This window comes from Phocaeicola coprocola DSM 17136 (genome assembly GCF_000154845.1).
Taxonomy (GTDB): Bacteria; Bacteroidota; Bacteroidia; order Bacteroidales; family Bacteroidaceae; genus Phocaeicola; species Phocaeicola coprocola.
In genome coordinates, this window is the sequence record NZ_DS981485.1 from 57,672 (window position 1) to 101,864 (window position 44,193).

58 protein-coding genes and 4 pseudogenes are annotated in these 44,193 nt (G+C 42.8%); 26 read left to right on the plus strand and 36 right to left on the minus strand.

Features of this window, described 5'->3' with window-relative positions; translation table 11 throughout:
- Positions 1 to 286 precede the first annotated feature (286 nt).
- Genes BACCOP_RS11185 through BACCOP_RS20680 form a run of 3 tightly spaced genes read right to left on the minus strand, consistent with a single transcriptional unit; the run spans position 287 to position 1,390 of the window.
- Positions 287 to 769, minus strand: a complete 483-nt coding sequence (locus tag BACCOP_RS11185; RefSeq protein WP_005868753.1) for a DUF3990 domain-containing protein — start codon at positions 767 to 769, stop codon at positions 287 to 289.
- Positions 766 to 1,215 carry a DUF3791 domain-containing protein gene (locus BACCOP_RS11190; RefSeq protein WP_005868755.1) on the minus strand — a complete coding sequence of 150 codons (450 nt, stop codon included), beginning with the start codon at positions 1,213 to 1,215 and terminating at the stop codon, positions 766 to 768. Before BACCOP_RS11190 ends, BACCOP_RS11185 begins: the two co-directional genes overlap by 4 nt.
- A 13-nt stretch (positions 1,216 to 1,228) precedes the next feature.
- On the minus strand, positions 1,229 to 1,390 hold the full coding sequence (locus BACCOP_RS20680) for a hypothetical protein (protein WP_007564662.1): 162 nt from the start codon (positions 1,388 to 1,390) through the stop codon (positions 1,229 to 1,231).
- A 261-nt stretch (positions 1,391 to 1,651) separates the two neighbouring features.
- On the opposite strand from BACCOP_RS20680, the gene BACCOP_RS11195 reads away from it, so the two are divergent.
- Positions 1,652 to 2,815: an IS4 family transposase gene (locus BACCOP_RS11195; protein WP_005868407.1), complete on the plus strand. Its 1,164-nt coding sequence runs from the start codon at positions 1,652 to 1,654 to the stop codon at positions 2,813 to 2,815.
- 193 nt (positions 2,816 to 3,008) lie between these two features.
- On the opposite strand, the gene BACCOP_RS11200 is transcribed toward BACCOP_RS11195, so the two are convergent.
- Complete coding sequence (locus BACCOP_RS11200; RefSeq protein ID WP_005868759.1) at positions 3,009 to 3,623, minus strand: SLOG family protein; 615 nt, start codon at positions 3,621 to 3,623, stop codon at positions 3,009 to 3,011.
- A gap of 1 nt (position 3,624) precedes the next feature.
- Complete coding sequence (locus BACCOP_RS11205) at positions 3,625 to 4,191, minus strand: phosphoribosyltransferase (RefSeq protein ID WP_005868760.1); 567 nt, start codon at positions 4,189 to 4,191, stop codon at positions 3,625 to 3,627.
- Between the two features lie 398 nt (positions 4,192 to 4,589).
- On the opposite strand from BACCOP_RS11205, the gene BACCOP_RS21545 reads away from it, so the two are divergent.
- Positions 4,590 to 4,790, plus strand: coding sequence for a hypothetical protein (locus BACCOP_RS21545; protein ID WP_008782408.1), 201 nt, complete (start codon positions 4,590 to 4,592; stop codon positions 4,788 to 4,790).
- Positions 4,791 to 5,002: 212 nt separating this feature from the next.
- On the opposite strand, the gene BACCOP_RS11220 is transcribed toward BACCOP_RS21545, so the two are convergent.
- From BACCOP_RS11220 to BACCOP_RS11240, 5 genes are read right to left on the minus strand one after another with little or no spacing between them, the layout of a single operon-like run.
- A complete protein-coding gene (locus BACCOP_RS11220; protein ID WP_224263218.1) occupies positions 5,003 to 5,311 on the minus strand; it encodes a hypothetical protein in 309 nt (102 codons plus the stop codon).
- Positions 5,312 to 5,355: 44 nt separating this feature from the next.
- Positions 5,356 to 5,679, minus strand: a complete 324-nt coding sequence (locus BACCOP_RS11225; RefSeq protein ID WP_005868762.1) for a hypothetical protein — start codon at positions 5,677 to 5,679, stop codon at positions 5,356 to 5,358.
- Between the two features lie 29 nt (positions 5,680 to 5,708).
- Positions 5,709 to 6,434 (minus strand): N-6 DNA methylase, encoded by a 726-nt coding sequence (locus BACCOP_RS11230; protein ID WP_005868764.1) that lies wholly within the window; start codon positions 6,432 to 6,434, stop codon positions 5,709 to 5,711.
- 15 nt (positions 6,435 to 6,449) lie between these two features.
- Positions 6,450 to 6,713 (minus strand): hypothetical protein, encoded by a 264-nt coding sequence (locus tag BACCOP_RS11235; protein ID WP_005868765.1) that lies wholly within the window; start codon positions 6,711 to 6,713, stop codon positions 6,450 to 6,452.
- 56 nt (positions 6,714 to 6,769) lie between these two features.
- Positions 6,770 to 7,249 (minus strand): LPD28 domain-containing protein, encoded by a 480-nt coding sequence (locus BACCOP_RS11240; RefSeq protein WP_005868767.1) that lies wholly within the window; start codon positions 7,247 to 7,249, stop codon positions 6,770 to 6,772.
- A gap of 410 nt (positions 7,250 to 7,659) precedes the next feature.
- Here BACCOP_RS11240 and BACCOP_RS21550 point away from each other — a divergent pair, with 410 nt between their 5' ends.
- From BACCOP_RS21550 to BACCOP_RS11265, 4 genes are all read left to right on the plus strand, one after another.
- Positions 7,660 to 7,860, plus strand: coding sequence for a hypothetical protein (locus tag BACCOP_RS21550; RefSeq protein WP_007564649.1), 201 nt, complete (start codon positions 7,660 to 7,662; stop codon positions 7,858 to 7,860).
- 197 nt (positions 7,861 to 8,057) lie between these two features.
- Entirely contained in the window at positions 8,058 to 8,312 is a 255-nt protein-coding gene (locus tag BACCOP_RS11255; RefSeq protein ID WP_005868768.1) for a hypothetical protein, read from the plus strand.
- 45 nt (positions 8,313 to 8,357) lie between these two features.
- Positions 8,358 to 8,684, plus strand: coding sequence for a hypothetical protein (locus BACCOP_RS11260; protein ID WP_005868769.1), 327 nt, complete (start codon positions 8,358 to 8,360; stop codon positions 8,682 to 8,684).
- 14 nt (positions 8,685 to 8,698) lie between these two features.
- Positions 8,699 to 9,076, plus strand: coding sequence for a hypothetical protein (locus BACCOP_RS11265; RefSeq protein WP_005868770.1), 378 nt, complete (start codon positions 8,699 to 8,701; stop codon positions 9,074 to 9,076).
- 61 nt (positions 9,077 to 9,137) lie between these two features.
- Here the strand turns inward: BACCOP_RS11265 and BACCOP_RS11270 are convergent, their stop codons facing one another.
- From BACCOP_RS11270 to BACCOP_RS11290, 5 genes are all read right to left on the minus strand, one after another.
- On the minus strand, positions 9,138 to 9,410 hold the full coding sequence (locus BACCOP_RS11270) for a hypothetical protein (RefSeq protein ID WP_005868772.1): 273 nt from the start codon (positions 9,408 to 9,410) through the stop codon (positions 9,138 to 9,140).
- Positions 9,411 to 9,422: 12 nt separating this feature from the next.
- The gene (locus BACCOP_RS11275; protein WP_005868774.1) at positions 9,423 to 9,707 is read right to left on the minus strand and encodes an HU family DNA-binding protein; all 285 of its coding nucleotides are present in this window, start codon (positions 9,705 to 9,707) and stop codon (positions 9,423 to 9,425) included.
- Positions 9,708 to 9,806: 99 nt separating this feature from the next.
- Positions 9,807 to 10,205, minus strand: a complete 399-nt coding sequence (locus BACCOP_RS11280; RefSeq protein WP_005868776.1) for a hypothetical protein — start codon at positions 10,203 to 10,205, stop codon at positions 9,807 to 9,809.
- Positions 10,206 to 10,254: 49 nt separating this feature from the next.
- A complete protein-coding gene (locus BACCOP_RS11285; RefSeq protein ID WP_005868777.1) occupies positions 10,255 to 10,575 on the minus strand; it encodes a type II toxin-antitoxin system PemK/MazF family toxin in 321 nt (106 codons plus the stop codon).
- Positions 10,569 to 10,817 (minus strand): AbrB/MazE/SpoVT family DNA-binding domain-containing protein, encoded by a 249-nt coding sequence (locus BACCOP_RS11290; protein ID WP_005868778.1) that lies wholly within the window; start codon positions 10,815 to 10,817, stop codon positions 10,569 to 10,571. The genes BACCOP_RS11285 and BACCOP_RS11290 overlap by 7 nt, the downstream gene beginning before the upstream one ends.
- A gap of 433 nt (positions 10,818 to 11,250) precedes the next feature.
- Between BACCOP_RS11290 and BACCOP_RS11295 the strand changes: the two are divergent.
- The 3 genes and pseudogenes from BACCOP_RS11295 (at position 11,251) to BACCOP_RS11305 (ending at position 13,087) form a co-directional block, all read left to right on the plus strand.
- A pseudogene (locus tag BACCOP_RS11295) lies at positions 11,251 to 12,103 on the plus strand (virulence RhuM family protein).
- Positions 12,104 to 12,119: 16 nt separating this feature from the next.
- Complete coding sequence (locus tag BACCOP_RS11300; protein WP_005868780.1) at positions 12,120 to 12,449, plus strand: hypothetical protein; 330 nt, start codon at positions 12,120 to 12,122, stop codon at positions 12,447 to 12,449.
- 41 nt (positions 12,450 to 12,490) lie between these two features.
- Complete coding sequence (locus BACCOP_RS11305) at positions 12,491 to 13,087, plus strand: recombinase family protein (protein WP_005868781.1); 597 nt, start codon at positions 12,491 to 12,493, stop codon at positions 13,085 to 13,087.
- A 112-nt stretch (positions 13,088 to 13,199) separates the two neighbouring features.
- On the opposite strand, the gene BACCOP_RS11310 is transcribed toward BACCOP_RS11305, so the two are convergent.
- The 5 genes from BACCOP_RS11310 to BACCOP_RS11330 form a co-directional block, all read right to left on the minus strand.
- Positions 13,200 to 13,598, minus strand: a complete 399-nt coding sequence (locus BACCOP_RS11310; RefSeq protein ID WP_005868782.1) for a hypothetical protein — start codon at positions 13,596 to 13,598, stop codon at positions 13,200 to 13,202.
- 348 nt (positions 13,599 to 13,946) lie between these two features.
- The gene (locus tag BACCOP_RS11315; protein WP_005868783.1) at positions 13,947 to 14,357 is read right to left on the minus strand and encodes a hypothetical protein; all 411 of its coding nucleotides are present in this window, start codon (positions 14,355 to 14,357) and stop codon (positions 13,947 to 13,949) included.
- Positions 14,358 to 14,533: 176 nt separating this feature from the next.
- Entirely contained in the window at positions 14,534 to 15,160 is a 627-nt protein-coding gene (locus BACCOP_RS11320; protein WP_005868785.1) for a JAB domain-containing protein, read from the minus strand.
- A gap of 881 nt (positions 15,161 to 16,041) precedes the next feature.
- Positions 16,042 to 17,250 (minus strand): hypothetical protein, encoded by a 1,209-nt coding sequence (locus BACCOP_RS11325; RefSeq protein ID WP_007569205.1) that lies wholly within the window; start codon positions 17,248 to 17,250, stop codon positions 16,042 to 16,044.
- Between the two features lie 198 nt (positions 17,251 to 17,448).
- A complete protein-coding gene (locus BACCOP_RS11330) occupies positions 17,449 to 17,634 on the minus strand; it encodes a hypothetical protein (RefSeq protein WP_007564641.1) in 186 nt (61 codons plus the stop codon).
- Here BACCOP_RS11330 and BACCOP_RS19875 point away from each other — a divergent pair.
- The 3 genes and pseudogenes from BACCOP_RS19875 to BACCOP_RS11350 form a co-directional block, all read left to right on the plus strand.
- Positions 17,610 to 18,869: pseudogene (locus BACCOP_RS19875) on the plus strand (IS1380 family transposase); the annotation flags it as partial. The gene BACCOP_RS11330 and the pseudogene BACCOP_RS19875 overlap by 25 nt on opposite strands.
- A 114-nt stretch (positions 18,870 to 18,983) precedes the next feature.
- Positions 18,984 to 19,376 carry a MobC family plasmid mobilization relaxosome protein gene (locus BACCOP_RS11345; RefSeq protein WP_005868789.1) on the plus strand — a complete coding sequence of 131 codons (393 nt, stop codon included), beginning with the start codon at positions 18,984 to 18,986 and terminating at the stop codon, positions 19,374 to 19,376.
- A complete protein-coding gene (locus tag BACCOP_RS11350) occupies positions 19,373 to 20,320 on the plus strand; it encodes a relaxase/mobilization nuclease domain-containing protein (protein WP_005868790.1) in 948 nt (315 codons plus the stop codon). Before BACCOP_RS11345 ends, BACCOP_RS11350 begins: the two co-directional genes overlap by 4 nt.
- Before the next feature lie 21 nt (positions 20,321 to 20,341).
- Here the strand turns inward: BACCOP_RS11350 and BACCOP_RS11355 are convergent, their stop codons facing one another.
- Positions 20,342 to 20,977: a helix-turn-helix domain-containing protein gene (locus BACCOP_RS11355; protein ID WP_224201639.1), complete on the minus strand. Its 636-nt coding sequence runs from the start codon at positions 20,975 to 20,977 to the stop codon at positions 20,342 to 20,344.
- Between the two features lie 86 nt (positions 20,978 to 21,063).
- Between BACCOP_RS11355 and BACCOP_RS20685 the strand changes: the two genes are divergently transcribed.
- On the plus strand, positions 21,064 to 21,213 hold the full coding sequence (locus BACCOP_RS20685) for a hypothetical protein (protein ID WP_004329303.1): 150 nt from the start codon (positions 21,064 to 21,066) through the stop codon (positions 21,211 to 21,213).
- Between the two features lie 47 nt (positions 21,214 to 21,260).
- On the opposite strand, the gene BACCOP_RS11360 is transcribed toward BACCOP_RS20685, so the two are convergent.
- Positions 21,261 to 22,160 (minus strand): helix-turn-helix domain-containing protein, encoded by a 900-nt coding sequence (locus tag BACCOP_RS11360; RefSeq protein WP_004329302.1) that lies wholly within the window; start codon positions 22,158 to 22,160, stop codon positions 21,261 to 21,263.
- Between the two features lie 130 nt (positions 22,161 to 22,290).
- Here BACCOP_RS11360 and BACCOP_RS11365 point away from each other — a divergent pair, with 130 nt between their 5' ends.
- The 4 genes and pseudogenes from BACCOP_RS11365 to BACCOP_RS11380 form a co-directional block, all read left to right on the plus strand.
- Positions 22,291 to 23,067, plus strand: coding sequence for an MBL fold metallo-hydrolase (locus BACCOP_RS11365; protein ID WP_004329300.1), 777 nt, complete (start codon positions 22,291 to 22,293; stop codon positions 23,065 to 23,067).
- The gene (locus tag BACCOP_RS11370; RefSeq protein WP_004329299.1) at positions 23,064 to 23,732 is read left to right on the plus strand and encodes a radical SAM mobile pair protein A; all 669 of its coding nucleotides are present in this window, start codon (positions 23,064 to 23,066) and stop codon (positions 23,730 to 23,732) included. The genes BACCOP_RS11365 and BACCOP_RS11370 overlap by 4 nt, the downstream gene beginning before the upstream one ends.
- A complete protein-coding gene (locus tag BACCOP_RS11375; RefSeq protein WP_004329298.1) occupies positions 23,729 to 24,604 on the plus strand; it encodes a radical SAM mobile pair protein B in 876 nt (291 codons plus the stop codon). The genes BACCOP_RS11370 and BACCOP_RS11375 overlap by 4 nt, the downstream gene beginning before the upstream one ends.
- Positions 24,605 to 25,096 (plus strand): annotated as a pseudogene (locus BACCOP_RS11380) (sensor histidine kinase); the annotation flags it as partial.
- 274 nt (positions 25,097 to 25,370) lie between these two features.
- Here the strand turns inward: BACCOP_RS11380 and BACCOP_RS11390 are convergent.
- The 3 genes from BACCOP_RS11390 to BACCOP_RS11400 all read right to left on the minus strand — a co-directional run bounded on the left by BACCOP_RS11390 (position 25,371) and on the right by BACCOP_RS11400 (position 27,420).
- Positions 25,371 to 26,009 (minus strand): recombinase family protein, encoded by a 639-nt coding sequence (locus tag BACCOP_RS11390; protein ID WP_007564634.1) that lies wholly within the window; start codon positions 26,007 to 26,009, stop codon positions 25,371 to 25,373.
- A gap of 241 nt (positions 26,010 to 26,250) precedes the next feature.
- Positions 26,251 to 27,087, minus strand: a complete 837-nt coding sequence (locus BACCOP_RS11395; protein ID WP_007564633.1) for a virulence RhuM family protein — start codon at positions 27,085 to 27,087, stop codon at positions 26,251 to 26,253.
- 3 nt (positions 27,088 to 27,090) lie between these two features.
- Entirely contained in the window at positions 27,091 to 27,420 is a 330-nt protein-coding gene (locus BACCOP_RS11400; RefSeq protein ID WP_007564632.1) for a hypothetical protein, read from the minus strand.
- Between the two features lie 286 nt (positions 27,421 to 27,706).
- Here BACCOP_RS11400 and BACCOP_RS11405 point away from each other — a divergent pair, with 286 nt between their 5' ends.
- The gene (locus BACCOP_RS11405) at positions 27,707 to 28,465 is read left to right on the plus strand and encodes a ParA family protein (protein WP_007564630.1); all 759 of its coding nucleotides are present in this window, start codon (positions 27,707 to 27,709) and stop codon (positions 28,463 to 28,465) included.
- A gap of 4 nt (positions 28,466 to 28,469) precedes the next feature.
- Entirely contained in the window at positions 28,470 to 28,727 is a 258-nt protein-coding gene (locus BACCOP_RS11410) for a hypothetical protein (protein ID WP_005648607.1), read from the plus strand.
- 188 nt (positions 28,728 to 28,915) lie between these two features.
- On the opposite strand, the gene BACCOP_RS11415 is transcribed toward BACCOP_RS11410, so the two are convergent.
- The 3 genes from BACCOP_RS11415 to BACCOP_RS11425 all read right to left on the minus strand — a co-directional run bounded on the left by BACCOP_RS11415 (position 28,916) and on the right by BACCOP_RS11425 (position 32,316).
- The gene (locus BACCOP_RS11415) at positions 28,916 to 30,058 is read right to left on the minus strand and encodes a fimbrillin family protein (RefSeq protein ID WP_227994799.1); all 1,143 of its coding nucleotides are present in this window, start codon (positions 30,056 to 30,058) and stop codon (positions 28,916 to 28,918) included.
- Positions 30,059 to 30,166: 108 nt separating this feature from the next.
- Positions 30,167 to 31,087 (minus strand): DUF5119 domain-containing protein, encoded by a 921-nt coding sequence (locus tag BACCOP_RS11420; RefSeq protein ID WP_007564613.1) that lies wholly within the window; start codon positions 31,085 to 31,087, stop codon positions 30,167 to 30,169.
- A complete protein-coding gene (locus BACCOP_RS11425) occupies positions 31,084 to 32,316 on the minus strand; it encodes a DUF3575 domain-containing protein (protein ID WP_007564611.1) in 1,233 nt (410 codons plus the stop codon). The genes BACCOP_RS11420 and BACCOP_RS11425 overlap by 4 nt, the downstream gene beginning before the upstream one ends.
- Before the next feature lie 300 nt (positions 32,317 to 32,616).
- On the opposite strand from BACCOP_RS11425, the gene BACCOP_RS11430 reads away from it, so the two are divergent.
- Complete coding sequence (locus BACCOP_RS11430; protein ID WP_007564609.1) at positions 32,617 to 33,675, plus strand: helix-turn-helix domain-containing protein; 1,059 nt, start codon at positions 32,617 to 32,619, stop codon at positions 33,673 to 33,675.
- Positions 33,676 to 33,980: 305 nt separating this feature from the next.
- Here the strand turns inward: BACCOP_RS11430 and BACCOP_RS11435 are convergent, their stop codons facing one another.
- Positions 33,981 to 35,261, minus strand: coding sequence for an ATP-binding protein (locus BACCOP_RS11435; RefSeq protein ID WP_005868811.1), 1,281 nt, complete (start codon positions 35,259 to 35,261; stop codon positions 33,981 to 33,983).
- 126 nt (positions 35,262 to 35,387) lie between these two features.
- A pseudogene (locus tag BACCOP_RS21135) lies at positions 35,388 to 35,547 on the minus strand (helix-turn-helix domain-containing protein).
- Positions 35,548 to 35,676: 129 nt separating this feature from the next.
- Here BACCOP_RS21135 and BACCOP_RS11445 point away from each other — a divergent pair.
- The 5 genes from BACCOP_RS11445 to BACCOP_RS11465 all read left to right on the plus strand — a co-directional run bounded on the left by BACCOP_RS11445 (position 35,677) and on the right by BACCOP_RS11465 (position 39,943).
- Positions 35,677 to 36,027 (plus strand): helix-turn-helix transcriptional regulator, encoded by a 351-nt coding sequence (locus BACCOP_RS11445; protein WP_005868812.1) that lies wholly within the window; start codon positions 35,677 to 35,679, stop codon positions 36,025 to 36,027.
- A complete protein-coding gene (locus tag BACCOP_RS11450; protein ID WP_005868813.1) occupies positions 36,020 to 37,609 on the plus strand; it encodes a type II toxin-antitoxin system HipA family toxin in 1,590 nt (529 codons plus the stop codon). The genes BACCOP_RS11445 and BACCOP_RS11450 overlap by 8 nt, the downstream gene beginning before the upstream one ends.
- 99 nt (positions 37,610 to 37,708) lie before the next feature.
- A complete protein-coding gene (locus tag BACCOP_RS11455; protein ID WP_005868815.1) occupies positions 37,709 to 38,029 on the plus strand; it encodes a helix-turn-helix domain-containing protein in 321 nt (106 codons plus the stop codon).
- A complete protein-coding gene (locus BACCOP_RS11460; RefSeq protein WP_005868817.1) occupies positions 38,019 to 39,545 on the plus strand; it encodes a type II toxin-antitoxin system HipA family toxin in 1,527 nt (508 codons plus the stop codon). Before BACCOP_RS11455 ends, BACCOP_RS11460 begins: the two co-directional genes overlap by 11 nt.
- A gap of 110 nt (positions 39,546 to 39,655) precedes the next feature.
- Positions 39,656 to 39,943, plus strand: coding sequence for a hypothetical protein (locus tag BACCOP_RS11465; protein WP_007569214.1), 288 nt, complete (start codon positions 39,656 to 39,658; stop codon positions 39,941 to 39,943).
- A 15-nt stretch (positions 39,944 to 39,958) separates the two neighbouring features.
- Here BACCOP_RS11465 and BACCOP_RS11470 read toward each other — a convergent pair whose 3' ends face one another.
- From BACCOP_RS11470 to BACCOP_RS11490, 5 genes are all read right to left on the minus strand, one after another.
- A complete protein-coding gene (locus tag BACCOP_RS11470; protein ID WP_007569216.1) occupies positions 39,959 to 40,468 on the minus strand; it encodes a hypothetical protein in 510 nt (169 codons plus the stop codon).
- Between the two features lie 267 nt (positions 40,469 to 40,735).
- A complete protein-coding gene (locus BACCOP_RS11475) occupies positions 40,736 to 41,173 on the minus strand; it encodes a hypothetical protein (protein ID WP_005868821.1) in 438 nt (145 codons plus the stop codon).
- 43 nt (positions 41,174 to 41,216) lie between these two features.
- Positions 41,217 to 41,465 (minus strand): hypothetical protein, encoded by a 249-nt coding sequence (locus BACCOP_RS11480; protein WP_005868823.1) that lies wholly within the window; start codon positions 41,463 to 41,465, stop codon positions 41,217 to 41,219.
- A gap of 13 nt (positions 41,466 to 41,478) precedes the next feature.
- Complete coding sequence (locus tag BACCOP_RS11485; protein WP_005868824.1) at positions 41,479 to 41,715, minus strand: hypothetical protein; 237 nt, start codon at positions 41,713 to 41,715, stop codon at positions 41,479 to 41,481.
- A 73-nt stretch (positions 41,716 to 41,788) separates the two neighbouring features.
- Entirely contained in the window at positions 41,789 to 42,100 is a 312-nt protein-coding gene (locus BACCOP_RS11490; protein WP_005868826.1) for a DUF2958 domain-containing protein, read from the minus strand.
- Between the two features lie 566 nt (positions 42,101 to 42,666).
- On the opposite strand from BACCOP_RS11490, the gene BACCOP_RS11500 reads away from it, so the two are divergent.
- Positions 42,667 to 43,476, plus strand: a complete 810-nt coding sequence (locus BACCOP_RS11500; RefSeq protein ID WP_007569224.1) for a phage integrase SAM-like domain and Arm DNA-binding domain-containing protein — start codon at positions 42,667 to 42,669, stop codon at positions 43,474 to 43,476.
- 27 nt (positions 43,477 to 43,503) lie between these two features.
- Here the strand turns inward: BACCOP_RS11500 and BACCOP_RS11505 are convergent.
- On the minus strand, positions 43,504 to 44,193 hold a 690-nt coding region (locus BACCOP_RS11505), incomplete at its 5' end, for an IS66 family transposase (RefSeq protein WP_007569226.1).

A 44,193-nucleotide genomic window follows, 5' to 3' on the forward strand; every position in this document is an offset into this window, starting at 1 on the left:
ATACAGCCACTACACCTGTTTCCAATAAAAGAAGATTACACCACCGGAAAAGCAGAAAGGCTCCACTCGGAGAAAAGCAAGCAAACGATTGAAGCGGACTGCCGATTTGGCAGCGAAATATCCAACTACCTATCTACAGCCCTAAAAGGCTAGGACATATGGGTAAGCAACAGACTGCCGGGCAGTCACTCCGCTGAAAGGGTGGGTGGGAAAAAACTAAGTGGACGCAAAAAACAACCTTACCATTGGGGGATAAACTTCCCCCTATTTTCACTTCACATATTCTTTACCCCACTTCAATTGATTCAACAAACTTCAACAACAAAGCGACTGTTACCGTATGAAATGAAAGCTGATTGAACAACTTATGCGCTTTCAGCATCTCAATAGCGGCTTCAGCCGTAACAACTCTCTGTTCATAAAGCCGAATTGTCGCATATAACTGGTCATTTGCGACAGGCCCCATTATTAGGTCATAGTCACCGTTTTCTCTTCCTCTGCGGTTGTTGACAACAAACTCCAGCCATTCTTTTGTCGCACCCATAAACCGAAGAACCGGATATTCCCTATCAAGAATATCATCGGGAACTTCATAAACAGAGACGATTGCTTTTTCGCTCTGTTCCCTGTTCTTCTTCAACAAAGCCCATTTTTTTGCTTGTTCAAAGTTGGTTGTCGTATAAAATCCCTTCCCAAAGTCCGTAGCCTTCCGTCCTTTCTGTATATTAGGGCGTTTCACGGTAACTGTAGATCCATGAAATAGTCTCATTTTCTTTTATTGATATAAGTCGTTATAGTATCTAATATATATTCGGGGTCTTGGGTATGAAGCATTTCAAAAGTCTCATCCAAAAAATCAAAAACCCCATAGTCCGAAAACAACAACAAGGTTTCTTCCGCACTTTGTTTCTTTTCCTCCCTATAATTCTCAATGCAGAACATCTTGAAAAGCAGGATCTTCGTGTCACCGTTATACCGTCGTTTTTCTTCTGTTTTTTCCTTCTCCAATGTTTCATAAAGCGACAATGTACTTGAATACCATAACTTGGTACTCTTATCCAGCAAAGATTTATACAACTTGGAAGAATATATATAATACAGTGCATCGCCTAAAGGCAATGCCTTTTTCTTCATGACCAGTTCTACCAGCTCTCTCATCACGAATGGGAGCATGGTTGAGTCAAGTTCTCCTTGATTTTTATGAGTAATTTCCATATTCTTGTTGTTATTACTTTAGCATATTTTCGAAAACACCTTCTTCACAGTTCTTTATACACACCTGACACTCGGCCACCACTTCTCTTAATATTCGGGCACATTCTTCATTCGAATGCCCTTGCAGTAATTCATAGGCATATCGCATCAGTTCATTAGCTTCCATTGTTTCCATCCTTATCAATAATATTCAAGTTCATCATTATTTTCTGCAACGACTCCATATTTGGAGTTCCTAACCAACACACACCTATGCAAAAGGTCATATTGTTCTCTGTATCTGAAAAACGCATATTGTTTTACCTTTTACAAACATTGTTGTCCCATTAAAATCTAAAAGAGTTCTTTGAAATATTTGAAATTTAGTTAGTTACAGCGATTTTCCGAGCGAACGGACTTGAATTTGTAGCTTTGCATCAGATTAATCCGATGGCATATGTTCCAAGACAAATACGTTTTCGCTCAATTGGCTTCATTTCTGAATCGAAGTAAGTTTAACCGCATAGTCACCAAGTATGATGGTGATAAATATGTGAAGCACTTCACCTGCTGGAATCAACTACTTGCTTTGATGTTTGGTCAACTTTCTAATCGTGAAAGTCTGCGAGATTTGATAGTTGCTCTTGAAGCTCATCATTCCAAATGTTATCATTTAGGAATGGGTAAAAATGTATCAAAGTCATCGCTGGCAAGAGCAAATCAAGATAGAGACTATCACATCTTTGAAGAATATGCTTACTACCTGGTTAGCGAAGCACGACAAAAGTGTGCTAATCATATTTTCAAACTTGGCGGTAACGTTTATGCTTTCGATTCGACTACTATTGACCTGTGCCTTTCAGTCTTTTGGTGGGCAAAATTCCGCAAAAAGAAAGGTGGTATCAAAGTGCATACATTATATGATGTGGAAACACAGATTCCTGCATTCTTTCATATCACGGAAGCATCCGTACACGATTCTAAAGTTATGATTGAAATTCCTTATGAACCAAGCTCTTATTACATCTTTGACCGCGGTTATAACAACTTCAAAATACTGTATAAAATTCATCAAATTGAAGCCTACTTTGTTGTCAGAGCAAAAAAGAATCTCGGGTACAAATCCATCCAATGGAAACGTAGGCTGCCTAAGAATGTGCTTTCAGACGCAAGTGTATTTCTGACAGGATTCTATCCTAAACAATATTATCCAGAGCCACTTAGATTGGTTAAATATTGGGATGAAGAACAAGAACGAGAATTTACATTCATAACCAATGCGATGCATATATCTGCGCTTCAAGTTGCTGAACTTTATAAAAATCGCTGGCAGGTAGAGCTGTTTTTCAAATGGCTCAAGCAGCACCTTAAAATCAAAAGATTTTGGGGAACTACAGAGAATGCTGTTCGAATACAGATATATGCTGCTATATGCGCTTACTGTTTGGTGGCAATCATTCAACACGATATGCAACTGAACAGAAGTACATATGAAGTGTTACAAATACTGAGCATCTCATTGACTGATAAGACTCATCTGAGAGACCTCTTTGATAAAACTAAATTTCAAAATGACAAAGAACGATTCGGACCAAATGGGCCAAGTTTATTTAATTTTTAATTCGTCCCAATTTTAATGGGACACTAATGTTTTACAAAGGTAAAACAATTAAGTAAAATTCATCTATCATTGCTTTTCATATTTATTGTGTCTTTCTCTTTTGCATCGGAAGTATTAGCACTTACAGCAACCAGACAGTATGACATCGCCACGTTTGATCATACCGCTGGAAAACAACGATATACAATCTGAATCAAAACAGATTGTATATCACCAATTTCTTTTTTTGTGCCTTGTTAAACGTATAAGAAGTTCCTCCGGCAGATTTTCCATCCCAATAGGCAATCAGCCTACAGGCGTGTGAAATCATGTAATCATTACGGTGGGCATAGCATTGGGCATAATAATATTCGGATAGAACTACCACCTTGTCGGCTTGGCGCAAAATATCAGCATACCTCTGTTTGTCCTCTTTGTTGAAATACACATCTTGCCCGACATAAGGAACAACCGCCACCAAAACCATATCGGGATATTGTTTCCTTTGTTCAAGTACGGTATGAGCAGCCATCATGTCAAATCCAACCGCACAACCAATATAGAAAAAACGGATTCCATTCTCATAGCAGAAACGTACCTCTTCATTCAACGATACGGACAAAGCATATTTATTTGTTCGTATCGTTCTATGACCGGTAAAAGCAACGGACATCATTTTCATCCATTTATCACGTGCCTTTCTACATATATCCAACGAACCTGCCGAAGTTTCATACACCATTCCATTCACCTCATAACGATAAGTGAACCAAGTAGTATCTCCAAAGATATCCTTCTGCTTCTCTATATAACTCTCTTTTTCTTTCATCTTATAACATACGGACAACTGTTTTACCTAAAAAGAAACCTCCCAAAACCTCACCTCCTATTTTTTCCAACTGACATGCGAAACGAGCATACGAAAACCCTTTTGTTAAAATATCGTCAAATACCAAGATTTTCTTACCCCGAAAAAAGTCCTTGTCAAATTCTATCACTTGTACTTTTTGAAGCGACTTGCTGTCAAATTTCTCGTGAATAGCCAAACGATCTCCACTGACACGTATATGTTCATACGCATTGATAGCACCTGAAAACTTACACACAGCCGAAGCAAACCCCTTATAACGAAGTTCATTCTTATCAGCGGAAGAAGCCGGAACACAAGCAAAAACAATATTCTTAACATCATCACCAAAAACTTGATGTAACTTATTCGCTATCATCCAAGCTATATTCAAATAAGCTTTTCCATCCTTAAAACTCCATATCATCTTACGAATTTGCCATTCTCTTTCCGTTGCCTGCCGATATTGCATAGGAAGATACTCAAAGAAAGAAAACATCATCTTATGCCATTGTCTGTCTAAACTAGGATATTTACTCTGATGTGCCATAGTCTTTTATCTATTAAAATTAAACTTATGCTTCAGCTAGATTTAAAGACCTTTTTTTAAACCCCTTTCCGGGATGGCCTTTTCTTTCTGCCGACTTTTTTTTTGAGCTTTCATGCCCCATCTGAGTTTATGAGCCTTTTTTTTACGGCACGCATCAATAAGGAAGGAGGGATTAAGAAAAGTTTTGGACGACAAAAAATGTTGGGGACAGCGAAGCCGTCCGGCGTTATTTTTTTCGGGACAAAGGGCGAAGACCGGAACTCTTTCGTATCCATCCACCGAAATAAATTTGCCGTTCAAAAACAAAGGATCTCAGATGGAGCTATGAAAAAAGCACATTAGGGGAGGCAGAAAACAAGGAAAAGGGCAGTACGGAAAGTAAAACAAGCCATACGGTTTTGCAAGCAAAACCATACTCCTATCTCCCTGCCACAAGTGACAGGGGGGAACGGGTTAGCAACGGACTGCCGGGACAAACGGTAAAAGGAAGGGACTGCAATACGGAAGAAGGAGGTTGTTTCGGCAATGCCGAAGCTCCGGATGATGACCATTGCAATCCCGCCCACGTTTGGAACTTCTCTTTTCCGGTTTACCCATAATCAGCCGCATAGCGGATGATTACGGGTAAACCGGGAATGAGAACAGTCATTCCGATGAAGGGGAGGGTGGGAAAGAATACTGCGTGAACGCAAATTAATGGGATTACCAGTAACTCCAAGCGTTTTTTGCTACTTTTTTGGGGTGCTTGCCAAAAAGTAGCGGACAGCAAAATACCCTCCCTTCCCTAATCCAAAAGAAGGGAGAATGTGCTTCATTGAAGGTATATAGGTTCCGTTCCCTGATTATAACAATACATAGTGTTATTTCTGAAACCATCAAAGCATATATGAAAATCATCGAAATCCTGTTCCGTGGCCAAACGAACCTTATCACTCAACAAAACCATGCATTGTTTATTGACAGATGTAGCCAAAGAGGTAGTACGTCCCGGCTTTATCTCCAATGCCACCACATAAGAAGTCCTTCGTGGATAGATATACCCAATAATTTCCTCATTGAGTACAACCAAACGAATAACATCTTCATTCAAAACGGGAATATTATTAATTTTGCCCATCATTGTTATAATATAAATCAGTTTATAATCATTAAAATACAATATCATTACAAATGATACCTATAATTTTTATAGGTAAACTTTTCCACCGAGACCACCTCATAAAGATAGTCTTCATGGCAAGAAGCCATTATACAGTTCTCACATTCAAGAATAGGATTTATAACTACACGGAATTTAATAGTGCCGTCCACCAGAACAAACTCCACCCGATTAAAGAACCCTTGTAGAGAATGCCCTTCCTTATCCATCAGACGCACTACTTCACCTGTAAAAACAGCCAATTCCTTAGCCTGCCATTTCGCTTTACGCAAACAACTGTTCGCCGCTTTGACGTTCTCATTCACCTCTTTTGTTCTTATTGCTTTCATACCAAAATCCTTTTTACATATTTATCTTGTCAAAAATCAAAAGTCAGCTGCGTAGCCCTTGCGTTGCTCTGAATCGACCTCTTCAATTCAGAATTATCCTCCATTGCATTTTCAAGTTTCCTAATAAAAGAAGTGTCACCTGCTTCCGTTATCTTTAAAATAGGCAACCATACTCCGGCTATCAGCTGTAAATCTATATGATAACTTCTCCAATGCTGCATTGTCAATGTATTCATCCATGCGACTTCACCGGGTACGCTATTCATCATCAGATTGACAACGGTCATCTTTACACAAATCAAATCTATATCCGAGCCATAACAAAAAAGCCTTCCTCCATCATTCTCTTCCGCACATTTTTTTACAGCGGAAAGTAGCATCCTGCCGGAACCACAGCACGAATCACAGACCGACTGTTTAGGTTTCAGCCTATTTCCCCCCATACATGCCATCAAATCAGCAACGTGTATCGGGGTAAAGAACTGTCCGTTATTCCCATGACTGACACACTCCATGAACATATCTCCCAAGACATCGCAAAATCCTTCCGAATATTCAGACACCCTATAAAACATTTGAACAAAAAGTTCCATTTCATATGGCTTATATCTTTTTTCCACTCTACGATAATCCTCCGCCAACATCCCGACAGACAAATAGTAAAGACAAACATCCAAAAAATCCCGAAAGGCTTCTTCATATCCCCGACTGAAAGCAAGCTTTTCATAAAGTTTCATTATCTCCTTTGGTATCATACTTTTCTGACTTCATTATTCACAACATTCTATATTCCTTGTGCCATAGATTTTATCAAAAGCCGCTTTTATCTCCGAGCGATATTTACAGTCCTTCTCAAAACAAAGTTGTTTTGTCCAAAAATCGAAATCAAAACCATCGGTATTATCAATCGTTACAGAAACATAATCAGTCATACCACTCTGACATACAACCGTATGCCGATTTACACAAAAGTGGTCATTTAAAGCAGTTTCTTTTCGGGTAATGCGTTCTACCATCTTATCTATCCACTTCATACTTATAATATTTTATGTAATTGCCCCATTCCAAGAGGCAGTTACGGTTATACTCATTAAAAATCGTTCTCGTTCAAAAACAGCACATCGCCTTTCATCACCATCCAATTAATCTCACTCAGATGATAGCCACAATGCCCACTCAAAAAAATCTCAATCTCTTCAGTGGTCTGCAATCTCCTGTCTGGGCTTATCACCGCAACATTACCGGAATTACAATCCAATACAGCCAGTTTCTCATAAGCCCACTCACCAAACTGGCAGAACTCGATAAAATTGGTATAGGTTATCCGTATGCTATTGTTTGCATCAAATTCAAGGGGTGACTTTGTAATGAATGAACCTGCATGATTCACCACCACAGAGGGGCTAATCTCTGCCAATGAAGATAAGCTGTCATCCCATCTAATCTCATAAAGGAAAAATCCTTTTGGCAATGAATTGCGGTCTATACGATAACTGGAAAAAAGACCGTCTATCGTTTCATTAATAACTAACTGTTCATAATCTCCTTCTAAATAGTGTACTCGTGACATAACTCGTTGTTTTTTGGGATTGTTAAACTTCTAATTTTATGCTTCAGCTAGATTTAAAGACCTTTTTTTAAAACCCCTTTCCGGGATGGCCTTTTCTTTCTGCCGACTTTTTTTTTGAGCTTTCATGCCCCATCTGAGTTTATGAGCCTTTTTTTTACGGCACACAACAATAAGGAAGGAGGGATTAAGAAAAGTTTTGGACGACAAAAAATGTTGGGGACAGCGAAGCCGTCCGGCGTTATTTTTTTCGGGACAAAGGGCGAAGACCGGAACTCTTTCGTATCCATCCACCGAAATAAATTTGCCGTTCAAAAACAAAGGGTCTCAGATGGGGCTATGAAAAACGCACATTAAGGGAGGCAGAAAACTAGGAAAAGGGCAGTACGGAAAGTAAAACAAGCCATACGGTTTTGCCTGCAAAACCGTATTCCTATCTCCCTGCCACAAGTGGCAGGGGGGAACGGGTTAGCAACGGACTGCCGGGACAAACGGTAAAAGGACGGGGCTGCAATACGGAAGAAGGAGGTTGTTTCGGCAATGCCGAAGCTCCGGATGATGACCATTGCAATCCCGCCCACGTTTGGAACTTCTCTTTTCTGGTTTGCCCATAATCAGCCGCATAGCGGATGACTACGGGTAAACCGGAAATGAGAACAGTCATTCCGATGAAGGGGAGGGTGGGAAAGAATACTGCGTGAACGCAAAAACACAGTATGTCATCTTAAAACAATATCTTTAAAAAGTTTTTCAGAAGAAATGCTTACCAATATCCTAATAATTATTACTTTTGATAACATAATACAACGATATGGAAAAGAAAAAGATTACAATAGAGGTAGAACCAGCTACAGCCGTAGCTACCGTCGGTTTATTGCGTGGGATATTTCCCAGTATCATCGAACAACTGGAAAGGCAAGCCGCAACAAACGGCAGCCCCTTAAAATTCAATAAAGTAGAAAATATGCAAGAAGTATTGGATGAGATTTATGAAAAGTGCATTGCCGAAACGAACCTCCGGGAGTTTGCCCAGGCGCACTTAAATAGTGACGGATTACCTAACTGATACAGAAATACGGAATCTGCCAGCCATCCTTATTCCAAATAACAAATGGTACAGAATTACACACCTGTCATGTGGGATGACAAAGCATTTGCCTTTGTCCCCTACGAAGCATTCAGTGATTTGCCACATTATCCCAAAGAAAAATGTGAGCAAATTTGCAAAGAGCTGAACAGCCTTATAAGACTATGTACTTATAGGCCGAAAAAGGAAGATATTTATTTTCATCCGGTAAGTTATGTACGTCGTTCCGGAGGTTTCATAGTTACGGATAATCAGGCATCCTTTGAGAAATGCCCCTATCCTGCTTGCGCAGACCGTCATAGCTGCCAAAAAATATGTGATTTGATGAACCGTATCATTGAAGAGTCTTAATTATATAAAATACCATGGAACATCCAAACTCCAAATGCAGAATAGCACAAGCTGAATATTTAAGTCGGCTACCTGAAGAAGAACGGGAAAATAAGGCCAGAGATATTAGAATCGGAAACGCCAGCTATATTTACCACCAACAAGCGGTTCCAATCCAAGAAAACAGATTGATAATGTATTATAAAGAGTGGTTGGAAGGTCTTCCTCCCAACATTTCACGCCATATGAGAATGCTTGGATTTGAAGCATGTAAGACAATGATTCCGTTTACGAGATATGTGAACGAAAGAAACGATATTGGTATGCGTGACTGGATGCAAGAGCATCTTTCACCGAGTGACTTCAACTATTGGCAGGAACTTTCGAAAAAAGCAGGTTCGCCAACATTTTAATCCCATCCCGTTCAATACGCTGCCTGAAGAATAAAAGGTGCGTATTAAACGAGAATATTTTTTAGCGTTTAGTCATCTCTTCCCGCACCAGTTCCGTTTCTGTCGGGGAGAGTTTCGGCAATTTGACAGTTGCCGGACTTTCTAACTGGTAAGCCTTCACCTCATTGATAAGCAGCTGCCAGTCAAAAAGAAATTCTTCGGAACAACCATGTTTACGATAAATTTCTTTTGCTGCTTCCAAAATCTCAGGAGCGCAAAAATCGTCTCCCTGAAAGACAACTGCCGGACGATCATTATTGATACAGTCTCTCAATAATCGTAACTGATCTTTCATTGTGTTTACCTATTATGCGTTCTGTTGTTTTACCATTTTCAAAAATTCGTCAGACGGTTTAAATGCCGGTATGTTATGAGCCGGAATAATCATAGTAGTATTCTTAGAGATATTCCGAGCTGTCTTTTGCGCTCTCTTCTTCACTATGAAACTACCGAATCCACGAAGATAGACATTTTCCTCCTTACCCAACGAAGTCTTTACCTCGTTCATGAATCCTTCCAAAACAGCAAGCACCGCTTTGCCGTCGATGCCGGTTCTGGCAGATATTTCCTTTACGATTTCCGATTTAGTCATTTCTTTATAATTTGAAAATTAGCGTGCAAAGATAATTAATCCAATGGATTATTTAAAGTCTGGCATCCGCAGCAAGCCCTGCCTTCGCCCAATGAAGTGTTAAATTGTTGCGTATGGGTCAAGTTCCTTAATCCGCTTACACAAATAATCAAAGCGTTTCTTGGTAAGCGGTGTGAGTGTATCGAGGTTCTTGCCATCGAAATTCTCTCCGAAAATAAGGTCGTCCACTCCTATGCCGTGATTGTAATTCTCGCGCACGCAATCACGCAGAATCCAAAGGTTATGCAGGTTCACCCAGTCGGCTGTAATGTTTCTGATTTTACTGAACAGCAGCGCAGCAGTGTAAAGGTAGTGTCCGCAATGGTTGTAGTCATGCAACACCAGCTTGCCCTGGTAATAGATGTCGAAATCCTTGTTTTCTTCATCTTCCTTTGTATCGCAGTAGAAGAATGGAATGTCTTTCAGACCGTCCCAATTAATATAAGTAGTTGGCTTCATAATATCTTTTTTGAATACGCTACATAACCTGTTATTTGCACACTTTCCATTATTCACAGAACATTTGATGAAACACTTCCTTCAGTCTTTTTATCTCACTGAAATTCAAATCTCCAATCTTTCTTTTCAGCCGGCTTTTGTCCACCGTGCGAATCTGATCCGTGGCTATCTCCCCATCACGCCCGGCTACAGAACACAGAACCCGGTAAGGATAGTTCCTTATGGTGGAGGTTATCGGAGCAATGACTACTATTGTAAGGTACATATTCAAATCTGAAGGAGTTACAACAACACATGGCCGTGTCTTTGCCATTTCACCCCCACGGGTAGGGTCTAACTCTACCCAATACACTCCATACTGTTCTACCATGTCCAATCCTCAAACTTTTCATCCTCAAACACATCAGGGATAAGCAACTCATCATCCCCATTCTCATGGGCACGTTTGGCAGCTTCCGCCCATCCCTGCCGTGGTTGTGCCTTTATCACAATATTGTTCCCGTCCAAAGAAATGCTCACAGCCGATTTCAAGGACAAACGCAACTGTTTCAATATCTCGGAAGGAAGTATTATCCCCTTGCTGTTTCCAATCTGAATAATGTTTGTTACCATAATGTTATAACTTTAAAATTGATTATCACAACACAAATATAGACAAAGTTATAACAATACCAAAAGAAAAGCCAACTTTTTTCCATTTTCACCGATAACCCGGCCAACGGCTGCACTCGTCGGGAGGCTAGTGCCCCCCTTGCCGTGCGGCGCTCCCCGACCTATGATTCTTATCATGTCTTGTGTCCTTTTCTCCGCTTCTAACAAACAAATCTGCATAAAATATAGATTTGCGTTTCCATTTGAATTTTAGTTATTTGATACCCTAACTATGAATAGCAAACAGATAACTGATTTTTAAAACAGCAGAATGTTTCTGTTTTATTAAAATAAAAAGGGAACAAATTTTTAAGGTAATACTTACGGAAAAAACAGACTTTATAACGTTTCTTTTTCGTACATTTGCAACAATATAATAAAAGCGAAACATATAATGGAGAAGCAAGGAGAAATCATACTATACCAACCGGATGAAGCTGTAAGGTTGGAAGTACGTTTAGAAGATGAAACCGTTTGGCTCACACAAGCGCAGATAGCAGAACTTTTTCAACGTGACAGAACCGTTATTACCAAACATATAAATAATGTTTTTAAGGAAAAGGAATTGGAAGAGAAAAGCAATGTGCATTTTTTGCACATTGCTAATTCCGATAAGCCTGTCAAGTTCTTTAGTCTAGACGTAATAATTTCAGTTGGATACAGAGTTAAAAGCGTAAGAGGTACGCAATTCAGGCAATGGGCAAATAAAATTTTAAAAGAATATTTATTGAAAGGTTATTCTATAAACCAACGGCTCAATGACATGGAATATAGAATGAACAATAGATTCTTCCAAATAGAGAAAACCATTGCTGAACATGATGCAAAGATAGACTTCTTTGTACGCACCTCATTGCCTCCGGTGGAAGGTATATTCTTTGACGGTCAGATATTCGATGCGTATAAGTTTGCTACAGATTTAATAAAGTCTGCCAAATGCTCACTTGTGCTTATCGACAACTATGTAGATGAATCCGTGTTACTCATGTTGAGCAAACGAAACAGTGGAGTATCAGCTACTATTTATACACAAAATAAACGCACAGCTCCAACTTGATTTAAACAAACACAATGACCAATATCCTCCCATTGAAGCTAGAACCTACAAAAGTAGTCATGACCGCTTCTTAATCATTGATAATACGGAAGTATATCATATTGGGGCATCGCTAAAGGATTTGGGCAAGAAAATGTTTGCTTTCTCCAAACTGGAACTTCCTGCCCATACGATAATTGATGTATTATGAAATAAGCTAATCACCCATGCGAGAAGCGGAAGAGAATATAAAATTCAAGATGGAAATTGACGTATTGGTTCCCATTCCACGTACTGTCACCCGTGATTTCACCAGTTTGAAGCACCTGCGTCAATGGCAGAAACGGAATGACATCGATGGTTCTCTTTACTGTTTTGCACACCGGGAATACCTGCTCAACGAAAAGGGAGAATGGGAACAATTTACCGTTATCGGCAAACAGGTAGTGACTATCGGAGAACTGGAAAGGCTTCTTTTGGCAATGAAGCAAAAGGGGTTCAACCAATACAGCCGTGAGGAATATGAAGAATTAATGTCTTCATATTTGAAAAAGTGAAGAATTAAAACCTTCATTACACATTTAAATACGAAAACAGGATGAAAATAGGATATGCCCGTGTTTCCACCAAGGAACAACATCTGGATATGCAACTGGAAGCGTTGAAGGCTGCCGGATGCGAGAAAATCTTCTCTGAGAAAATGACCGGACGTCAACAAAACCGCCCGGAACTGGATGCCTGCCTGAGCTTTCTCCGGGAAGGCGACACACTTGTCGTATATAAGCTGGACCGGCTTGGCCGTTCGCTGAAGAATATCCTTACGCTATTGGAAGATTTCAAGAATAGGGGCATCCAATTCACCTCACTGCAAGACAACATCAGTACGGAAGGCGCAATCGGCCAACTGATGAACAACATTCTCGGTGCTTTCGCTCAGTTTGAAAGAGACCTTATCTATGAGAGAACCCAAGAAGGCAGAAGAATCGCCAAGGAAAAAGGTGTCAAATTCGGCAGAAAGACACTTATCAACAAAAACAACATCGCCAAGCAGAAAAGCTGCATCCAACTCTATGAATCCGGAACGCCGGTAAGGGAGATACAGAAAATATTAAACATAGGCAGTAGCGGAACAGTATATCGCCTATTAAGAAGGAATGGAATTGCGCTGAAATCCGAGAACAAAAATAACAAATAACGAATAAACCTCTGCCCATCCTTCAAAGATGATTCTCAAAGATCGTCTGCAATTCCACCTCTCAGCAAGATTATAGGAAAGTCCCCTTCACGGGGACTGATTTTTTTTAATTTTAATACAATAACTCCATGCACTCCTGTACCGCTTTTTCCAATGCTTCTTCCAAACAACAAAAAGCGTCCGCATTACTTTCGGAGTCATACAACACATAATCTCCAGCCCTCACAACCACATGCCAGACCGCCACGTTTTGTTCTGTTTGAAACGTATATTCACGAGTCTGTATCATCCATTGGATACATGCTGCCAGTGTCGGGCACTCGCACATATACATCGGGGTATTCCTTCCCTCAATATCGGTGCGTAGCCTATCCTGTTTGTCATACCAATACTCACAAGGCACGTAATAGTATAATTCCTTCATCATAAGAGCTGTGTCGCTATTAACCAATCTCTCTTTGTTGATTTGTGTAATCAAATTTTCCATATTAGCATTATTTAAGTTGAACATCTGATTTATTCTTCAGCTAGATTCAAGACCTTTTCATTTTTTGTATCGGGAAGGTCTTTGGTCAGCCGACCTTTTTTTTGATGTCATTCCCCATCTGAGTTCTGAGCCTTTTTTCGGCATATCAAGGTCTGGATTGCAAGCAATAAGCCAAGTTTCACTTATGGAAAATGTCGGGAAGACACTTCTTCATCGTTATTTTCCATACAGTAAAGGCGCATGGCCGTAACTTGCCATTTGCGGAATCCCGAAACCTTTGCCGAGCAAAAAGCCGGACTCGGATCGGAGGAAAGAAGCCGGGGGAGGCAGCCCACAGAAAGGGCAATCCGATACAATCAAGAAATTAACCTGCTATACCCTTGTGCGAGTGAAATAATCCATCATAGACACTACATACCTAAGTAGTGGTATCAATACACCGATCACATATATCATAGCGTAGCCCAAAAGGACAAAAGGTAATGTTTTACGATAAAGACATGCAACAGCGAGCAATATAAACGAAAAAGAAAAGCCATAAACCCCATATTGAAAACCGGGTATCAACTCATAAACAGGTACGGGTTCCGGATGAAGCATGGCTCCGGCCACAATAGAATAAAGGCTGGTCAATAATATAAGCAGCGTATATAAGCAACTCTTAAGAATCCTGGGATCATTCCTTTTACAATAGAGAATCGTTCGGATATCACTTCTAAGAAACTCAATGCCCAGTAAGAGAGCCACCATAACGCCTGTATCAAAAGTAGAAAATACATTCATTCCGATCACCTTTGGCGCGAAGATATGTATTTATTCTGAAAAGCCACGTCTTTGCGTATTTTACGATGTCGCATCCGATAGTCCGGGAAGCATTTTTTTGGTTCTTTTTTGGGGTGACTGCCAAAAAAGAACCCCGAAGCCGAAATCCCGGGCAGACGGGATTTCTCCCGTCCACCTTACCTATTTTGCAATCTTCCCTCGTCCGCATAGCTATAATAGTTATTGCCTGCCACAATCACATGGTCAACCAAACGGATGTCTAATGTTTCAGCGGCTTTTTTAACTGCTTCCGTCAAGCGGTCATCCGCACTGCTGGGCTTGCGTGCTCCTGATGGGTGGTTATGTACCATGATAAAAGATACGGCGTTATAATACAATGCCTGCTTCATGATAACCCGTATATCCACAGGGGCGGTATTTATCCCGCCGCATGAGATACGGACTTTACGGATGAGTTTGGACGAACTGTTCAGCAACAGCACCCACATCTCTTCAGTAGCTATATCGCACAAAACAGGATGCATCATTTTATAAACATTATTGCTGGATAAAAGCGCAGGACTTTCAACTTGCCCTTCTTTCAGCCGTTTATATAGCTCAATCGCCGCATAAGCGACTTTTTTACGGCTGGGTGTTAGTGTTTCCAGTACATCAGACAAGCACAATCCTTCTATTTCCATCTGTTCATACTTATATTCTTCACGTTTCAGTTTCTCACTGTTCGTCAAGGTATAAATCAACTCGCTGTTTTCCATCACCCGATAAACGTCATTCACTTCAAATACGGTTCTCTTCGTTTTCATACTGCCAAAAATTAAAAGATTAATACTCGCAAACATCGCTTGTCGCCCCAACCATAAATTTTTCCTCAACTGATTGGGAACAGTGCATTGAAGAGAAAGCGGGAAAGACGGATCAGAACGGGATTGAACTGGTAAATACTACCTCCCGGAATGGGAGGATGGAGATTTGGCTTTTCAATATCGGGCGTTCCGGCCACGCCTACCTTCGCAATGTTCCTATCAGTTCAGGAAAAAATCATCATACCTCTCTTCCGGCATAGCCGGAGCGTAGAGCGTTAGGGATAGCAGGGAAAAGCCTGGAGGGTAACGAGGACTTGCAACGAATAGCCCGGTCAGAAGGGAACGCCCTGAAAAACTAATTCGGATACAGAAGATGAACAGAACCGCCTTCCAATCATATAAAAAAACGTGAAAATCAACACATACTTCCGAAAAATCTTTTTCCGAAAGTACGTATAGGGCATGTGAAGGGAAAATTTATTTTCCCAGTCATTTCTATGTTATCGCTTTGGGGATATTTAAAGGGGTTAGGAGTTTAGGTCTTTATTATGTATTTTGGTGGATGGTTTTACACAGCCGATACCTTTTATTTAAAAATTTCTCTCTTTTATTTCACTGATATACCGACATATAAAAAAAACAGGGATTACCTATTCCCTTCATTAACGGGTGGACGGTTTTACACAGCTGACAAGTGAAACCGGACGCTTTTACACAACTAAAGCAAAAGGAGTGGACGGTTCTACACAACTAGAAGCAACAAACGGGACACTTCTACACAACTAAAACAGGCAAAGCGGATGACTCCACACATCTAATCACCCCAATAGGGACACTTCTACACAACTAATTCTATAAAAAACCGTGAAACGTGGACGGTTCTACACAGCTGGATCGTCCATGTTCACCGCCCCGTCCGTCTCCGGAGATATGAACTCTTCAGGAGCAGGAGCAACTTCCGTTCCATTGGCACTCTCCAACTCTTCCTGTGCCCATCCTTCCGGAAACCTGCCGAATACAGCCACGAAATCACTGATATATATCTGTTTCTTCTTTTCTACGCTTTCCGGGGAGTTTGCCCATAAAAGGAACTCTTTATACAGTCCGGCATCTTCCTCCACCTCTTTGATCTTCTTCCTCCTGACAGCCATATCCGTGTCCGGGTAGGCAATCTCGACATACAGCCCAAGCAGGTTCTTATAGAATTTCTTCACCACGACAGCATATTGTCCTTCATCAAAATAGTGCAGCGTATGCCTAGGAAACGAGAACAACACGGTATATGCCCATCTCTCATGATCGCCTTTCACAAAAGAGAAATTGAAATTGGTATATTTCAGGTAAGTATTCATCTTTTTCAGTATCGAGGCGACCTTCTTTTTCCGGTCTTTGGGTTCGGCAATCTCTATGCCGAGCTTTTTAGCCAGCTGATCGACTGTCAGCACATAAAAAGGAGCCTCATTCTTGGTGGTCTTATACTTGATCAGGTAAACCATCTTGGAAAGTTCCAGATAGAAATAGCGGTAACGGCTGGGCAGGCTACGGTAATCCTGAAGTTCCAAGAGGTTATAGAGCGAGAACATGAAATTCTTTATCTCCGGGCTTACCACTGCCGAGTACAGCCTTTTCGTTGACTTCTTCGTCTTGAAATCGGTCATTATGTCGAAACGTTTCAAGATCTGCACGAAATTATAGGATGTACGGCCATCCTCGCCAATGGTCGGATAGCAGAGGTTCTCCAATCCCAGTTTATAGAGAGCCGCCTCAAAAACCGTCTCGATAGGATGGTTGATTCTCTGTCCTGCCGTGTCGGTACATACATATTCCGGCTGCATATTCTTTCCGAACATGGCCGCGAGCTGCCGGCTATCCAGCTTGCGCTGCAAGTTGGTACGGTCATACCCCATCTTACGGCAGAAGTCTTCTACGGAGAACCAGGAAGTCCCGAACAAGTCTTTGAGGTGATAGCTGCCCAGGTATATGATCAGATCGAGCATGACATTTCCACCTGCCTCATACAACCGTTCAATCAGCACGGAATTATAGCTTTCCCCAAGCACCCTAGGGACACGAATCAGTTCTTTTGCCATGATAATACTTACAAAATCAATCCTTTCTCTGTTTTCATTGCCACAAAGATAGGCATACCGGCCAACATACGCGTCATAATTATCAATCAGTTTTAACGGTATGACCGGTATGGGAAAAGGAGAAGTACTTTCCTGAAGAATGCTTTATCCGCCCTTCATCAGAAAGAAAGCATCTTACACCTGTACCCCATAGACATCCTATATTACTTTTTCAGTTCTTCCGATAAAAAAGGAACGGTCTATCAATACTTGCACCAATGGTTTCTCTTTGACAAACTCATCAAGCTCACGCTTTATCAATTTATTGCCCAACCCTATGCGTCGTCCAAATTCCTCGAAATCCTTCCGCCCTACCTGATGAGCAATTTGACTCCACATTGTCATCTGTAATCGACTCAACCCTCGGTCTAAGGTGTAGATCGTTAGGTTATCAGTACAGCGAAATCATCCGTTCTCTCATGAGTATCTACTTCTGTGGTGGCTCATGTATTGAGGATGTCACTACTCATTTGATGAACCATCTCTCGCTTCATCCGACACTTCATACTTGTAGTTCTGATACTATCCTCAGAGCGATAAAGGAACTGACGCAAGAAAACATCTCATACACATCAGATACGGGTAAGAACTACGATTTCAACACGGCTGACACTCTCAATACTTTACTGCTCAATTGTATGTTTGCATCTGACCAACTGAAAGAGGGTGAGAAGTATGATGCAAAGCCTACATACAAGAAGTTCTCTGGTTATCGCCCTGGCGTGGCGGTTATTGGTGACTTGATTGTTGGCATTGAGAATAGCGATGGTAACACAAAAGTTCCATTTCATGGCACGTTTTCTCGCCATGGCAGAGCTTAAGTAAACTTAGCTCTGCTCATCTGGCTTAACGAAAACCTTCGTTTTCATCAGAAGGACACGCTGAAGAGGTTCTTTGAGAGATTTGAACAGAACAGGCTCACTATCAATCGTTTCAGAGCTGATTGCGGATCATGTTCCGAGGAAATCGTGGAGGAAATAGAGAAACACTGCAAGTCCTTCTATATCCGCACTAACCGCTGCAGTTCGCTCTACAATGACATATTTGCTCTCAGAGGCTGGAAGACTGAGGAAATCAATGGCATTGAGTTTGAATTGAACTCTATCCTTGTTGAGAAGTGGAAGGGTAAAGCATACCGACTTGTGATTCAAAGACAGAAACGGATGGATGGTGTGCAGGATCTTTGGGAAGGAGAATACACATACCGTTGTATCCTGACTAACGACTATGAATCTTCCGTAAGAGAAATTGTCGAGTTCTATAACCTTCGTGGAGGAAAGGAACGTATCTTTGATGATATGAACAATGGTTTCGGGTGGGACAGATTGCCCAAATCCTTCATGGCCGAGAACACTGTGTTCCTTCTTCTTACAGCACTTATCCGTAACTTCTACAAGGCCATTATCCAAAGACTTGACGTAAAGAGGTTCGGACTCAATGCAACAAGTCGCATAAAAGCGTTTGTCTTCAGGTTTATCTCTGTACCAGCCAAGTGGATCAGGACATCAAGGCGGTATGTGCTGAATATCTATACCTGTAACAATGCTTACGCAGATATTTTTCAGACTGATTTTGGATAACGCCTACAACTTATGGGTATGATACTGCGTATTGTCTCAAGTCGCATTGTGGGGTAAGGGGATGTTGTAGGCAGAAGTGGGTGTTTCTGCCTCAATTTATCTGATAATTCAGTAATGAGAGGACGTGTACACGCAAGAAGGACGTTGAAGGGCTTAGTTGCGGATTTGAGGCAGGTAAGAAAATACAAAGAATTAACAGCAACCGAGAAACTGAAATACCGTATCGCAGTGAAAATGACGGCAGCCGACTACTTCCGCCTGCTGACACGATCGCATGAGGCGGGCGTATCACCAAGCGAGTACATGAGGGAATGTTTCCGTAACGGTCATGTGAAAGAACGGCTGTCGGAGGAACATGCCGGATACATCCGCCAACTCTGCGGCATGGCTAACAATCTCAACCAGCTTGCGCGTAAGGCAAACGCCGGAGGCTTCCACGATGAACGGTGGGACTGCAAGGTGGCAGTGGCAAGGATTCATGAACTTATAACCAAGATAGGGATATGATGGCGAAAATCGTAAAAGGAAGCGACTTCAAGGGTGCGGTGGATTACATCATCGACAAGAAGAAGGATACGCAGATAGTAGCAAGCGAAGGCTTGTTTATGGAAAATCTGGAAACTATCGCCATGAGTTTCAATGCCCAGTCACGGATGAACGATAAGGTGACAAAACCTGTCGGACATATCGCGTTGAGTTTTTCCAAAGAGGATGAGTTACGGCTGACGAACCGTATCATGGCAGGCATCGCGCTTGAATATATGGAACGGATGGGAATCAAGAATACGCAGTTCTTCATCGCCCAGCATTTCGACAAGGAGCATCCGCACGTGCATATTGCTTTCAACCGCATAGACAACAACGGCAATACCATATCGGACAGGCACGAGCGTCTGCGCAGTACCCGCATCTGCAAGGAATTGACCTTGAAATACGGCTTGCATATGGCTGGCGGAAAGGACAATGTCAAACGCAACCGCCTGAAAGAGCCAGACAGGACGAAATATGCGCTTTACGACATCATCAAAATGGAAGTCGGCAGATGCGGCAACTGGAACGTGCTTATCGCCAACCTGAAACGGCAGGGAGTGGAAGTACATTTCAAGCATAAGGGGCAGACCAGCGAGGTGCAGGGTGTTGTATTCTCCATGAATGGCTACCATTTCAACGGCTCCAAAGTGGACAGGCGTTTCAGTTATTCCAAGATTGACGCGGCTTTGCAGCACAACAGATGCAGGGAACGTATGGGAATAACAGCCGGAATATATGAAACGGCTACACCAAGCGCACCGTCCGGCACGGCACAAAGCGAGTTGTTCAACGGCTCTTGGGGATTGCTAAAAAGCAGTGGCTCATCTTATAACACTGCTGATGCGGAAGCCAATCAGGAAATGGTGGATATACTTCGCAGAAGGAAGAAAGTTAAGCGCAAGAGAGGTGTTGGGTTCTAATATTCTGTACTAATCCAATTCTCACGACACTTGCGCTCTATATTCATTCGGAGTGTAACCTACCTCTTTCTTGAACAGTCGGGTAAAATGTTGCGGGTACTGAAAACCGAGATTATAGGCGATTTCATTAACGGTGTCGTCTGTAGATGCAAGTTCCGTCTTGGCTATTTCAATAGACTTGTCATGAATGAAATGCAGGGCGGTTGAACCTGTTTCTTTTTTCAATAAATCACTGAAATAGTTGGGCGAGAGGCAGAGCTTGTCTGCACAATACTGTACAGTGGGCAAGCCTATCCGTTTAGCAGCCCCATCATGGAAGTATTCGTCAAGCAACCGCTCAAATCTTGCGAGGATGTCTCGGTTTTGGTTGTCGCGTGTGATGAACTGACGGTCATAGAAACGTGTGCAGTAATCAAGGAACGTCTTGATGCTGTCTGTGATGAGGTTCTTGCTGTGACGGTGTATCGGATGGTTCAATTCATATTGAATCTTGTGGAAGCAATCCATGATGATTTGCCGTTCTTCCACACTAAGGTGCAATGCCTCGTTTGTCTCGTAGGAAAAGAACGAATATTCACGCATTATCCGCCCGAGAGGTGTATTCCGCAGCAGGTCGGGATGGAACATAAGCAGGTAGCCATCTGGTTGGAACTGCATGCCGTCATCTTCCGCACCGAACACCTGTCCGGGCGCGATAAATATCAGTGTGCATAATTATTCCTAAGTCTGTGAAACCGGAACGCATGAAGCAGAATCTCGACATATTAGACTTCACCCTGTCGGCCGACGACATGGCACGGATAAAGACGCTGGATACCGACAAGCCTTTCTTACTCGGCTCGCACGAAGATCCAGAAATCGTAAAATGGTTCATGCAGTACAAAAACGCCTGAACATCAACAACCATATTTCGATAGCCGCTATCGACTATATTAAGAAGTTATTCGTATATGCCTTTATTGTAATCCGTCATGTACTGAGTAAATGTTTTGCCTGTTTGCTGTTTGAAGAAGCGCATGAGATGGCTCGGATCAGAGAAATTGAAATCATCCGCCATTTCACTGACAGTGCGGTTGGAGAATAGCAATTCGTTCTTCAGTTCCTCAAGCAGACGTTGTTTTATCAAATGGGTAGCTGATACTCCGAATTGGGCTTTTACTGAGTTATTGAGTGTGATGCGACTGACATGAAGCATGTCTGCATATTCCTGCACCCGCTGGTGGGTGCGGATATTCTGTTCCAACAAGTCCTTGAACCGAAAAGCGAAATTGTTTTTAGCAATTTCAGCGGGCAAGCAATAGGCGGCAGCGTATGTACGATTGATAATCAGCAAAAGATAATATAGTAAGGAAACAATGATATTGTACGTATCGGACACTGGATTCATCAGCTCATACTTAATCTTTCCGAGCAGCCGCATATATTCCTTCATTTCGTCATGTGTGGCATTGATGTAAGGCGGCGTATCTGTCTGGTAACAATACAAAAGGCGAAAAACGAAGAACTTGTCGGCGATAAAAGTACGCATGAAATCTTCGCGGAATATAAGGAACGTGTAATCCAACGCCGTCTCATCTACATGCCACTCTTGTTGCTGATGGGGTGAAAGCAGGAGAACCATGCCGTCGCGCAGTTCAATCTTGCGGAAGTTCAGTAGCAAATATCCGTTTGCCTTACGGAAAAAGTAGAAGCTGAAGAAGTCTGTCTTAAACCGCTTGTTTTCTGTCAGCACAAGTCCGATGTCCTTGTTTATGGCAGTATTGATGTAAAAATCCACGCCGCAGCGTGTCTTGTTGAACGGTACGCTGACCAGTCGATCAGGGTTGATTATCTCGTCCATATCCTTGTCGTTTTTGCAAAGATAATAATTTCATTTATCAAAATGGCATAATTACCGTTTTTTCAGGCATAGATGTTTCGCCGGATTCTTCCGAACTTTGCACCCGTAATCAATAACAAGACATATAGTCATGAAAAAGACATCTACAGTACAATTGGTGCGCAATGCCACCTTGAAAATCAGGTATGCGGGACACACCATGCTAATTGACCCCGTTTTAGCCGACAAAGGCACTTTGATATCGGCCCTCGGTGTGAATAAAACACCGAGGGTACACCTCACCATTCCTATTCAGGATATTATCGGAGGCGTGGACATGGTGCTCCTGACCCACAATCACATCGACCATTACGAGCCGAGTGTCCCCACACATTTGCCCAAAGAAATTCCTTTCTACGTTCAGCCCCAGGACGCGGACGCCATCAGAAACGACGGATTTACAAATGTGATACCCATCGAAGAAATAAAAACAATAGACGGCATATCCATTTACCGCACGACCGGACATCATGGTTTCGGGCAGATCGGGCAGATGATGGGACCTGTATCAGGTTATGTGCTAAAAGCCGAGGGCTTCCCGACCGTTTATATAATGGGTGACTGCCGATGGGAAGCATGTATCCGAGACACCGTGGAACGGTTCAATCCTGACTATATCGTGGTAAACTCCGGAGGTGCAATCTTTCCCGAATTTTCCAAAACGGACGGTCCTATCATCCCCGACGAGAACGAAGTGATGCAGATACTTGACGAATTGCCTTCGCATATCAAGCTGATAGCCGTACACATGGATGCCATCGACCATTGCCAGACCACCCGTGCAATTCTGCGCAATGAGGCAACGCATCACGAAGCCGACATGAGCCGGCTGATTATCCCGGAGGACGGAGAAACAGTTGTGTTATGAGTGTCTGCATTAAATCCCTGATAAAAAACATGAACATAGTGGTAGGGTGCACTATAGGATGCCCTTACTGCTATGCCCGTAACAACTGCCGCCGTTTCCACATTACCGACGACTTTTCCGTGCCTGAATACATGGAACGAAAACTGCGCATCATCGATACGTCCCGTCCTCATGTGTGGCTCATGACAGGAATGAGCGATTTCTCCGATTGGAAGCCTGAATGGAACGCAGAAATTTTCGAGCGGATCAGCAGCAATCCCCAGCACGCCTATATCTTTCTGACGAAGCGCCCTGACAAAATCAGTTTCTCCTCTGACGACGAGAACGTATGGATGGGCGTGACCGTTACGCGCAGTTCCGAGAAAAGGAGGATTGATGATTTGAAAAAGAATATCAAAGCACGACACTACCATGTCACGTTTGAACCTCTCTTCGATGATATCGGCGAGATTGATTTCGAGGGAATTGACTGGATTGTCATAGGCACAGAGACCGGAAACCGAAAAGGAAAGTCATATTCGCGCCCCGAATGGGTGCTTAGCATTGCAGAACAGGCAAAGGCTCATGGCATACCGGTGTTCATGAAAGAGGATTTGCTGCCGATTATGGGCGACGAAAGAATGATTCAGGAATTGCCGGAACAATTTACCAGACGAATACAATGAATATGGATACAATAAAGGAAATAGATGTAAAGAGTGTAATGACCAAATCCTCTCTGCCGGTGGGAGGATATTCGGTCAACCCTTATGTAGGGTGTCCCCACGCCTGCAGGTATTGCTACGCATCGTTCATGAAACGGTTCACCGGGCACACCGAGCCGTGGGGTACGTTTTTAGATGTAAAAAACTGGAAGCCGATAACGAATCCTCATAAATACGACGGTGAACGTGTTGTAATAGGGTCTGTGACGGACGGTTACAATCCGTATGAAGAAGAATTCCACCGTACCCGAAGGCTGCTCGAAGAGCTGCGAGGAAGCGATGCCGAGATTATGATATGCACAAAGTCCGATCTTGTCCTTCGCGATCTCGACCTGTTGAAGAGTTTTCCCAAAGTGACTGTGTCATGGTCTGTCAATACGCTCGACGAGCAGTTCTGCGCAGATATGGACAACGCCGTAAGCATTGAACGCCGTCTGAAAGCGATGCGTCAGACATACGAGGCAGGTATCCGCACCGTATGCTTCGTCTCGCCCATATTCCCCAGAATAACAGACGTAAAGGCAATAATAGAGGAGGTAAAAGATTATGCTGATTTAATCTGGCTTGAAAACCTGAATTTACGCGGGCAGTTCAAAGGCGGGATAATGACGTATATCCGTGAGAAGTATCCTGACCTCATACCGCTTTACGAGGAAATTTACAATAAAAAAAGGCTTGAATACTGGCAGGCATTGGAGCAGGACATTTCAAATTACGCCAAGGAGCAGGGCTTCCCGTATCGTATAAACGATCTGCCATACGGACGCTCGGAAAAAGGCAAACCTGTCATCGTAAACTACTTCTACCACGAAAAAATACGATTGACAAAATGAGGCTATGCCGGACTGATGCAGAAAAGTTGTAGCGCGGATAAAAGCACCATGTATGTGGATAATATCCGGCAATCTTCCGAGCGTATGCGGGAGATGCTCAACACGCTGCTGGATTTCTTCCGTCTGGACAACGGCAAGGAGCAACCCAACCTTTCCCCTTGCAGGATTTCCGCAATCACGCATATTCTTGAAACGGAGTTCATGCCCATTGCCATGAACAAGGGGCTGACTTTGATAGTGGAGAGCCACACCGATGCGGTGGTTTTGACCGACAAGGAACGTATCCTGCAAATCGGCAACAACTTGTTGTCAAACGCCATCAAGTTCACGGATAACGGTAGTGTATCATTGGCAGCGGATTATGATAACGGTTTGCTGAAACTTATCGTTGAAGATACCGGTACGGGCATGACCGAAGATGAGCAACAACGAGTATTCGGTGCATTTGAACGTCTTTCAAATGCCGCCGCAAAAGACGGCTTCGGATTAGGCTTCCTGCAACCAGCCGTTATCCAACAGCCGGGTTAAATGCGTCCTCCCTATCTCGGCCGTCCCTTGCAGGACGACACAGCGGTCTTTCTCCTGGAGCTTTCTTAATTCCTCCAGTGAAGCCGCCATTTTCTCCGCCATTGTTGCCATAACCGTTTTTATTTAGATTCTGATTATTTTCGTGCAAATACTCGTTTTTAGACACGTGTAAATACTCGTTTTTAATTATGTGCATTTACTCGTATTTGTTGCAAAAATACAATATTTGTTCCGATAATCAGCTACTAATGAAGTCTTTTTTTACTTGTTGTATCGTCGAAACGGCCTTTCCCGTGAGCTTCGCCACGTTCCGGATCGAGTAGCCTTTCTTTAACAAGGCGATCGCCTCCCGGTATTCCTCTTTCCTCTGTTCGGCCGTTTTCCGGCTTCCCGGCTTCCGTCCCAGCCTGCCCCCTTTCTGGATGTACAACTCCCGTCCGCTATTAAGGCGGTCGATGATCCCCTGGCGTTCGATCGCGGCCAGTTCCCCCAACAGGGTAGTGATCAGAGAGGACAAGGGGTTTACCGTCTTGTCCGGCCGTAACGTTTCCAGGTTCAGGTTTTGAATATACACGCATATTTTATGCGTGTGCAGCGTATCGAGTGACTTTAGGATCTCCAGGGTTGAACGCCCCAGGCGTGAGATCTCGGTCAGCAACAACATATCCACCCGGTTCTGCGGATCTGTGCAGTATTCCAGGCAACGGCTTAAAACCGGGCGTTCGATATTGGCCTTTCGTCCGCTTATCTTTTCCTCAAAGACCGCCGTCACCTCGTACCCCCGTCCGGCTGCGAACCTCTCCAGATCGACAACCTGCCGTTCGGTCGATTGCCTGGCCGACTGCGAGCTTACACGTGAATAAATAACCACATTCATCCCTTTTGCTTTTGTTCTTCCTTATCTATTGTTTTAATCACCTTATCCACCTCTTTCAAGGAGGCATTATTTCCGGATCTATCCAAAAAAGAAATTCGCTAATTAACCTATAATTACTATCTTTGCATTGTAATGCTTGGTAAAGCCTCTGTTATCAAAACACGTAACCAAGTCAAGGATATACCCGTTCATCAAGAACGGGTTTTTCTTTTGCGACAGCCCATTCATAAGACAAAGGATATTATAACAGGTCAGTAATCACAGCCGCCGGAATATCCAGCTTTGAGAAAGCGAACATCTTTTTCCCCAGATCCTTTAACGAGGCTCCGATATGGTACACGTCCGTTTCATCAACGATCAGGAAACGGTCGTGACTGTCCCGGTACGTCCTGATGTCGATAGGTGGGTACTGGCTGTTATGCCTGTCAAGATCAAGTTGGAGTTGCTGCGTGATACGCTGGGTGTAAATGGTGGCCGAGACACCGACGCTGCGTTTACTCAACATGAGCAAGACCGTTTCGTCCACATAGTTGTCGATAAGCACGATCGAACGCCTGGCCGACTTTACCAGATCGGTAGCGAACTTGTACGCATCGAAAATCTGGCCGTTATAAAAAATGCCTTCGACCGGGGGCAAGGCAGTACGCACAAAAAAATCTATCTTCTCGGTATGTTGAGCGACAGTCCTTTCAAGTTCTGACAAACGTTTATTAATGGAATACCCTTTTAAAAGATAGTCCTTTAAAACCTTATTCGCCCATTGCCTAAATAAAATACCTCTTTTACTATTGACACGAAACCCAATGGATATGATCGCATCCAAATTGTAATAAGTCAGATTGCGCATCACTTGCCGTTTGCCTTCCTGTCGAACTGTTCGGAAATCCCGAACAGTTGAACTTTCCTCTAATTCTTTCTGATCATATATGTTTTTTATATGCTCGCTTATATTTGCTTTGCTGGATTGAAAAAGATCCACAATTTGCGCCTGTGTCAGCCAAACGGTTTCATCTTCCAGCCTCACTTCCAACTTGACCGCTTCATCCGGCTGGTATAATATGATTTCTCCCTGTTCCATTACTTATTTACCTTTTCTTAATTCATCAAGCCTCTGCATCGCACCGCTGAACTTCTCACTAAACATCATATCATCGGGCAAAACAAACCAGGTGGGAATACCTCTCGACTGTGGATTACCTATACATTCATCTTGCCCGTTCTGTTTGCGGTAATCGTCCCATTCACTATAAGCGATGTTCCAACGAATACCTAATTTATAGGTATTTTCCCATTTAATAATAGCCAGTGAATAGGCCGGATCATCTTTGCCGTCATAAATCACTTCTACAACTTCAACCATCCCTTTAGGGGAATTTATAAACTTCGGATTTTTATACGAATAAGTGCTCATGTCTTTTATTTTTTATTTATAGCACACAAAGATACTCAAAAACAAATATATACATATATACATACGTATGATTAACGTATAAAAACATTTATGGTTATTCTAATCTTTGATTAATTCCGGTACAGAAACAAAACGTACCGAAAGGTGGAAACCGGATTTATTTCGGTACGCTTCCCCGATCGGCACAAAAAACACGCAAAAAACGAAAAATACTACTTTTAGTATTTTAGTATATTAGTTTTTGACTATATTTGCGGACATGACAACCATTTAAAAAACTGAATTTATGAGCAAAGCAAAAGTAATCTCCGTATTGAATCACAAAGGGGGAGTAGGAAAGACTACAACCACGATCAACCTGGGCGGCGCGTTACGTCAAAAAGGGTACAAGGTTCTTTTGATCGACCTTGACGGACAAGCCAACCTGACTGAATCGCTGGGCTTCTCTGCGGAGCTTCCCCAAACGATCTACGGCGCGATGAAAGGCGAATACGACCTGCCGATCTACGAGCATAAGGACGGCCTTAGCGTCGTTCCCTCCTGCCTGGATCTCTCGGCCGTTGAAACGGAGTTAATCAACGAGGCCGGGCGGGAACTTATCTTAGCCCACCTTATCAAGGGCCAAAAGGAGAAATTCGATTATATCCTGATCGACTGTCCCCCCTCGCTGTCGCTGCTCACGCTTAACGCACTGACGGCCTCGGATCGGCTGATTATCCCGGTTCAGGCTCAATTCCTGGCAATGCGTGGAATGGCCAAACTTATGCAGGTCGTCCACAAGGTGCAGCAACGTTTGAACTCGGATCTTTCGATAGCCGGGGTTCTGATAACCCAGTACGACGGAAGAAAGAACCTGAACAAGAGCGTTTCGGAACTGGTACAGGAAACATTCCAGGGCAAAGTGTTCAGCACCCATATACGCAACTCCATTGCGCTGGCCGAAGCCCCGACACAAGGGCAGGATATTTTTCACTATGCCCCCAAATCTGCCGGGGCAGAGGACTACGAAAAGGTATGTAACGAACTGCTAACAGAAATAAAGTAACCATATGGCAAAGAAGAACGATTTAAAAAACAGTATGTCGGCCGGGCTGACCGGGGGATTAGACAGCCTGATCCAATCCACGGCCGGGCAAAAAGAGGCTCAAAAGCCGAAGAAAGCGAAAACCGTGCATTGTAATTTTGTCATGGACGAAACCTATCACCAGAACTTAAAGCTGATCGCGATCCGCAAAGGCGATTCGCTAAAATCGGTATTGCAAGAGGCTATATCTGACTACTTGGATAAAAACAGTTCCCTGCTATAACAGCGTATCGGGAATATACAGGGCAAACACTCCACAAAAGAAATTCTCCAGGAAAAAGGTACGCAAAAAGCACCCCTACACATCAAAAAGTATATTGAAAATGCGATTCCCTATAAAGAACCCGTTGGCAGGATTAATCTTGCGTATGTTTAACCTGCCAACGGGTACGATATTAATAAACGTTTGGATTAAGGTTGGGGTTGGACGTTTACGTCTTTATCTGCATCAACCCAGCCTGTTGTCTCTGCATCAAACTGGATCGGATTCAACACAGCCACTCCCTGATCAGTATAACCACCACCGAAAATCAACGTGTAGATATGACGCTTGCCCGCTACCCATGTATCTCCGAACGGAACATAAATTGTTCCGTAACTATCTGCTGAACCCAACAGATAACCTCCGGACTGCTGGATTTTGCAGGTGATCGACAGGTAACATTGATGCGCACCGTCGGCTTTTATCTTGGTATTGGTGGCTTCTTCGGAAACTTTCCATGCTGTCAGCTTCTGTGGTATATTCAGCATAGGAGTTTTTTCGGAAATATCGGTAGCTGTGGTATTACTATTGACCTCAATGGATTTGCCTTGCACTACGGTAATAAAACCTCCTCCTGTAGAGCTTTCAGGCCAATCACCCACAGCCCAACTTCCCGTTCCATCGGCTGTCGCAGGCAATGTGTAGACGCCGCCCATTTTTACATTAAAAATCTTGATGTCCTTTATATTCACCTGCATGTTATCGTATTCGGTCTTTGCTTTGAATACGACCTGTGACAGAATATGCTTGAAGTTAAATTTCACTACTCCGTTGTTCTTGTCTTTTGTCTGGCCTTTGGCTATGGCATACATCACGTCGTAGTTTTCATGAGCATTGATACCAGATCCATACTCATCGGAGCAGGAATAAGTTATCTTTTGAGTATCCTTGGTGGCTTCCCACATATAACTCCACTGCATGGCTTCATCAACCGTTCCGGGATTGAACGCGTAAAAGTCCAAAGGCTCGGTAGGCCAATAACGAAGATCGCCCGCATTTTTATAATCCCACTTATTATCTTTGTACACGATATTCACTCCGTCATGTCCAAATTCCGTGTCGACCTTTCCCATGAAGGCAGTACCATCCGCCGTAAAAGCGAACACGTCGAAATCGGTGTTCTTCAAGTTGGTGTTGGTAGTAGGGGTAGCCCTCGTTTCCGCCGCATTACTTAACACGTTAAAACCAATCGCATTTCGTGAGGAGGTTTCCACATTCGCAATCTCCTCGTCTGAGCAACCCATGAGTAGTGCTCCAAAGATTGCCCAAAGCATTACTGTACTTTTTTTCATAAATAAAAATAAATTAAATTGATACATATAATTAATAAACTCGATTACTTAATAGTTGACATAGCGTTTACCCGGCATCCAATCCGCACTGAAAACTCAAATATCCGTTTATAACACTATATCCACATTCACATCATCCCAATCATCAACGTCCACATCAAATCCCGCACCGTCACTTCCCGGCTCGAATGGTACCTCATAATCAAAATTCAACACCAGATGCACATCACCGACATGCCCCGCTACCGGGACATCATGCACTTGGTCGCTCACGTCCTGTTCCAATACAGACATGCTGCCGGAACGGTTCTTGAGATACAGCCGGAAAACATTGGGCTCTCCTTCAAGTGCGGAATGTCCAAACGTATAGAATCCGCCTATAATCTGATTCCGTGAAACCATTCCATCAAAGAGCAGGCTCTCCGAAAGACCGGCGGGCAAACTGTCGCCGGACATGTTAAGCGAGCCGGACATGCCGGAAAGAGCGGCCCGCAAATCCGCCACCCTATCCAGTCCCCGAAGACCGTTCACCTCATACGTGTAGTGACATACCATGTTTACGGGAGTTAGCCGTACTATCTCCGCGCTTCCTCCCGGAATGTCCTTGAGGATAACTCCGTCTATATGGTCGCCACACAGCCAGGGTGGGGTGACAGCCATTGTCCGGTTATCCGGTGACCGAACATCACGCGTATCGGCAGTAAAAAGCGTGTAACTGCCGTTTCCTTTCCAAACCATCCCGTCGGTATCGTAGTTGAAGCAAATTACCCGGTAATCATTCTCGGGGAGCTCCACTTCCCCCCCCTCTCCTCCGGGGAAATCAAATATCCACGTGTTGCTTTCATCATCGGTCGGATAAAATACGACCCTCATGCCTTCAGGCTTGTCATGATTGGAAATCTTGGTCCAGTCGAATATTACCCGCACCGTGGCAAAGTGCGGATGATCGTAACATAAATCCTTATGCTCACAAGCCGTCAGTCCTATCCATAAAAATATGAACACCAGACTAAAGCGTATCCGTATCACTGCCTGCCTCCTTTCTTCCGGCTATAATTCCCCCGCCCGATCAACCACACCAAAGAGATACCCGCCTTGGTCGGGCCGAACCAGCGGCGGTTTTTAGTGGTCTGCCATACATAGTGACCGTCCAAAGGGATGTACTCCTTGTACGATCCTCCAAGGTAGCCGATTCCCAACGTGAAATCCACATTGAACCGATGTCCCACAGGTAACGAGTAGCCGTAAGCCACGCCTCCCCCGTAACTCCATTTATCCCCCAAGTAACCTTTCCCACCCAATTCGAAATCATAGGTGACGATCTGCCCGTACAATCCGACATGATGCCCGGAAAACGGTTTTTCCACCGCTCTCCGACCGAACCAGCGGCGCAACTCCACATCTCCCCCATAGATACGCCAATAATTATGCTTCCGATCACTTTTCCACCAGGCATACATCCAATTCCCGGCCACAGACCAGTTCTTCCCCAAACAGAACTCAACCCCGATGTCAGGTATCAAAACAGCGTCATAAAGCAAGTTTGTTTTCACCGCCATGCAAAACGGCCGTTTCTTTACCGGAGCTATGACGGTAACGGTATCACGGATGCACAACGTATCACGTGTATGTATATATACCGTATCTCTGACGGGATTTATCGGATCACTATCATAGCATATTTTCACCATCGACGAACGAAGTTTCGGAAAATGGAATTTATACAAATATGAGTATGGCCTCCCCCCTTTCAGTCTTTTCAGTTCTCCCCCCCAATAAGGGCTGTCCTGGTTTTCCAAACGTACGATCTTCTCCAACAAACGAAGGACATCCTCCCTCTCCGGAACATTCACATCCGCTCTCACCATCGTTATAAGTCCGTTCCAGTCACTTCCCGAAAAATGAAAATCCTTCTCCAATACCGGAATCTTTATATAAGGTGATATATACCGCCACAAAACCTCTGCTCGTTTTTCAGACAGCCTTCCATTCAACAGCCCCCCTCCTTCCGGGGAAGCTCCTCCTATTATTTGAATTTTCCTGATAAGACGGACGGAGTCGTTCAATGCGGAACAGATTTTAGCAAACCGCTCCATCTCGTTCCCATTGTCAAGTAAACATGTATCTATATTTACCTTTCCTTGATGAAAATAGATCCTTACCGAATCACGCTTCTCCTGAGCGGATATTTCTCCGCTTATACTCAACACGAGCACGAACAATACACATTTAATATAAAAAAAACATCTTTTCGTCATTTAATCATTTGTTAATATGACAATCCAAACCCAGGCTTTTACACCCCCTGAATTTCAACCGCTAAAGATATGCACTTATAAACCAACCTCCAAAGCAAAAAACAAGTATTTTAAACTTATAAATACTTAAAAAGACAACCACACAACAGCTACAACACTTACCACAGCAGCCAATCACGCTTACACAACAATTAAAAACACTTAACATCATAAAGAAAAGTACTTAAACATACAAAAAAAAAAAAACAGTTATTTTTGCAGGAAACATTATACTTAATAACACTTAAAACAATAAAACACATGAAAATCAGCACAAAAGCCGCTACTTTTCTAAGTTCAATAAAAACTCAAACTTACGACAAAAAAGAAAGAGAAATGATAATAACGTATCAACAAAAACGTGTCTTTCATCTATCCCTGCTCATGCTGGCCTTATGCGCACCCATATACATATATTCAGTTCCATTTCCCAATGAACAGTTTTATTATATTAACAGCGTATTATTCCTGTTTATCATTATGTGCACTCTCGCTTATTTTAAAAAGAGAGTAAATCTGACCACGACCTTTTCCATTATACTGATAGCCATACATATCGAGATTTTTATCGAAATAATTTATTGCTCAATATGTAGCGGATATGAATATAGTTATCAAAGAGCATTGATAATGAGTAACATTAGTATCTCTCTCTTATTTACCATGCTTTCCATCTGTGCCTATATGAGTAATATCTCCATCCTATTGTCCTCCCTTACCATAGCTTCCTATACAATCTGCACACTTATCACCGACGAACCGTTCCTATACAGTTATCTGCCTTTGATCATCATCATATACACCATGATCCCCTTATTAGGAAGATCCTTACACAGTAATATCAGCAGCTTGCTAAAAAGTAGCAACTTGCTAAAAGAGGAAGAGGAAATGCTTTTGAAACGTCTCCAAATGAAAAAGGAAGAACTATTCGCGTTCGCCGAGTTGTTAAGCGAGAATAACCCGGAAGAAAAGACAAGCTCCCTGTTAAGCATAATAGGGGAACAATCCAAAGAAAATCTTTTTACAGCCCTTGCCGCATACCAGAAAAAGGAAAAAAGTAAACTTGATACAATCAGGAGAATATATCCCAATTTATCCCCGTCCGAATTAAACATCTGCCGTTTAATACTGCAAGACAAGACCGTCAGCCAAATATGCGAATTATTACATCGGAGTAGCGGAAACATAACCAGCCAACGAGCGAACATACGTGCCAAACTCGGACTGAAAAAAAGCGACAATTTAAAAGAAGCATTACAAGAACGCATGAGGCTGTATGAAGAAGAACACCGGCAAGAGGACTTTTCAGCCATGCGTTAGGGATTGCAGAGTAAAGCCCACAGCCTTTAGGCGAGGACTTGCAACGGAAAGCCTGACCGTCCCACAGGAACGCCCAAAAGAAAAAGAATCCCCCGAACATTCATCCGGGGGACATCCAAGCCGTCACATCAATTATAATACAGATTCAGATCATCCGTGCCAATCTCCTTTCCGTCCCGGAAAACAAGGCGTAAATCAATCCTCTCTCTGTTTTCATTGCCACAAAGATAGACATACCGGCCAACATACGCATCATACTTATCAATCAGTTCTAACGGTATGACCGGCATGGGAAAAGGATACACCTATATTGCATATAGCGGAAAATTTGTAAGATTACCCTGTACTTTATAAGGCAACATAGAAAATCTCTCCGCATGCAATTCCGGTCTTTTTCCCAGTAATGCTGTCAACGAATTGGCCCGGACATTCCCTTCGGCCTTCACTTCTATCGGCACCATTTGGGCATTACGTTGAATAACAAAATCCAACTCAAGACGCGAATTGTCTGTGTTATGGTAATAAATCGGTGACACGCCCTTACTTTTCATCTGCTGCAATACATACTGTTCAGTCATTCCTCCCTTGTATTCCTTAAATATGTCGTTTTTAATCAAGACTTGGGCCGGATCTGTCTTGACCATAGCACCCATAAGCCCCAAATCAACCATATAGAGTTTGAAAGCCGACAGGTCTTCATAAATATCAAGCGGAAGCTCCGGTTTGGTACATCGAGGCACTTTATACAACAACCCGGCATTTACAAGCCATTGAATGGCCATCTCAAAATCATTGGCTCTGGCACCTTTTCGCAAAGCTCCGTAAATGAATTTCTTGTTTTCTTTAAATAATTGGGAAGGAATGCTGTTCCATACCATTCGGACACGCGGAACCTGTTCTTTGGGCGCATGTTTTGAGAAGTCAAGATCATAGCCTTGCAAAATCTCCGACTGTATTCTTCTGACTTCCAGCAAGGAATCCGTTTCTACATATTTGAGTACAACTTCCGGCATACCACCTACATAATAATATTGCCGAAGGAGATCCGTATATTTGTCATGCAGGAGGCTTATCGTTTCAAAATCCCCACTCATAAGCAATTTACAAGCTTCTTCTTCTCCCTTGGCGACAAGAAACTCTTCAAAGTTCATAGGAAATATATTGATGACATTTACCTTCCCTACGGGATAAGACACATCCTGATGAAGGGATATCCCCAAAAGTGAACCTGCCACAGCTATATGATACTCCGGAACCTCCTCTTTAAAATACTTCAAAGATTCCAGTGCTTCCGGGATATCTTGTATCTCATCAAGGATAATAAGCGTATCACCCGGAGTAATGTCAACGGAAGTCATCGCACGCAGCCCCCGTAAAATTCTGTCAACATTGAAATCCTGAGAAAAAAGCTGGCGTGCAAGGTTATTCTTACGGCATACCACATAAGCCTCTTTTTTGTATTCAAGTTTGGCAAACTCATGGAGCAGCCATGTTTTCCCAACTTGTCGGGCACCATTTAAAATCAGAGGTTTTCTATCCTCACGGTTTTTCCATTCTATAAGTTGTTGCAAAACAAATCTTTTCATCTACAAACAGCATTTTTATACATGTAAAAACAGCGTATAATACATTTATCCGCACTTATTTAAAGCACAAATATACTAAAATAAACAGATAATAGAAGCAATCTTATACATTTTTCCGCACTTTAATCAACTCCAATGGAAAGCAGTAGCCAATTTAGGATTGCCTTCTCCACGCTCGATGGCCACCAGCGTATTGATGCCCACGCCCGCCAGTTCGGAGAAGTTCCAGCTGATTGACCTTCAAACTCTTCCTGCACTCTTTAATCATCTTTCCTAGCTCTTTCATATTCACAACACATTGTGATTTTAGTCAGTTTTCATCCTAGTTCAAAGAAAAAAACAGCCGATAAAGCAACTATAATCATTGTATTCATATAGATTAACATCATATATTCAAGTTAATCTATATATTTACATGGATTATTTGTATATTTGCAAAAAAGGAACAACCATGTGGAATGAAATGAGCAATCCAGCTGTGCTGATGAGAATCGGCCAGCGCATCAAAGAGACACGTATCAGGCAGCATATCACGCAGGAAGAACTGGCAACGGCTTCCGGTGTAAGCCCCTTGACCGTTGCGAACATCGAGAAGGGCAAATCGGTATCGCTGCTGTTGTTCATCAGCGTACTCCGCTCGCTCGGCCTGCTGGAGAACCTGGAGCAACTGGTACCGGAAATCCGGGTCAGCCCGATAGAGCTCAAAAAACTGCAAGGAAAGAAACGCTACCGTGTACGCCATTTAAAACAAGATAACCATGAATGATTTGATAGTAGATGTAAAGCTATGGGGAGAAAGCGTAGGCTCTCTCTATTGGGAAAAGGAAAGCAATGCCGCCTTGTTCGACTATGAACGGAAGTTCATCCGCTCCGGTCTTGACATTTCTCCCATCATCATGCCCATCAGCCAGTACAGGAACACCCCCTACCGGTTCCTTGAAAACCGTACCGACTGTTTCAAGGGGTTGCCCGGCCTGTTTGCCGATTCACTGCCGGACACTTTCGGAAACCAGATCATCAATGAATGGTTTGCCAGCAAGGGATTGTCCGGAGAAGAGATTACCCCTTTAGACAGGCTTTGCTATGTAGGCAAACGTGGCATGGGCGCACTGGAGTTTGAGCCGTCCTCGCCAATCAACGGCATGAACGAATCATCAGTGCTCCATATCGAGGAACTGACTGAGCTTGCCAAATCCGTATTCACGGACAGAATGGCTTTTCAGGTCCAACTGCGCCAGGAAGGAAGAAACATTCTGGATATACTGAAAGTGGGAACATCTGCCGGAGGTGCCAAGCCCAAGGCCATCATCGCCTACAACGATATTACCGGAGAGGTACGCTCCGGACAGGTAAAAGCTCCTGAAGGATTCGGGTATTGGCTGTTGAAATTTGATGGCGGCAAATACAGCGAACACACGCAGATAACGGACAATCCACAAGGAATAGGAAATATCGAATATGCCTATCACCGGATGGCAAAAGCCTGCGGTATCGATATGATGGAATGCCGGTTACTTCAGGAAAAAGAGTCATATCACTTTATGACACGACGTTTTGACCGTATGGAAGACGGAGAGAAGATCCATGTACAGACATTGGCCGGGCTTGCCCACTATGACCGTGACCAACGCCATTCATACGAAGAGATATTCCGTATCATGCGGCAGATGAACCTCCCTTATCCAGAGCAGGAGGAACTATACCGAAGAATGGTGTTCAACGTCATGAGCCGGAACCATGACGACCATAGCAAGAACTTATCTTTCCTGATGGATAGACAAGGGAAGTGGAAACTGGCCCCAGCATACGACCTCTGCTACTCATACACACCGGGCGGCAAATGGACGAACCGCCACCAGCTGTCACTCAACGGCAAACAAGACAATTTCACGATGGAAGATCTGCAAAAGGTAGGTGAGAACATGGGTATCCGGAAACACAAACAGATTATCGAAGAGATACAGGAAACCGTATCGCATTGGCATGAGACTGCCAAGGATTGCGGGGTCAAGCCGGAACACGCCGATTTTATCGGAGAAAACCTGCTCTTGTTCGGCAAGCAACTGCATACGATCCATATGCCGGACATTGCCAACGAACAAGAGCAGGCTTTCATGAAGGCTATGCGAAATGATGACTTCAATACCATTCTGAAACTGAAGATGAGAGGATATCAGCCATCGGAGAACACACTGAAAAGCCTCCAGCCGGATGTATCCGCCACCACCTTCATCGCTGCCGCCAAAATCTTCCAAATGGAAGGGATGCTAAAAAGCCTTCAGGACATAAAACCCGCGCAAAGCCCGATTACAGGCGGCAATAAACGTAGCATGGAATTGGGGGATTAGCACACAAACTACATCGCGCACAATTCAATATAACAGTAAATATATTAATTGTTATATATCATATTTTGATTTAACAATTAATATATTTACCTTTGTAAAATGACAACGAATCACATCACCCAAGCCATGGCCAATCCGGAAATCATAGTGGAACTGGGCAGACGATTTAAGGAATACAGGCTAACCTATAGGCTCACCCAAAAAGAGGCTGCCGAGAAAGCCGGTGTCAGCCTTATCACCTTACGCCAGTTTGAGAACGGGAAGGCCTATAACATCAATATGGGCAACTTTCTTGCCCTGTTACGAGTAGTGGACTGTCTGGAACAGATGGATGATCTGATGCCGGAAATACCTGTTTCAGCCTATACAATGGAACGAATAATGAATAAAAAGCCGAAAAGGATAAGACATGGAAAATAATGTTGTGAGTGTTATGTTATGGGGAGAAGAAGTCGGAAAGCTCTATTGGGACGAAAGAAACAAAAGAGCCGTCTTCAACTATCATCCGGATTTCATCAAGAAAGGAGTGGAAATCGCCCCACTGACCGCTTCTGTCAAAGGACCGGCGGCAAAGGGTATGCCCATACTCGGAAACAAAGAAAAGACTTATCAAGGTCTCCCACCGTTTTTGGCAGATTCATTGCCTGATCGGTGGGGTAACATGGTCTTCGACCAATGGGCGGCACAAAACCATATCCCCAAGCGCAAACTCACACCGGTAGATAAACTGTCTTTCATCGGGAAACGGGGAATGGGAGCCTTTGAGTTCATCCCGGCCACTCCTGGATTGGAATCCTCTTCCACTCTCCAGATAGAGAGTTTATACCAACTGGCACGCCGTATCTTTGAGGAACGGGAGGAAATATCCGTGCAAGATGACGAAGCACTGCAACTGCAAAGTATCTATGAGATAGGTACATCAGCCGGAGGGCAGCACCCGAAAGCCATCATCGCCATCAATGAAACGACACATGATATACGTTCCGGCCAAGTCCCTTTACCGGAGGGCTATACCTACTACATATTGAAGTTTGCAGAAGGGGACGATTTTCCGTTCACGCAAATGGAAATGGTATATTATGAGATGGCAAAGGAAGCCGGGATTACGATGATGCCTTCCCGACTCATTCAAATTGAGGGAAAACATCACTTCCTGACGGAGCGTTACGATAGGATAAACGGAGAGAAGATACATACACAGACACTTGCTGCCATGAATCCGGATGCAACGAGCTATGAGGATTTGTTTGAAGTCTGCCGAAAACTGAACATCCCGGCAAGCGAACAGTCCGAACTCTACCGTAGGACGGTATTCAATATCATGGGCGGCAATGTGGATGACCACATCAAGAATTTCTCTTTCCTGATGGAAAGAAACGGCACATGGCACATCACCCCAGCCTACGACATGACATTCACCACCAATTTGGACGGTGCGGCATACGAAAACGCACACTCCATGAGCATTGCAGGAAAAGATAACGACATCACGGAAGATGACCTGATGCAATTTGCCAAACAGAACGGAATAAAGAATGCGAAAAGGATAATCGAAGAAGTCAGCCTTGCCATCAGCCATTTTTACGATTATGCCACCAATCATCAAATCGATGACTATTGGAAAGACCGCATCGAAGAGCATCTTTCCGGTTTGGTATCTCCGATCATAGGGAAAACCATGAAACACTACCTGCCCACCATTGTCGAACCCTACGAGACAGAGGATGGCTTTTTGGTATCAGAAATCAACATCATCGAAAACACCCGGCATGATTTCCGTATCGAGGCCTTCATAAACGGAAAGCGACAGAAATACATTGCCGGGCGTAAAAGCGATTTGGCTGCTGAAGTCATTGCCAAAGGCAGAAACAAGATGCCCGTTGAGAACAAGAAAGAACTTGTGGAACGGTTGTTACTGCCTTTAGCTAGAAGATAAAAACAGACGAATAGCGACACTATTACATTAATAAAAAGTCTGTTCTTGTTCGGCAAGCAACTGCATACGATCCAAATCCGGACATTGCCAACGAACAAGAGGAGGCTTTCATGAAGGCTATGCGAAATGATGACTTCAATACCATTCTGGAACTGAAGATGAGAGGATATCAGCCATCGGAGAACACACTGAAAAGCCTCCAGCCGGATATATCCTCCACCACCTTCATCGCTGCTGTCAAAATCTTCCAAATGGAAGGGGTACTAAAAAGCCTTCAGGACATAAAGTCTGCGCAAAGCCCGATTACAAGCGGTAATAAACGTAACATGGAGCAAACAAATTTACTATTCAATTTTCAGTTTTTTTCTATTTCTATACTACTGTACGCCATAAAATAACGAAGAAACTTATTCCTATATCAATTCATAATCAATAACATACAATTCACCAAGAATATTAGGGAATGCTACAGTATCATATATCACCTGCCCTACTCCATTAAAATTACCCGGAGATATTACAGATGCTACAACACCATGATAAGCTGTGGGAGAAAAAGAAAGATCTGCTAATCCATTTATCCCAATAACATTTTTCTGTACACCAGCATTATTAACATTACAAAAAATTGCATAATGAATAGTTTGATGTAAATTTACAGCAGCATTAGGAAGATGCACAAAATATAATATATCTCCATTATTACATTTAGCTAAATCATGATAGGTATTTATTTTTTGTATCATACTTTCTAAAGAAGCTCCAAAAGGATTAACTGAAATTCTTTTTCCTGTTGCCTGTTCTATAATTCCTCTAACTAAATTAGCACACCCTCCACCATTTGTAGGTAAATTAACATTCAAATTCTGAGTATTAGTAATAAATTGTGTAATCAATTGTCTATCATTTATACTTATAGCCATATATTATAACTCATGTTCTCCTACTCTCTCAAAGGCTTTTCGGAACCTGCCTATAAAAACTGTCTCTGTAAGCTTACCCCACAAATCTACCCTATAATCCCCAAACCGCTATCATCCCTTTTCTGAATGCCATGGAATTTTTTCCGAATACATAAGTTAGAAGATGAAAAAAGATTGTATTCAAAGTTTTTGGTTCTTTTTTGAAAAAAGAACCGCTGGCCAAAAATCCAACGGTTACTTTACTTTCGGAAAAATATGCAATGAAGTTTATAGGCCGAATGAGGAACGCAGCTTCTTCATGGCATTCTCCACATCAAAGAAAGACACATCCATAAGATCTTCTCCCCATGCTTCCGGAAAGTCAAGAATGGAACGTCCGTTATTAAGAACCGCATCACGGATGGCTTTCATCACATTCTGCCGAGTCGGTTCCAGCTTGAAGAAAAGGCAATGCCTGACTGCCATTGTAAGGGTATCATCATCTATAAAGAAACGGATGGTGACGGTCATGTGTACCTGCGTCCGTTTCTCCAGTTTCTTCTTTTTAGTTTCCAGTTTGGCCAACCGGGAAACATAGAATGAAGGGATATGTTTCCCGGATTCAACGCAAGTCTTCATCGCTTCATGTATTTCAGCGATGCCGTCACGTATATCCGTCAAGTCGGTGCAGTTGGATGCAACCGTATAAGCCGATAACTTTTTCATCTCAAAAGCCGTTTTTATATGGCAAAAGCCCTGTTTGTGAAACTTATAATATATGAATCTCCTTATCACCTACCTTCTCGTCCGATACGACCAATACCTCGTACTTCATCCTCTTGTAATTATAGACTACGGCAAGCGTATTAAAGCCACCGTTATCATACCGCCTGTCATAAACGGTATGTACATACTCATACATCGCATTCCCCATCATGAACTTTACGGAAACATCCGTAAAGTAAAATGCCACCGCATAAGCCAGCGTTTTCTTTTTATCAACCTTTTTTGTTTTCATAACCATTTGTCCTTTATTGTTTTCTGATAAAATATTCAATGGCCGAATGAACCAATATATAATGTGTGGGTGTCTGCCTGCACTGTTCCGCATAAGGATTATAGAACTGGAGAGCCAGCGCATGGTATAATTCCGGCAATTCCCGCTTGATTCTCGCCGTAAGCAGCCGATAGGAGCATTTTCTACCGTACTTCATCAGCTCACGCCATTTGTCCTGTGTTATTTCCGTGCAATTCGTCTCGTAAACCATAACTTCCGTTTTTAAGTTCAATATTCCGGTTGGAAAGCGGAAAGGGGTTGTTCCCTCTCCGTTTATTCTCTAATCAATTCAGGCAAGCTTTTACCGTTATACCGGTTTTCAGTCCTTTATCCAGCTGCACGGTCAACCCACGAACATTCACCTCTTGAATTTGAGAAAGAAGCACATAACCCCATTCCCATTCTTGAATATGGCAATAACCGAAAAAAAGCCAGTCACCGTCTTCCTGCTGTTCGGCTTCCGTTACCAACCATACCACCGAAGAAAAAGGAAGGAAAAACCTTGCGATGACTTCCGCATTAAGCCCCTGCCCCTCTTTTGAGTACAAAGGGTTGGCTTCAAACACATTCTTTAGTTGTTCCGTCACTGTAATCATATGTCACATTTTTAAAGGGTTAAACTTCTAATTTTATGCTTCAGCTAGATTTAAAGACCTTTTTTTAAAACCCCTTTCCGGGATGACCTTTTCTTTCTGCCGACTTTTTTTTTGAGCTTTCATGCCCCATCTGAGTTTATAAGCCTTTTTTTTACGGCACACAACAAGAAGGAAGGAGGGATTGAGAAAAGTTTTGGACGACAAAAAATGTTGGGGACAGCGAAGCCGTCCGGCGTTATTTTTTTCGGTACAAAGGGCGAAGACCGGAACTCTTTCGTATCCATCCACCGAAATAAATTTGCCGTTCAAAAACAAAGGCTCTCAGACGGGGCTATGAAAAAACGTACATTAGGGGAGGCAGAAAACAAGGAAAAGGGCAGTACGGAAATAAAAGAAGAATAAAATCCAACATTATTCACATTGATATATAATAGCCAAGTATTTCGCCATATCAATATAAATCCAACTATAATCAAAATCAAACAGTTATCTAATTTATTGGTTATTAAACATATAATACGCCAAAACATTTATTTTGGAGAATATAATATTAATTAAACAAAAAAATGGCATCATTAAAAATAAAGTATCGACATTCCTCTATAGAAGGAAAAGCGGGAACATTGTTCTATCAAGTAATTCATAATCGTGTAGCAAGGCAGATAAATTCAGGATACAAGATTTATCCTGACGAGTGGGATATTTTCAATTCCCAAATAATCATACCAGCAAAGACAGGAGAAAACCGGCATCGGTATTTGGTTTCTTTAAAAAAATGTATTGAGGAAGACACCTCACGTCTAAAAGATATTATGATAAGATTTGAGAATCTTGGATACAAATATACGGCAGACGAAATCATTGAATATTATTCCGCTCCTCCTGTGAACGAGTACTTTGTGTCATTTTGTGAGAATCTCATTGAAGAATTGAGACAAATAGGTAAAATACGCACCACAGAAACTTATACCACTACGCTCAATAGCTTCAAGCGATTCATGAATTTCAGAAAGAAAGGCAGAGACATCCCTTTCGACAATATAGACTCCAACCTGATGATGGAATATGAACAATATCTAAAATCTAATGACATTTGTCCGAACAGTACTTCCTATTACATGAGAAACCTCAGAGCCATGTATAATCGTGCCGTAGAAAAAGAATTGGTTATACAGCGATATCCGTTTAAACATGTATATACGGGCATAGATAAAACTGTAAAACGGGCAGTTCCGGCCAAAATTATCCGACAGATACGCGATATGGATTTAAGTCACGACTCCTCTTTGGAATATGCAAGAGACCTATTTATGTTCGTAACCATTCTATTTTCCGCCACGACAATTTTATCGGCTGTTTTTCAGCCGATAAAATAAAAATGTCCGCAAGAAAATAGTTTAGTTTTAACATTCCGATTTATAAAAACATGGCAGAAGGACCTTCTTGTCGCAGTCCTTACCATGAAGAATACATTCAAACAAGTGCTTCAGGTAATCCTGAGGGGCTATATCATTAAGCTTGCAGCTTTCTATCAGAGAAAAGATGAATGCCGAGTTTCCTGCTGCATCCTCACTGCCTATGTTCATACAGTTCTTGAGCAGCAGCTTTACAGGTTTCATCCTTTGCTCACAGAGGTTGTTCGATATTTCCGCAGAACCGTCCTTGAGGATATTTTTCAGGGATTTCCACTGGTTTATCGTATAGTTCACAGCCTTTCTCATCAGTTCGTTTGCCATGAGTTTGGTATCCTGCATCATCATGACCACCTTATGATGGATACGTTCAAGAATAGGTCTCGTAAGCTTAAGTCTTTTTTCCTTAATCTGCTCACCGCTGAGTTTCATTGTGCGGAACAAGTCTTCATTTCTGAACATATCACCGATAGGGTCTATTATATCCATCGCAGTTCTGTCTGATGGCAAGGCATCGACCCACAGCCTCCTGCAGTGTGTCCAGCATCCTATATGAAGCACCTTTGAGTCTTCTCCGTCGAACATCCTGTAAACCGTATATCCGTCTGTAGATACAGATCCCATAAAATGTTCAAGGAAGGTCTTTGCTACATCAGAGGCTCTGCTGCCGTTATTGTAATG

Coding starts and splice junctions, on each gene's coding strand:
- BACCOP_RS11185 (WP_005868753.1), bottom strand. CDS start 769: ATGAGACTATTTCATGGATCTACAGTTACCGTGAAACGCCCTAATATA.
- BACCOP_RS11190 (WP_005868755.1), bottom strand. CDS start 1,215: ATGGAAATTACTCATAAAAATCAAGGAGAACTTGACTCAACCATGCTC.
- BACCOP_RS20680 (WP_007564662.1), bottom strand. CDS start 1,390: ATGGAAACAATGGAAGCTAATGAACTGATGCGATATGCCTATGAATTA.
- BACCOP_RS11195 (WP_005868407.1), top strand. CDS start 1,652: ATGTTCCAAGACAAATACGTTTTCGCTCAATTGGCTTCATTTCTGAAT.
- BACCOP_RS11200 (WP_005868759.1), bottom strand. CDS start 3,623: ATGAAAGAAAAAGAGAGTTATATAGAGAAGCAGAAGGATATCTTTGGA.
- BACCOP_RS11205 (WP_005868760.1), bottom strand. CDS start 4,191: ATGGCACATCAGAGTAAATATCCTAGTTTAGACAGACAATGGCATAAG.
- BACCOP_RS11220 (WP_224263218.1), bottom strand. CDS start 5,311: ATGATGGGCAAAATTAATAATATTCCCGTTTTGAATGAAGATGTTATT.
- BACCOP_RS11225 (WP_005868762.1), bottom strand. CDS start 5,679: ATGAAAGCAATAAGAACAAAAGAGGTGAATGAGAACGTCAAAGCGGCG.
- BACCOP_RS11230 (WP_005868764.1), bottom strand. CDS start 6,434: ATGATACCAAAGGAGATAATGAAACTTTATGAAAAGCTTGCTTTCAGT.
- BACCOP_RS11235 (WP_005868765.1), bottom strand. CDS start 6,713: ATGAAGTGGATAGATAAGATGGTAGAACGCATTACCCGAAAAGAAACT.
- BACCOP_RS11240 (WP_005868767.1), bottom strand. CDS start 7,249: ATGTCACGAGTACACTATTTAGAAGGAGATTATGAACAGTTAGTTATT.
- BACCOP_RS11255 (WP_005868768.1), top strand. CDS start 8,058: ATGGAAAAGAAAAAGATTACAATAGAGGTAGAACCAGCTACAGCCGTA.
- BACCOP_RS11260 (WP_005868769.1), top strand. CDS start 8,358: ATGGTACAGAATTACACACCTGTCATGTGGGATGACAAAGCATTTGCC.
- BACCOP_RS11265 (WP_005868770.1), top strand. CDS start 8,699: ATGGAACATCCAAACTCCAAATGCAGAATAGCACAAGCTGAATATTTA.
- BACCOP_RS11270 (WP_005868772.1), bottom strand. CDS start 9,410: ATGAAAGATCAGTTACGATTATTGAGAGACTGTATCAATAATGATCGT.
- BACCOP_RS11275 (WP_005868774.1), bottom strand. CDS start 9,707: ATGACTAAATCGGAAATCGTAAAGGAAATATCTGCCAGAACCGGCATC.
- BACCOP_RS11280 (WP_005868776.1), bottom strand. CDS start 10,205: ATGAAGCCAACTACTTATATTAATTGGGACGGTCTGAAAGACATTCCA.
- BACCOP_RS11285 (WP_005868777.1), bottom strand. CDS start 10,575: ATGGTAGAACAGTATGGAGTGTATTGGGTAGAGTTAGACCCTACCCGT.
- BACCOP_RS11290 (WP_005868778.1), bottom strand. CDS start 10,817: ATGGTAACAAACATTATTCAGATTGGAAACAGCAAGGGGATAATACTT.
- BACCOP_RS11300 (WP_005868780.1), top strand. CDS start 12,120: ATGCGAGAAGCGGAAGAGAATATAAAATTCAAGATGGAAATTGACGTA.
- BACCOP_RS11305 (WP_005868781.1), top strand. CDS start 12,491: ATGAAAATAGGATATGCCCGTGTTTCCACCAAGGAACAACATCTGGAT.
- BACCOP_RS11310 (WP_005868782.1), bottom strand. CDS start 13,598: ATGTTCAACTTAAATAATGCTAATATGGAAAATTTGATTACACAAATC.
- BACCOP_RS11315 (WP_005868783.1), bottom strand. CDS start 14,357: ATGAATGTATTTTCTACTTTTGATACAGGCGTTATGGTGGCTCTCTTA.
- BACCOP_RS11320 (WP_005868785.1), bottom strand. CDS start 15,160: ATGAAAACGAAGAGAACCGTATTTGAAGTGAATGACGTTTATCGGGTG.
- BACCOP_RS11325 (WP_007569205.1), bottom strand. CDS start 17,250: ATGGCAAAAGAACTGATTCGTGTCCCTAGGGTGCTTGGGGAAAGCTAT.
- BACCOP_RS11330 (WP_007564641.1), bottom strand. CDS start 17,634: ATGACAATGTGGAGTCAAATTGCTCATCAGGTAGGGCGGAAGGATTTC.
- BACCOP_RS11345 (WP_005868789.1), top strand. CDS start 18,984: ATGAGAGGACGTGTACACGCAAGAAGGACGTTGAAGGGCTTAGTTGCG.
- BACCOP_RS11350 (WP_005868790.1), top strand. CDS start 19,373: ATGATGGCGAAAATCGTAAAAGGAAGCGACTTCAAGGGTGCGGTGGAT.
- BACCOP_RS11355 (WP_224201639.1), bottom strand. CDS start 20,977: ATGCAGTTCCAACCAGATGGCTACCTGCTTATGTTCCATCCCGACCTG.
- BACCOP_RS20685 (WP_004329303.1), top strand. CDS start 21,064: ATGAAGCAGAATCTCGACATATTAGACTTCACCCTGTCGGCCGACGAC.
- BACCOP_RS11360 (WP_004329302.1), bottom strand. CDS start 22,160: ATGGACGAGATAATCAACCCTGATCGACTGGTCAGCGTACCGTTCAAC.
- BACCOP_RS11365 (WP_004329300.1), top strand. CDS start 22,291: ATGAAAAAGACATCTACAGTACAATTGGTGCGCAATGCCACCTTGAAA.
- BACCOP_RS11370 (WP_004329299.1), top strand. CDS start 23,064: ATGAGTGTCTGCATTAAATCCCTGATAAAAAACATGAACATAGTGGTA.
- BACCOP_RS11375 (WP_004329298.1), top strand. CDS start 23,729: ATGAATATGGATACAATAAAGGAAATAGATGTAAAGAGTGTAATGACC.
- BACCOP_RS11390 (WP_007564634.1), bottom strand. CDS start 26,009: ATGAATGTGGTTATTTATTCACGTGTAAGCTCGCAGTCGGCCAGGCAA.
- BACCOP_RS11395 (WP_007564633.1), bottom strand. CDS start 27,087: ATGGAACAGGGAGAAATCATATTATACCAGCCGGATGAAGCGGTCAAG.
- BACCOP_RS11400 (WP_007564632.1), bottom strand. CDS start 27,420: ATGAGCACTTATTCGTATAAAAATCCGAAGTTTATAAATTCCCCTAAA.
- BACCOP_RS11405 (WP_007564630.1), top strand. CDS start 27,707: ATGAGCAAAGCAAAAGTAATCTCCGTATTGAATCACAAAGGGGGAGTA.
- BACCOP_RS11410 (WP_005648607.1), top strand. CDS start 28,470: ATGGCAAAGAAGAACGATTTAAAAAACAGTATGTCGGCCGGGCTGACC.
- BACCOP_RS11415 (WP_227994799.1), bottom strand. CDS start 30,058: ATGAAAAAAAGTACAGTAATGCTTTGGGCAATCTTTGGAGCACTACTC.
- BACCOP_RS11425 (WP_007564611.1), bottom strand. CDS start 32,316: ATGACGAAAAGATGTTTTTTTTATATTAAATGTGTATTGTTCGTGCTC.
- BACCOP_RS11430 (WP_007564609.1), top strand. CDS start 32,617: ATGAAAATCAGCACAAAAGCCGCTACTTTTCTAAGTTCAATAAAAACT.
- BACCOP_RS11435 (WP_005868811.1), bottom strand. CDS start 35,261: ATGAAAAGATTTGTTTTGCAACAACTTATAGAATGGAAAAACCGTGAG.
- BACCOP_RS11445 (WP_005868812.1), top strand. CDS start 35,677: ATGGATTATTTGTATATTTGCAAAAAAGGAACAACCATGTGGAATGAA.
- BACCOP_RS11450 (WP_005868813.1), top strand. CDS start 36,020: ATGAATGATTTGATAGTAGATGTAAAGCTATGGGGAGAAAGCGTAGGC.
- BACCOP_RS11455 (WP_005868815.1), top strand. CDS start 37,709: ATGACAACGAATCACATCACCCAAGCCATGGCCAATCCGGAAATCATA.
- BACCOP_RS11460 (WP_005868817.1), top strand. CDS start 38,019: ATGGAAAATAATGTTGTGAGTGTTATGTTATGGGGAGAAGAAGTCGGA.
- BACCOP_RS11465 (WP_007569214.1), top strand. CDS start 39,656: ATGAAGGCTATGCGAAATGATGACTTCAATACCATTCTGGAACTGAAG.
- BACCOP_RS11470 (WP_007569216.1), bottom strand. CDS start 40,468: ATGGCTATAAGTATAAATGATAGACAATTGATTACACAATTTATTACT.
- BACCOP_RS11475 (WP_005868821.1), bottom strand. CDS start 41,173: ATGAAAAAGTTATCGGCTTATACGGTTGCATCCAACTGCACCGACTTG.
- BACCOP_RS11480 (WP_005868823.1), bottom strand. CDS start 41,465: ATGAAAACAAAAAAGGTTGATAAAAAGAAAACGCTGGCTTATGCGGTG.
- BACCOP_RS11485 (WP_005868824.1), bottom strand. CDS start 41,715: ATGGTTTACGAGACGAATTGCACGGAAATAACACAGGACAAATGGCGT.
- BACCOP_RS11490 (WP_005868826.1), bottom strand. CDS start 42,100: ATGATTACAGTGACGGAACAACTAAAGAATGTGTTTGAAGCCAACCCT.
- BACCOP_RS11500 (WP_007569224.1), top strand. CDS start 42,667: ATGGCATCATTAAAAATAAAGTATCGACATTCCTCTATAGAAGGAAAA.